The organism is Ruegeria sp. CF8, assembly GCF_056537285.1.
Map to the genome: position 1 here is coordinate 1 of NZ_JBQFRG010000014.1, position 57,671 is coordinate 57,671.

Genomic DNA, 57,671 nt, shown 5'->3' on the forward strand with positions numbered 1-57,671 from the left:
CCCACCTATTCAATGTGGCGTGGTCAACTCGCACACCGCGCTCAGCCATGATCTCTTCCAAATCGCGATAAGAAACCGTGTACCGCAGGTAGAAGTAAACGGCGTATAAAACTGCATCCTTGGGAAAATGGCAGCCTTTCAAGGAAATCATGCTGAAACCTGTTGGAGAACAATGCGCGGACACCAAAAGTCGAAATCTCTATGCTCGTCAATCCAGGCCCAAAGTTTGCGACACATCCTACAGATCTGAACTTGAAGGATTCGCAACCTCTCGCATTGCACCGCTAACTCTGTGCGAGCGATCACAGCAGTTTGAAGTATTTGAACAGATTCCGATACAATAAAGGCCGCGAAGCAGCCTTGCACTATCACTACGTCCTATCAGGACACAGTGTTTGTCCATCGGCATAGCTACTCAGAGTTTCTGGTGGGCCCATATCTGGCTCAGTAAGCAAGCATATAATCATCTTTGAGGGTGATGAAAATGAAACTCAAAAACCAATTCGTTCTAAAAAATTGGCACTGGCGAAGCCAATTTCGTCGTCGCTTTTCGTCAATCCAAGCAGCAAGCACTTCCCATTGAAGCCATTGGCGGACGACCAGCCACATCACCTGAGACGCAATTTCTCAAAGCAGAAAGGAATATCATGTTCATACATTCAGGTTACCTTACAGAAGTCTCCGACTATGAAAACCGCGCGGCGCGGGCTTTGACCCACTTTGTACCTGAGCGCGACAACACCGCGCCCAATGCCGGTTCATGGCTACTAAACAAGACTTTTGTCCGAAAGGTTCTCGGCCTTAGGCTGAAGGGGTTCGCATCGAGCTGGCTTTGCGCGACATGAACGTTTTTTTGTTGTAGGTCTCGCGATCAGAATTTGCCAATTCGCTTGTGCATAAAGCGCAAGTTGCAATTGCGTTCCTCACTGGCATCAACAAACGACTACCCTATCAAGCATTGACAAAGCTCGTTCTTTGCGAGGCAACTATTGAGTATGGACAATCTATCGGACCTTAAGCTGTTTGTGCGGGTTGCTTTAACTGAGAGCTTCGCAGCAGCGGCGCGCGTTGAGGGTATGACGAGCTCTGCCGTCTCAAAAGCAGTGCAGCGTGTTGAATCAGAGGTCGGCGCAAAACTGTTTTCCCGGACAACCCGTTCTGTGGCGCTGACCGTCGAGGGCGAAAGGCTCTTGGAAGGCGCGCGCAAACTGCTGGACGATGCGGAAAGCTTGAAATCCGAATTCACAGACAGCCTGGAGGAACCAAGGGGAAAACTGGTTGTTTCCGCATCCGCCGTGTTTGGGCGGATGTGGCTGACACAACGTGTCTTGTCCTTCATGTGCCGCTATAAACATGTTGAGGTGGAACTCAGGTTTGAGGATCGGATTGTCGATCTCGCGTCAGAAGGAATTGATGTCGCGATACGCATCGGCGAACTGGGTGACAGTGCCAATCTGGTTGCACGAAAGCTGTTCGATGATGTCATACACACTGTCGCGGCACCATCTTATGTAGAGCGCTACGGACATCCCCAGCGAATAGCTGAACTGGACGCCCACAGGGGCATCCACTACCGCGCTCAAAACACAGGGCGGCTCTTTCCCTTCATGTTCGTGTGTGATGGCAACGCTGTACGGCGCACGCTTGATCCGGTCCTTATAGGGAACGACATTGATGCAATCCACCAAGCTGCAGAAGCTGGGCTCGGGATCGCACAGCTCCCGACTTATCTGATTCTGGATTCTTTAGAACAAGGGCGCTTGGTTGAGGTTATGGAAAACGTCCGAATGGACAAGTTCCCCTATTCCATCGTTTATCTCGATCGAAGACTTGTTGCACCGCGCGTCAGAGCTTTTGTGGATTTCCTGGTTTCAAACCCACCAAGTTTCTGAATTAAAATATCTATTTGGCGCCGCCTTCGGATTGCGTCCCGACAGGAAAGAGTGATTGTCCCACCGACGGGCTACAAGGTTGGGCCTGAAGCGAAACATTCTACCCATAACCCCGGGCCTATTGCCCATTGGTGAGGATAGAATGATGCTCAATAAAGGTTCCCTGTTTTCCGGTATCGCGATCGGTGCAGCTGTTGCTGGCAGTCTTTTGTACACGGCAAACAAAGTTGAATTTCCCAGTTTTGTTGGTGCAGCTGAGGCGTCAGCTCCGGCTGCACCACCAGTCGCGCCGACGGTCGAGGTCTTCCTTGCGGAGCAGCGCAATGTCACAGATTGGGATGAATTCACCGGACGCTTCGAAGCGGTGGATGAGGTTCTTGTGCGTGCCCGTGTGTCAGGACACCTTGACGATGTCCACTTTACATCGGGTCAGATTGTCCAGAAAGGTGATCTGCTCTTCTCGATTGACCCGCGCCCCTATCAGGCGCTTCTGGCCGAAGCCGAAGCCCGTCTGACCGAAGCACAGGCGGCGGCTGAGCTCAGCCAGTTTGAACTTGAACGCGCGGAAGCGCTGAGGGAGCAAGGCCATATTAGCCAGTCCGTTCTGGACACACGGAGGCAGAACGCAGCGATTGCCGCGGCAAGTATCGCTTCGGCCCAGGCCGCCATTGATCGTGCCCGTCTGGACCTTGAGTTCACCCAAATTCACGCCCCGGTCACCGGGCGGATTTCCGACGACTATGTGAGTGAAGGCAATTTAGTTTCTGCCGGATCCGGTTCAGCACCCTTGACGACGATTGTCTCGATCGACCCGATCAATTTTGTATTCGACGTCACCGAGCAGCAGTATCTCGAATACATGCGTCTGCACGACGAAACAGGGTTTCGTGGCGTCGCAGGTGATCTGCCAGTCGAGATCAAACTGATCGGTGGGATGAATTTCGAACATCTCGGCAAAATTGACTTTGTCGATAACCGCCTGGATGTCGGCACAGGCACCCTCAGAGGTCACGCAATTCTCGACAATGAGGACGGCCTGCTTGTGCCCGGAATGTTTGGAAGCATGCGTTTGGCCGCTGAGACAAACGCACAAGGCATCGTCATTCCGGAACGGGCAATCAACTCGGATCAGGCAACCAAATTTGTCTGGATCGTTGACGCAGACAACACGATCACCCGTCGCGATGTCACCTTGCACGACCGCCATGACGGCATGCGTGTGGTCGAGGGGTTGGACGCTGGCGAGCAGGTCGTTGTCAGCGGACTGCATCTGGTAGCCTCCGGTGCACCAGTTCAGGTCCGCGATGCACTGAGTTCTGAGGCGACCGAAGTCGCACTGCGGTAAGCGCAGCATTTTTAGGTGAGGAAAATCAAATGAAACTGCCCCATTTCTTTATTGATCGACCGATATTTGCGATCGTGATTTCCGCATTTATCACTATCGTTGGCGCGCTGAGCTATTTCACATTGCCCGTTGCGCAATACCCAGAAGTCGCGCCCCCCACGGTGCAGGTCAGCGCGCAATATCCGGGTGCTTCTGCCGAGACAATCGCACAAACAGTGGCGACACCGCTTGAACAACAGATCAACGGTGTTGAAGGAATGCTGTACCTATCGTCGCAAGCAACAGGGGACGGCAATCTGACAATCACTGTCACCTTTGAGCTGGGTACTGATCTGGATGCGGCTCAGGTTCTGGTTCAGAACCGAGTTGCCATTGCTGAACCCCGTCTGCCGGAAACAGTTCGGCGTCTGGGTGTTGTTACGCAAAAGGCGTCTCCTGATCTGCTGCTGGTGGTCCATATGTTTTCGCCGGATGCATCACGCGATGCGCTTTACATCACCAACGCAGCGCAGCGAGTGCGTGACGAACTGACACGTCTTGGTGGTGTCGGCGACGTGGCCCTTTTTGGCGCGCGGGACTATTCAATGCGTATCTGGTTGAACCCTGAACGTATCGCATCGCTTAATATGACCCCTGGTGAAGTGATCTCGGCTCTGCGCAGCCAGAACGCGCAGGTTGCGTCTGGACTTTTGAACCAACAGCCTACCCCTGAAGCCACCGATTTCGAGATTTCGGTGCAGACGGCAGGTCGTTTGACGGACGTGTCCGAGTTCGAGCGGATCATCGTGAAACGCGGTGACGACGGGCGGATCGTGCGCTTGTCCGACATCGCGCGGGTCGAGTTGGGAGCCGCAAGTTATACGACACGCGCCTATCTCAACAACGATGCTGCCGTGGCAATGGTCGTGAACCAGCGTCCAGGAACCAATGCACTTGAGACGGCTGCAAACGTGCTTGAGACAGTCGAGCGGTTGAGTAAGGACTTTCCGGAAGGTCTATCCTATGACGTGATCTATAACCCCACCGAGTACATTCAGGCTTCGATTGATGCGGTTGTCAAAACCATGATCGAAGCCGTCGTGCTGGTGGTTGCTGTGATCCTGCTGTTCCTGGGCACATGGCGTGCCGCTGTGACACCCATTCTTGCAATCCCTGTATCATTGGTTGGCACATTCGCGGTCATGTCAGCCTTGGGATATTCGATCAACAACTTGTCACTGTTCGGGCTGGTCCTAGCAGTAGGTATCGTTGTTGACGATGCGATCATCGTGGTCGAAGGGATCGAGAAACACATCCGCAACGGCGCGTCGCCGCGCGACGCAGCACGTAAGACGATGACTGAAGTCTCGGGCGCACTGATTGCTACATCTCTAGTTTTGGCAGCTGTGTTTATCCCTACGGCGGCCGTTGCCGGAATCTCGGGCGAGTTCTATCGCCAATTCGCCGTCACCATCACCGCAGCCACGGCAATCTCTTTGCTGGTGTCGTTGACACTTTCGCCGTCACTGGCCGCGATGCTGCTGAAGCCTCATGGCGAACAAAAGTCCGGTCTGCTGATGCGTCCGGTAGTCTTTGCATTATCCAAGTTTGACGCTGGCTTTGATCGCGCGTCAAACGGTTATGCCTGGGCCACCCGCCGGTTGGTTCGTGTGCCAGCCATCATGCTGAGCCTTTTTGCAGGTTTACTGTTGCTGACAGATGCCCAGTTCTCAAAAGTTCCCGGTGGCTTTGTTCCTGAACAGGATCAGGGGTACTACATCACTGTCGTGCAACTGCCTCCCGGTGCATCTTTGGAACGTACAGACAAGGTGGTTCGTCATGCTGTTGATGAATTGCTTGAGATCAAGGGCGTCGAAAACGCCGCCGTCTTCTCGGGCTTCAACGGTGCTACGTTTACAACCGAGTCCAACACCGGCGTGATCTTCTTTGCCACGACACCTTTCGAGGATCGAAAGGCGAAGGGTGTAAAGGCCGAGGACGTTCTGGCCGAAGCCCGCCAGCGCATGGCAAGTATCGACGATGCGGCGATCTTTGTCATCGCGCCCCCGCCAGTGCGCGGTATCGGGACCGGTGGCGGCTTCAAGATGATGCTGCAGGACACGGGCGATGTCGGTCCGGTTGCTCTGGAACAAGCTGCGCGTGCCTTGTCTGCTGAGGCCAACGCAGATCCCGGACTGGTTGCTGTTTTCTCTCTGTATTCCACCGGCACCCCGCGTGTCTGGGCCGAGATTGATCGCGAACGCGCCGAGATGCTGAACGTGCCGGTTGCAAATATCAACGAAGCGCTGGAGGCCTATCTTGGGTCGTCCTATGTGAATGACTTCAACCTGTTCGGCCGCACCTACACCGTGGTTGCGCAGGCGGATGCACAGTTCCGCGAAACCGCCGAAGATGTCGCTCGCTTACGTACCCGGTCCGATGATAGTGCAATGGTACCCCTCGGCGCGGTGGCAAGCTTTGAAGACACCACAGGTCCATTGCGTCAGCCGCGGTACAACCTCTATCCCGCCGCTGCAGTGCAAGGCCAAACCATGCCAGGTGTGTCTTCTGCCGAAGCTCTGGAGCGTATGGAGAAACTGGCCGACCAGATTCTGCCCGCAGGCATCAGCTATGAGTGGACCGAACTAAGCTACCAGGAAAAGAACACCGACGACACTGCGCTGCTTGTGTTTGGCTTTGCCGTGCTCTTTGTGTTCCTCGTTCTGGCAGCACAATACGAAAGCTGGGCATTGCCGGCCGCCGTTATCCTGATCGTACCAATGGTTCTCCTATCAGCGATCACGGGGGTCTGGATAGCAGGTCTGGACAACAACATTCTGGTCCAGATCGGGTTTGTGGTGCTGGTCGCATTGGCCTCAAAGAACGCGATCCTGATTGTCGAGTTCGCGCGTCAGGCCGAAGATCAGGGTCTGGATCGCTGGCAAGCAGCCGTTCAGGCAGCCCAAACCCGGTTGCGTCCGATCGTCATGACGTCACTTGCCTTCATTCTGGGTGTGGTTCCCCTGATGATCGCCACCGGTGCAGGTGCCGAAATGCGTCAAGCGCTTGGTGTATCCGTTTTCTCGGGGATGCTTGGCGTGACCGTGTTCGGTCTGTTGTTCACACCTTTGTTCTACGTGGTTCTGCGCTTGATCGAGGAACGTGTTTTGCCAAAAAAAAGCGCTGAAACCGAAAATGCGAATGACATCACGGAATACCAAAGCGTCTGATCCCTCACCTTCAGTAGCTTTGGTCAGGCCCGCCACACATCGTGGCGGGCCTATTTTTTTGTGTAGCTGTATTCCTTGGAAACGGTTTTGCTGTGTTCTTGAAAACGTTTTGGCCGACAGGCCGGTGCCGAGCTGCAAATCGCAAAGAGTTCGAACTGACGAACATCGGCGAGTGGATCGGCCATCCAGCAATTAGTGTACCGGTTTGTTGTCGGATTTTGCTATCGATGATCACAGGCTTCCATCTTTTCTATCGACCAATACCTATACATCCCTCTGTTTCAATTTGACGATCAGAAGTCAGTACCTTTTTGTCAGCTTGCTTTCCCACGGCGGCGTTGGTCGGCAAATGGAGGCTAGAAACTCAATCATCGCGCGCACTTTTGGGAGGGATGGGCCGATCTGCCGGGTCACCAGCCAAATCGGCTCAGCAAGACCTTAACAGCCTGACAGAACTTCTTCGAGGTCACCTGCGCGCAAGGGTTGATCGACGATGTATCGAGGCAACTGCGTGATCCTCATGCCACTCTTGGCTGCATCGCATAAAGCTTCTGCATTGTTGGCGAGAAAGTCTCCGGTCGGGTTTAGCGAGATCGGTCCCTCCTGCGATTTCAGGAACCAGGGGACGGCTTTGACCTGTTCGGTCGTACGAACGACATGCAATTATGATCGCCAAGCGTCGCGCCCGTATCGCAGAGCCCATGACCGAGCCGGTCGACCCAGAGGCGTCCACACGGATTGAGCATCACCTCGACAACGGCGTCTTCGTCAAGCCAGGCCGCGATATCGGTGCCAAGCGCCGTGCGGAGCATGCGGGAACCGCGCTCGATCGCTGCTGATTTGAGAGTGTGGACGGTCATTCGCGGCCCCGCATCTGGTTACGGGGTCGATCAAGAAGACCGTTAATCAGCTATCGGCAACAGGTTTGTGGGCGTAGTAGCGCAGAAGCGTAGAGAGGCAGGCAGATGTGCTAGTGGGGTTTCATGCTTTGAGGTCAGAAGCCAGCTTCGAGGGACAAACCTTCCGTTGGAGATGTAATGGCGAAAGTCTGGTTTGGTGATCGCGCGGTCATCTGAAACAGTAGGTGTAAGTGGCATGAATGTGTCAATACCTCTAGCTTTCCAGGCTATTGGACCAGCTAAGACCTCCGGATCAAGTTTACCTTGAGCCTTTGAAATGATGGATCGCTGCTTTGGCGCTCGCTGTAGACCAGATAATATCCAAAGCCCGGGCGACCAATCGCAGAACCTATACACTCAAGCTTACCTGATGCAATCAGATCATCTTCGATACCGATCGTGCCTATGCTGATACCTTCTCCCGCACAGACCATGTCAAGCATCGTCGGGTAGCTTTGCACCGTGCGTAACGCTTGCCTGCCAGGATATTCTCCACCAGTCAGCGACAAAAACCGCTCCCAATCCATCCAACCTATGCCGTTCGGATCACCGTGATCCAGCATGAGTCCGGGATCAAGTGATTGTAGCGGATCACAAGGATCGAGTTGGGGATGATCTTTCAGAAACGATGGAGCAGCAATGATCCGGCATTTTTCATCAAATAGATGATCGGCGCGGTTCTCCGAGAAATCACCATTTCCAAATCTTATGGAGAAATCGACACCGGGTTCGTCAAACACCCGATAGTCATCAGACGTGACAAGGTTGATATTCTTGCCGGATGCTTCACGCATTCCGCTGATGCGTGGCATGACCCACAGGTGGGCAACGCCAAAGGACGCGCCGACCACAAGCTCATCTTTGTTTGCTGGCAATATTCCTCGCACCCCCAGCTCCAGTCTGTCGAATGCTGCTGTTGCCAGATCGGAAAGCGTTTGTCCCTCTGGGGTCAATTCCACCTTGCTGCCATTGCGGAGGAACAGCGGCGCGCCGATCCAGTCTTCAACATTGGCGACGTGCCGTGTGACCGCCGGCTGTGCAACTGAAAGCTCCTGCGCGGCGGCGGTGAAATTGCAGTGCCGCGCGGCGGCCTCGAAGGCCAGAAGCGCGTTGAGAGGGGGAAGCTTGCGGCGCATTCGTTCAACTCATCATAATCAAATGTTATTCCAAGATGCAGTTTTTTGGGATCGCGGTAAAGGCCGTTCCCGTGCAGTCTGTCGGGAGCAACCGGAGATGGGCGATGGATAAGGTTAGATTTACGCAAATGAAAGACGGCACACGAGAGGAGTATGAATTCCTGAACCAACGCGCCGTTGACGATGCCAGACACACGGCGGACCGGCTACTAGAGGCGTTGGTTGGTCTGGACAGCGAATTGGCCGGATACCAGATCACCCGGCTTGGACATTCGCTGCAAGCCGCCACTAGGGCGTGGCAGGATGGTGCAGATACCGATTGGGTCGTGGCAGCATTGCTGCACGACATTGGCGATATCTTTGCGCCCTATAACCATGACGAATATGCCGCCACGATCCTGCGGCCTTTTGTGCGCGAGCAATGTGCCTGGGTCGTACAGACCCATGGCGATTTTCAGATGCTCTACTATGGCCAGCACCTGGAGGGCTATGACCAGCACAAGCGCGAACGCCACCGTGGTCACCCCTATTTCGACGACAGTGCCGAATTTTGCGAACGCTGGGATCAGGCCAGTTTCGATCCCGAATATGATGATCTGCCGTTGGACTTCTTTGCCCCGATGGTACGCGAAGTCTTTAGGCGTGAAGCATATGCCCCAGACGTGATCCAGAGCAGTAAACGTGTCCCTTTGGTTCAGCCCGAAATTGCCGAAAAGCGCGCAGCTTGACGATCCATCAGGAGAACAAAAATATGACTCAAGAAAACCTGCGCGCCCTTGCCGCCAACTATTATGCAAGTCAGGAAATTTTTGCCGAGGAACGTGAAAAGCTGTTCTTTAAGTCCTGGCAATATGCCTGCCACGTGAGTGAGCTTGCAGAACCCGGCAGTTATGTCGCTACGGATATTTTGGGGCAAAATGTCGTTGTTCTGAGAAGCCAGGATGGTGAAATTCGCGGATTTTACAACGTATGTCCTCATCGAGGGCACCAACTGGTTGAAGGAAGCGGGCGAAAGAGTGTGATCGTTTGCCCCTATCACCACTGGAGTTTTTCTCTGGACGGCGCGCTCAGGCACATGCGCAAACGCGACACAAGCCACATCCCTGAAAAGAAAGAGGTTTGTTTGAAATCAATTCGGGTTGACCGGCTGTTGGATTTTATCTTCGTCAACCTGGATCCGGATGCAGAGCCCATCGCCGATTACTGGCCCGGGATCGAGGCGCAGGTGCGTGAAAAATGCCCCAATGTGGACAGCTATGTTCTGGGCGAAACGGCCGCGGCCATTCACGAGGTCGATGTTGCCGCCAACTGGAAGATCCAGATCGATAACTACCTGGAATGCCAGCATTGCCGCCATGGGCATCTGTCCTTCACCGACATGTTGGACATCAACAATCAGACTTATCAGCTGACCAAGAACGCCGCCTACAACTTTATCCCTGGCAACGGCAAGGCCGACAACATGGCCTATCCACTGGATCTGGACCATGATGAAACCGATTTACATTTCTGGTTCCTTTTCCCCAATGTGGGCATTTCCCAATTCGCTGGCGTTCCCAACATCACCCTATTCCAATGGAACCCGATTGGTACCGATCGGGGCCTGCGCTGGAGCATCAACTTGGAGCCCGCCGAGGAAACTGACCCAGATATGCGGGAACGTCAGGAAAAACGGGCGATCTGGGGGCGCGATGTACTTCAGCCCGAGGATATTTCTTTCCTGCTGTCCGTTCAGGAGGGCATGTCGCAACGCGCGTTCGATCAGGGCTGGTACATCGTGGATTGGGAAAATATCGAGTTCTCCGAAGCGATGATGCGTCATTTTCATGCAACCTATCTGGCGCATATGGGCCGGGGGGATATGCCCGAGAACACGCCCACGCGACTTGTTGAGCACGCTGCAGAATGAGTGCACCAAGACCGCTCACCGGTGTCAGGGTCCTTGATTTCGGGCAATATCTGGCGGGTCCGTTGGTGGGCATGATGCTGGCAGATATGGGGGCCGAAGTGGTCCGCATCGACCCTCCCGCCGGTCCGCGTTGGGATGATCCTGCCTTTGCCATGCTGTCACGCGGCAAACATGTGATCCGGCTGGATTTGAAAACCGCGGCGGGGCAACAAAAGGCAATCGAGTTGGCCAAGCACGCCGATGTTGTGATCGAGAACTTTCGCCCCGGTGTCATGAATCGGCTCGGCATCAGCCCGTCAGTTCTGAGGGCCGCAAACCCCGCCCTGATTTACCTGTCCATGCCCGGATTTGCCTCAACTGACCCCGAGTTGGCAGGTCTGGCGGCATGGGAAGCGATCATCGCCGCTCGCACTGGCCAGTTCACCGATATGGGGCTAAACCGTCGGCTGATGGGGATTAAGGCATCGTTTTCCCCCCTGCATCTGGCCTCGGCTTATGCGGCCAGCTACGGTGCGATGGCAGTGCTATTTGCTCTCTATTCCAAAGAGAAAACTGGCGGCGATCATATCGAGGTGCCGCTGGCGTCGTCACTGTTTGAAGGGCTGGCCTATAATCATGAACAGATTGAAGATTATCCCGACCGCTACAAATCCCCGCGCGAGTTGGAGCTGGACCGTCGAGCACACACGGGCGAACCCTGCAACCTGACGTTCGCCGAACTGTCGGAGTTTTTGGATCCGTTCTACCGCACCTATACCTGTCAGGACGGGCGAGGGTTTTACGTGGTGGCGGGCAGCATTGCGAGCCATCCGGCACGTGTATTGAAAACACTGGGCCTGGGGCATTTGCTGGACGATCTGCCCGTCTTTGATCCGTATTTGGATACCGAAGATTGGCCCGACGAATGGACACTAAGCAATTACCCGGTCGGGGCACGTGATCGCACACGGATAGCCGAAGCCATGAAGGCCGCCTTTTTGAAGAGGCCCGCGCATGAATGGGATGAACTCTTTGGCGCGGCCAAAGCCCCTGCCACCGCACAGCGCAGCACCGCTGAATGGCTGCATGATCCGCATGCATTAGCATCTGGTTTGATCTTATCCGTTGATGATCCAAGCCATGGAAGGATGCAGCAAATTGGCAATGTTGCGTGGTTGGCTTCAGATACGGGGTCAACGGTCAAACACGCCCCGCGCGATGGTAGCGCCTTGGTCGAGACGATCCTTACCGAAGCTCCTCGTGATGCTCTGACGGGCAATGAAAGCGCTGGTTGGCTGGACGGATTGAAAGTGGTCGATCTAACCAATGTGATTGCCGGCCCTACGATTGGCTCAACACTTGCGCGTTTCGGGGCTGAAATCACCCATGTTCAACCAGTCAAGCCTTCTGTCGATCCATGGAACGCGGTTGTCTTTGGACTTCAGGCGAACCGAGGCAAGGAAAGCATCCTGCTTGACCTGAAATCTGAAGCGGGGCGCGAAGTGCTGAACCGGTTGATCGCCGAAGCCGACGTTGTCACTCTGAATGCCACGGACGAACAGCGGGACGCATTGGGACTATCGGAAAGCGAACTTGCTCAGATCAACCCCCGGGCAATTCTGGTACAGCTTGATGCCTTTGGCGGGCCAATGCGGGGACCAAAATCGGATCATCTTGGCTATGATGATCTGGCGCAGGCGGCAACTGGGATCATGACGCGATTTGGTGGTGGCGCAGAAACCCCCGAAGAGCATGCGCATGCCGGCACCATCGATGTTCTGGCAGGACTAACCTCCTGTGTCGCCTTGGGTGGGGCATTGCTGCAAAAGCAACGTACCGGCAAGGTCGATATTGCCCGATCCTCGCTTTCGGCAGGTGGGAATATGATTCAGGCGCAGTTCATGTATGATTACGCCGGTCGCTCCCCATTTGATGAACCGTCAGGACGCGAAGCGTTGGGATCAGACGCGTTCTACCACTGCTACGAAGCTTCGGATGGCTGGTTTTTCTTCGCAGCACCAACCGAGACGCGCGACAGGCTCGCCGCAACCGAGGAACTGGCTGGGTTGTCCCAATGTCCGGATCTGATCAACCGGCTGGCTCAGCAGTTCAGGACCAAACCCATCGCCTATTGGTCCGCACAACTTAACGCGAGCTCAAGCGCCGTGGTTCCTCTGGCCTCCATGTTGGAGACACGCGACGACGCATTGCAAAGCGATTGCAACGGTCCGGCTGATATCAAAAGAGCCACCTATAGGGCTGTTCGCCACTCCACCCACCCCATGGGGCTGTGGTGCGACCTGGCTGCGCCAAATGCTATCCGCCCAGAACACGCGCAGATCACCATCCCAGGACCCGCACCGCAATATGGCAGCAACACCCGGGCCGTGCTGATACGGCTAGAAATGTCTGAACAGCAAATCGACGAGATGCTCGCAGAGCATTCCGCCGGAGAAAGTTGGTCAGTGAGTTACTTGCCGAAATAGCCGCTGTGTCGCGTCCGATAATCGACCGCTGATGGAGCGGCAATACTCTTTCCACTTGACGATCGACGGTAGCCATTCGCGCCTATTGCAGCATTCGTCAGATTGGGCTCGCAGCGGTCATTCGAAGGATGTTTTCTTCACATCTTGCGAGACTTCCTTGATCAGCGTTTTGCCTTTCGCAAGTCGTCTTCCAAGCGCTTCGACGAACCCATCATAGCGTTCTTTGCCTGATGCTTGGGCGGCACCGCGCATTTCTTCGGGCAATGGCGGCGTGGTAGTCAGCCAGAACTTCACAAACAGCGCCATCGCTTCGTTGCCAATGGACTGGTCCCGTTCCAGCCTTTCGACGGCCCGAGTCAACCGATCCAGGCGGCGGACGATAGCCGCTTCGCGCTGATCCGCACCGTCAGGTGACAGGAACGCCGCAAGCGCCGCTTCCACAATTTATGATTTCGAGACCTTGCGCCGGGCGGCCAATGCCTCCAACTCACTTGATAGAACAGGATCGAAATACACGTTCAAGCGCTCTTTTTTCACTTGGTCTTGCTCACGGCCATCTCCTAGAGCTCGATCCCGTCATCGGGATCGAGCGAGGCTTGCCGCGCGACCGTGCCAAACCGGTCGCGCATGGCTTTGGCCCGCTCCGCATCGTCCTCCAGTTCATCATCGAGATTGGCAAACTCGCTACGCGCAGGTGCCGGTTCTGGGGCAATGTCTTCATGTTCTGGCAGGTCGGGTTCGCGACGAACACCGCCCTCTGTATCGTCCGTTGATAATTTCCGTTTCTTTGGTAGCGGCGCAACAATCGGCTCACGACCGCTCCAGTCATCCGCCGTGCTGCCAACTGACTCATCGTGCGCAACGCGATCCGGCGGCGCTACGGTCCGCGCTTTGAACTGCGGATCGGTGTAGTAACGCGCCTTTTCGGCGCGCACAGGGGGCGCACCGGAAACAAGAACGATTTCATCCGTCGGCGGAAGCTGCATCATCTCGCCAGGCGTGAGCAGCGGCCGCGCCGTCTCCTGCCGCGAGACCATCAAATGCCCGAGCCAGGGCGACAGCCGGTGTCCCGCATAGTTCTTCATCGCCCGCATCTCGGTTGCGGTGCCGAGGGCGTCTGACACCCGCTTGGCGGTTCGCTCAACATTGGTCGCGAAGGCAACGCGCACATGGCAATTGTCGAGGATAGCGTTGTTCTGTCCATAGGCTTTCTCAATCTGGTTGAGCGACTGGGCAATCAGGAAGGCCTTGATCCCATAGCCCGCCATGAAGGCGAGCTGGCTCTCGAAGAAGTTTAGACGGCCAAGCGCCGGAAACTCGTCCAGCATGAGGAGCATGCGATGCGTGCGTTCAGTGTGCAGGTCTTCCGTCAACCGACGACCAATCTGATTGAGTACGAGCCGGATCAGTGGCTTCGTCCGCGAGATGTCGGAGGGCGGCACGACGAGGTAATTGGATCCGGGCTAATCACGGCAGCTTCCCTTGCAACTGAGATGTCCGGGGAGTTGCGCCTCACCAAAAGTTCTCCCTCTGGGACAAGCTTTTGCCTTTCCTTGCCGAAAACAGCCTCGCAGCCTCCTGATTGCCTGATTGGGTGCTGTGATTTCGCACCGACCCATCCCACCGATAATGCAGAACTGCTCTCTCTAATTGCTCAGCTCTGAAAGCCTCTCTGCGACCTTCCATGGTTTCGGAACATACCCCCGTTCCGTTCAGTACCCGCCGCTTCCATGGACGGTCTTGAGGCGGGCGGTGTGACCGTCCGCCTCATTTTTTTCGAACAAATCTTGTCGCTCAGGTTCGCCAGATCATTTGAAATCCATTCGGATCGGTGCGCTGCTGCGCCAGTCTGAGAACGAAAAAGACTGCAAGAAACTCTCGGATTCTCTGAAGAAATCCACATGATCTCCGTCATCAGAATGGGTCGCGACATAACCCACGACGTCAAGGATCTGATGTCGGTCATGCTGAACGAAACACAACAGTTGGAGACTCATGAGGACGTATGTGTGGCCCATTTGATTGCGCGAGTTCTCAATGTCACTAAACCGACTACCGGTAATTGCAGATCTGAGCTGGAATATCCTTTCGGCGATCGACGCTGTCGTTGTGCCGACCCGCGCTGATGAACATACGCCGTTCGAGATCCGGCTTCGCATTCCTGATAACCTGAACTTTAGCCGCAGCGGCACGCGGATCTCCCGCATCCTCTACAACCTGATTGCCAATGCTGCTGCGGTGATTTCAGAACGAGGTAACGCCAGTATTAAAACCCCGTCGCGCAGCGGGATGAAGGCTTGCTTGTCGATGTTGGAGACAACGGCCCAAGCCTGCAGTCGCCCGTACGGGCATGGTATTTAGCGCAGGCAGACATCGAAACTGGCATTGACAGGCGCCCCGGAACGGGTTTGCGGAATGTCTTCCAATTTCTTCATGCAGTGGGCGGTGACCTGAATTTTTTTTGAAATCGGGTAGATGGAAATCGGATCAGTTTCTTGGTACCGACCGCGAAGGCTCCCAAAGATGATACGAATGATGACCAAGCGACTCGGAGTTCTCTCTTCCGTTCCCAAGAGTCTGAAGGCATTTGAGAGATGATCCGCAAGAATTCGAAAGACCAGCCTTCATTGAACGGCAATCATTCAAGTTCACGCTAAAATTGTCAAAACAAAAGTCCGACGGCCCAATGTTCGGCAATAAAGTTGAAATGTGCTAAGTGAATACACGATGGTTAGGAAGAGTAGCTTGCAAAGAGGATCTGCGTTGCGCTTGCCAGAACGCACAAGCATTCATGGCAGCGTTGCAACACGCCTTGGTCTTGAATCTCGGCCCCGCATGAACCTGACCCTCTCAGATCACTTCGGCAAACGACCCGGCACGTACTGGAAAGAGGTGCGTTCATGAACACGCAGGCTATAACACGCCAGGAGATGGTCGATGCAATGCAGGCGCAATTCAACGCCAGAATCCAAGAACCCCTCGGACGCAATTGGTGCCGAATAAACACGATCACGGCCCAACAAGGCGACGTCGCCACCCCCGTCACAACCTTCGACTTTCACCTCCTGGAACTCTACACAAACGGGAAGCTGGACGGTCACACCAAAGGCGAGATGGAGAGGGGCGACCACTCGAACGGAGCGTTGTTGCCCAATATGTTGTGCTACATTCAACCCGACCGAGCATTTTCGCAATCGTACGAAGGCTTCGCGAGCCTCCAGCAGATCTATATAGACGACGCGATTTTCCGCGAAGTAGCAATCGGCGTTGGCCCCGGCGATCCCGACAATCTTAAACCGCTCGGCTTCCAGGGCGCATTCGAGCCAAAGCTGAAGCGCCTTGCGGAAATGATACTTGACGAAGCTCGCGCAGGCGCTCCGGGCGGTGAACTTTATGCAGACTTGCTCGCCCAACAGATCGCGCTCCTCATTCTGCGCCGCCGGCTCGACGGCTCTGAGAAAAGGCCAGAAGTTCGACCGCTCTCTGACGCCGAGATCGCTCGGGTCACCGAATTCATGGAGGCCAATCTGGAAGAGGTTGGCGGTATGAACGCATTGGCATCCGTGATCGGGATGGACGTGTTCAGCTTCACCCGTGCCTTCAAGGCCAAGACTGGGGAGGCACCCCACCAGTACCTGATCGGGCGAAGGTTGACGCGGGTGAAGGACATGCTTCGCCACACTACTGATTCGATTGCCGAGATCGCATACGCCGCAGGTTTTTCCAGCCAGTCGCACATGACCGCGACGTTCTCCAATCGTTTCGGCAAACCACCCGGCGCGTATCGGAAGGCGATAAAGTCATGAGCACTACACAACACGCAGGGCCTGCCTTGTCACTTGTGGAATCGCTGGTAACTGGACTTTCGGGAAGCAACGCGATTTGTGCCTTTTTAGATCAACTGGATTTGCCGGCCATGATTCTGACCAAGCGACCAGGTGCTGACATTGCTCGGTTTCGATACGTCAATAGCGCGACTGAACGACTTTGCGGTTTTAATAGAGCCGAGCTCGTCGGTCAGTCGCCTAAGATTCTGCAGGGCGAGGATACCGATCAAGACGCCGCGCGAATCTTCAGCGAAGAACTGGAACGTGATGGTCGGAGTTTCGCGACTCTGATAAATTACCGAAAGAATGGGATGCCATATGATGTCTTTTTGCTAGGCGCGCGGCTTGGCGTAGAAACGTGCATCGATGATGGCACTGAGTTTTTTGCTTCCTTCGCCTTCCACCTATGCGATGTCGATACTGTGCTTTCGCGGCCCCCTCTCTAAGTTTCATTGACAAGCGCAATCAGATCACTTGAGTGGACGCCTGCGCAACTAGATAAGATGTAGCTGTGATGGTGCTATCGTAGCACCTTAAAACTGTTCCATTATTTGAGTGTTGGAGGAGGGCTTGGAGATGTCTTGGAAACGGTGTTTGGATATCGCCGTGAGCGACCTTTCGCCCAGTACTGAACGAGGGGGCTAGACACTTCGGAGCAGTGGTTTAGAAAATCTAGTGTTTTCAGGTGTCTATCGTGCTATGGCGCACCCTATCGCGCAATTCGGAAAGTCATTTGATCAGTTCCGAAGGTGGAGGCCAGAGGATTTAATCTTCTCCCGCGCGCCATTTTTATAAATAAATCAATGGCTTGCGACCGCAGACATTCTCCGGACATGTGCTTGCGCGCTGCTTACGCGAATTCATTGTTGCAGCTTTCTGAGAAAGAAAGCGTGAGAGTCGAATCCTGATGGGCATTCCAGACCGCTGATCCGCAAACATGCTTTCATTTTACCCGCCAACGCATCGTTTGAGCCAATCCAAGCTACATTGCACGCGCTTTGTTCGCAGGCGACGCTCAGGGGTCAGCGCATGAACATCGACCCCAGCTCCAGTCCAGCCTGGTAGCATTGAGACAAGTTCTTTTCGGTCTCGATACTGTTCGACTTGAAAGGACAGAGCGCAGATCAATTCGAGGCCGGTGCAACCAGCTGCGATGTAAGCGTCCAAATCGTCGAATGTGGCTGAACCTTCTGGTCGTCGCTCTACGACCCTATCACCTTTCTTGAAAACCCATGGATAGCCGTATGTCGCTCCGGGGAATCTATAGGCTAAGCGCAGCTTTTCCGGGATTTCATCTGGGTCATTGACGTGACCGTGAGCCTCGATCCAATCCGGCGTCGCGCAGAGGATTTGATGGAACGTTCCCAACTTCAATGCTGTCATGGCCGTGTTTTGCAGCGGCCCGATGCGGACAGAGATATCGATGTTCTGTTCCACTAGGTCGACGGCTTGATCCGCAAGCGCAAAGTCCAAGGCGATCTCTGGGTAGCACTCCACGAACTCCGGAAGCTTCGGAACCAGCAAAGCTTCTGCCAAGTGTGTTGGTGCTGCGATACGAACTTTGCCGCGAATGCTTCGGCTTTCTTCTACAATCGTGCTTTCAGCCTCTTTCAAGTCATCCAGCGCGGGAAGCACACTGTCATAGTAGGCTTGTCCCGCCTCTGTGACCGACACCTTGCGGGTTGTGCGCTCCAGTAGCCGCAGGCCCAGTGCTTCCTCCAAGCGGCGGACGGAGGCCGACACACTGGCTGTCGGAAGCCCCATGTCGCGTGCCGTTGCCGCGAAAGAGGACAACTCGACAACTCGGCAGAAGGTCTGGCGATCAAGAAGGTCACCCATGTCGGGCACTATCCTTATTATGCAAAAAACTGCACGATCAATCTAACTATATGCATATTAAATATCAAGAATGGACAAACTATACCTATTCCTACCGACACACATGTACGGAAAGGAAATCCAATGTCTGATCAACAAACATCCAACAAAGCGACGGTGACGCGTCTGCTTGAGCATGTCTTCAACAACCGCAACCTCGACGCCCTTCCAGAGGTGCTGAGTGACGATTTCGTCCTCAACCCTCTGGCGGCCTTCCCGCCGGAAAAGGCTCATGGCCCAGATGGGATGCGCGGGCTCTACGAAGGGTTCTTCGCAGGCATCTCCGACGTGAAAGCAGAAACGCTGGATATGGTCGCTGAAGGCGACACGGTGATGGTCTATGACCGTTTCGGCGGAACCCATGATGGACAGCTCGGCCCCTTCGCCGCAACGGGGAAGCCGCTGCACTGGAACGTCATGCATCTCTATCGCCTGCGCAACGGCAAGATCGTCGAAGACAACGTGCTCGTAGACGTCCACGGCCTGCTGACCCAAGTAGGTGCGATCCCGACAGACGAATAGGAGAAAGCTAATGAAGGCGTTCAGTTATAGTCAAACCGGAGAAGCCAGCGCAGTACTGCAGCTCGTGGACCGGCCCATACCGTCACCCAGACCGGGAGAGGTGCGCATTCAGGTGCGCGCCTCCGGGATCAACCCTTCGGATACCAAACGGCGCTCGGGAGAGTTTCCGCAGCCCTTCGAAATCGAAGAAGTTATTCCGCATTCGGATGGTGCCGGGATTGTAGATGCCGTCGGTGATCAGGTCGCGGCTTACAAACCTGGCGATCGCGTGTGGTTCCACAACGCACAATGGTTGACGCCCACAGGCGCGGCAGCGGACTTCGTGGTCCTCCCGGAAACGAACCTTGCGGCACTCGACGATACTCTTTCCTTTGCGGATGGCGCGACCTTCGGCGTTCCGGCGTTGACGGCCTGGCGTGCAATCGACCTCGCAGGCGATCTCACTGGTAAGACCGTTCTTGTCACAGGCGGCGCTGGTGCTGTGGGCAATTATGCGATCCAAATTGCCAAGGCGAAAGGCGCGCGCGTGTTTGCAACCGTCAGTTCCGACGCCAAAGCGGAAATTGCAACCGCGGCTGGGGCAGACGCGACGATCAACTACAAACAAGACGATGTTCAGGCGCGGATAGCCGACCTCACAGATGGAAAAGGCGTCGATCACTATGTCGAGGTTAACTTCGTCAGGAACGTTGGCGATGTCGCCGACATCCTTTCGGTCGATGGCAGCGTGGTGGTCTACGGGTCTGATGTGCCAGAGGTCACCATACCGAACGTGTTTGCACTTTTTGGTCGGCGCGCAAGTCTCCATTTCTTCATCGTCTATGACCTCGACGACGCGACGCTTGCCATGGGCAAGGCGGACCTTGCGAACCTCCTGAAAGATGGACAGGTCAAGCCAAACGTCGATCAGACTTTTCCGTTCGCCGATATCGCGAAGGCCCATGAGGCTGTCGAATCCGGTGCAAACGGCAATGTCGTGCTGATCAACGAAGAGGGGAACTGACATGTCGGATGTCACTCGAAGACTGGCCGACCTGCTGGACCGCGATGAGATCGGTCGTCTTCTGACCACTTACGCCTTCGCGCTCGATGCGAAAGATTGGCAGCTTTATCGCTCGATCTTCGCCGATGAGATCGAGATGGATTTTTCCGCGTCCATCGGCGAAGGCGGCCCGGTTGTCATGAAAGCCGACGACTGGGTTGAAGGCGCGCGGCCCTTCTTCGAGAGCTTGGACGCGACCCAGCATATTGCGATTGCACAACAGATCACGCTTGATGGCGACAGTGCCTATGCAGTGTCGAGTCTTCATGCGCAGCACTACGGTCCAAACGCACAGGGCGATCCGGTCCAGAAGATGATCGGTCGCTATGAGAATTGGCTGGTGCGTCTGCCCGATGTGGGATGGCGCATTCGCAAAATCACCCAACACATTCACTGGAACGAGGGCAATTGGCAGGTCTTCGTCAACGCGGCAAACGCGGGAGAAAGACTATGACACAGGAACAAAAGATTGCCTTGGTTACTGGCGCAAGCGGCGGCATTGGCAGCGCAATGGCGAGGCGCCTGGCATCAGAAGGGTACCATGTTGCTGTGCACTACAATGGCTCCGCCTCGAAGGCAGCGGACGTCGTTGCTGCTATCACGGCAGAGGAAGGCCATGCTGCGGCCATCCAGGCCGATCTGTCTTCGGTGGCGTCCATCTCCGCCCTGTTCGATGCAGTGATTGCTCAGTTCGGACGCCTCGACGTCTTCGTGAACAATGTCGGGGTCCCAGCAGCAGGCGTGCCGATTGCAGAGGCAGAAGAAAGCACTTTCGACAAGGTCTTCGCGGTGAATGCGAAGGGCGCGTATTTCGCACTCAAGGAGGCGTCACGTCATCTTCAGGATCAGGGCCGGATCATCAATATCTCGTCCAGCACGACCTACTTTCCGTCTCCAGGTCTCTCAATCTACTCAGCAAGCAAAGCGGTGATGCAGATGTACACCGAGGTTTTGGCTCAAGAGCTTGGTGAGAAAGGTATCACCGTAAACACGGTTGTGCCAGGACCGACGGTTCCAGGCATGTTTGACTGGGCACCGGATGAGTTCAAAGCACATGCAGCAAGTCTGTCGCCCTTTAATCGGTTGGGCGCACCGGCTGACATCGCTGGGGTTGTAGCCTTCCTTGCAAGCGAGGATGCAAGATGGATTACCGGGCAGCATTTACTCGTGAATGGCGGCGCGACCATTTAGGTCATTGCCGTTTGGGTTCTGCGGATGATCGGGGGGGACGCTCACCTCCCGGACCGTGCAATTTGTCTGCGGTACTGGTTTCTGGCGGACAGTGGTCGAGTAATTTAGGTGTCCTTTGCTAGTTGCGGAGGATGACCCGCCTCGGACCGGCTTCACGCGAGCGGCGTCGTCCGGCAGGCCCATCTAGCTGGCGCTGCGTTTGATCCTGGGCTTGTGCCAAGAGAACTGGTCGGCGTCTCATCGCATGATCCCAAATTCGCGCAGTGGATTGACAGCTTTTGCTCAACCCAGTATGAATCGATTTTAATATTATTGATCTGAATATATCTTGTGGAAAGGAAACGAAGATGTCGCGGTTCGAATTGAACGGAAAAGCAGCCAACCTCGACTCGGATCCGGACAAACCGCTGCTCTGGGCGCTCCGCGAGGAGCTCGGGATGACAGGTACGAAGTTTGGTTGCGGCATTGGTATGTGCGGAGCATGCACGGTGCACGTTGACGGCGTCGCGGTTCGATCGTGCCAAACCGCGGTGCAAGATGTCGAGGGCGCTTCCGTGACGACCATTGAGGGACTGTCGGAGACCGGCGAACATCCGACACAACTCGCTTGGATCGCCAAGCAAGTCCCTCAGTGCGGATATTGCCAGTCTGGAATGCTTATGGCCGTATCTTCCTTGCTGGCCGAAAACCCGCAGCCGACGGACGCGGATATCGACGCGGCAATCACGAATATTTGTCGCTGCGGAACTTATCCACGGATCCGCCAGGCAATCCATCAGGCAGCAGAGATGAAAGGTTGAACCGATGAATAAGCAAATTGCATCTCTGACCAGACGGAACTTCCTGGCGAGTTCAGCATCTCTGGCGGCTGGGCTGACAATCGGAACGGTCTTGCCCACGCGGTCACTGCACGCGCGCACCAACGCGCCGGGCTCAACAGAAATCAACGCGTGGGTTCACATCGATAGCGATGGGCAAATCACGATAATCGCACCAAACGCAGAGATGGGCCAGGGCGTCTTTACATCGATGCCAGCTTTGGTCGCAGAAGAACTCGAAGTTTCATTGGAAGACATTCTGATTAAACATGCGCATGTCGATGCACGGTTTGTGAACACCGCACTCGGAGTTCAAGGTACGGGTGCAAGCACGTCTATCAGATACGGTTTTGACCCTCTTCGAATGGCTGGGGCGACGGCCCGGGAAATGCTGAGACAGGCGGCGGCGGCGGCGTGGGATTGTGATATTGCCGAGTGTCAGGCAAGTGACGGATGGATTCAAAATACCGAAGATGGAAGAACGCTCTCCTATGGTGAGTTGGCTGTTGCTGCTTCCGAACTGCCTGCCCCTAAGGACGTAGCTCTGAAAGAACCGGCTGACTGGAGGATACTCGGCACCGCATTCGCTCGGAGCGATATTCCCGCGAAAACAAAAGGAACGGCAGAATTCGGCATCGACGTAAAGGTCGATGACATGCGCTATGGCGCTGTCACGATCTGCCCGCATTTCGGCGGCACGTTGAAGAACGTTGACACGAGTGCCGCCGAGACTGTCCCCGGCGTGTTGAGCGTGATCCCGCTTGAGGATGCAGTGATTGTCGTGGCTGACAGTTACTGGGTGGCAAAGAATGCGCTGGACGCGCTTGAGCCGGAATGGGAGGTCTCGAACCTCGAGAATAGTTCCTCGTCGGAAGTCAGGAACGCTCTCCTGGAGGCGGTGGCTCAAGGCGGAAGTGTTGCGGCCGACCGCGGGGAAGTGTCCTCCGCGCTCGGGAATGCTTCGCAGGTGATCGAAGCGACTTATGATGTTCCGTATCTTGCGCACGCCACGATGGAGCCGATGAATGCCACTGCGCACGTAAGGGATGATGGCGTCGATATCTGGGCTCCCACCCAAGGTCCCTGGTTGGTTCAGTTTGTCGCCTCAAACGTTCTGCAAGTTGACCCAGAATCGATAGATGTTCACACGACATTTCTCGGCGGAGGGTTTGGGCGGCGCTACGAAGTCGATTTCATCGTCTATGCGGTTCTGGCATCTAAGGTATCAAGCGTTCCCGTGAAATTGATCTACTCCCGGGAAGACGACGTCGCCCATGACTTTTATCGGCCTGCGGCCGCTGGCCGGATTGTTGGTGGGCTAGACTCCGATGGCAACCTGACAGCAATGCAGGTCAATCTGGCGTGCCAGTCAGTCATGAGCAGAGTGTTCCCGGACTACGTTCGAAACGGGATCGATCCCATTTCTGTCGAGGGCGCCTCGGACATTCCGTTTGAGATCCCCGATTTCCGGGTGGAGTACGCGATTGTGGAAAGCCCGATCCCGGCGGGTTTTTGGCGGAGCGTGGGCCACAGCCAGAACGCGTTCTTTGTTCAGAGCTTCATGGATGAAGTGGCCGCCGAAAACGGCACGGACCCGGTTGAAACGCAAATTTCCCTGCTGCCCGACACTCGGCATCAGCATGTTGCCCGGCGTGCAGCGGAGCTGATCGGATGGGACACTCAGCCCATCGAAGGCAGGTCGCGCGGATTTGCTCTGCATGAGTCTTTCGGCTCGATTGTCGCGGAGGCCTTCGAAATTTCGGTCACTCCTGAAAAGGAAGTCACCATTCACAAGATTGCCTGTGTCGTTGATTGTGGAACCGTCATCAATCCGGATACTGTCAGAGCACAAATGGAAGGCGGGATCGTGTACGGCATCACCGCCGCATTTTATGGCCGGATCGATATCGAAGACGGCGTCGTAAGACAGTCGAATTTCCACGACTACGAAATGATGACAATGGCACAGATGCCAGAGATCGTCGTGGAGATTGTCGAAAGTTCGAATGTGCCGGGAGGGGTCGGAGAACCATCGACGCCGCCTGTTGCTCCTGCGTTGGCAAACGCGATATTTCGGGCCACTGGTGAGAGAGTCCGGAGTTTGCCACTCTCAAACAATGGGTACAAGCTTCCATAAGTTGAACTCCAATCAGAACGAGACGGCGCCTTCTGGCGCGGTTTTCACGGAACGCGCCTGTCCTTCCGCCATTAGATCTCGGTTCATGGGATTGCCCTACCTGGCAGCTGTCTACTTCTTGCCATTTTGACGTGACATCCGCCCTTTGAACCTGTGCGATCTCGGATGCTGGGCGGTACTGGTCGTCGTCGCAGGGTCACATGCGGTGGGAAATTTGTACGAGCGCCCTTTGGCCCGTGAATACGGCGGCCCTGGAGCCAAAATGTCTAGACTTGCGCGACATTTTCCGCGAGTCCGTGAAGACGTCCGGCCCCAGCACCAAGCACCCAGAAGAGAAACGTACTCGGAAGCGTCTCTCTCGGCTCGAGCCCGCATTGTCGACAGGCGATCCCGCTTCGCATTGCTGTGCATCATAGGCCGATAAGCGCCTCGAGCCACCCATCGACTTCGCTCAACATCTAAGCGCAAAGCCACGCTAGCAGGATGTTCTCCTAGCTCAAACCGCCTCGGTCTAAGGGCTAGGAAGGTGGCTACCCCTCGGATATTACCATTCCGGCCGCCTTCTCTCCAATCATTGTAACGGCCGCGTTGATTGCGACAGAGGGAATGGTCGGGATGACGGACGCGTCGGCAATGCGCAGCTTCTCTACGCCCCTGACCCTCAAATCTGACCCAACTACTGCGTCCGCGCCGCTGCCCATACGGCAGGTTCCAACGTAATGATGGAAAGAATCCAGAGCGCTTCTGACGAAGTCTTCGAGTTCGGTTCGGGACTTAACAGCCGCTCCCGGCAGGAATTCACCAGCTATGAAAGGAGCAAAATCGCTAGAAGCAAAGAGTTCGCGAGCTCTCATGACAGCTTCGACAAGGGTATTCAAGTCTTCGGCGTTGGTGAGGTAACCTGGGTCGATCAGGGGTCGAGAGAGTGGATCGGAGCTGCTGAGCCGTAGAGTACCCCTGCTTTTGGGCCGCATGGCCGCGGGCATAATGGTGATAGCAGGGTTTTCGGGTTGGGTCAGGTGCGGCACTACATACGGCGCAGTGATCATGATCAGCCCTAGATCCGGACGACCCTGCGCTAGTGAACTTTCAGAAAAAACAACCGCTTCAGCGTGATTGTACTCTGATACCGGCAAGTCTCCGGCGTAGGTTGCCACAACCCCGCCAACAACCGGGTGATCGTGTAAGTTCTCACCGACACCAGGTAGCTCAACGAGCACATCGATCCCGTGCTCGCTCAGGTGATCGGCCGGACCGATACCCGATTGCATCAGTACATGCGGCGATTGGATGGCTCCAGCGGAGAGGATCACCTCGTTGCGCGCAGCCACGCTGACTTCCGACTGCCCGTCCAGCAAAGTCACGCCGTCACACCGTCCGTCTACAATATTCAGTTTTTTGACGACGGCTTCGGTTACGACGCTGAGGTTCTCCGTTTCCGGGTGGAGATACGCTGTCGCACTGCTTTGACGGCGACCACTCTTGATGGCCAATTGGGAAAGCGCGACACCCTCAATTCGCCCGGCGTTGATATCTTGAATCGAGTTGTAACCAGCCGACAAGGCAGCGTCGAAGAACGCTCGCGAAGCGGGGTGCAGGTTCTCTGGCAAACTCACATGAAGAGGCCCGCCTTCCCCTCTGAGTTCCGAGGCGCCGCCGGCGTAGTCCTCCAGCTTTTTGAAGAACGGTAGTACATCTTGCCAACCCCATCCATCCAATCCCGCGTCTCTCCAATCATCGAAATCGCGTTCCGTGCCGCGTGTAAACACCATTGCGTTAATGGAACTCGAACCACCAAGCACCTTTCCGCTAGGCCAATAGTGAGTGCGGTTCTCGGTTTGCGCCTGTGGTGTGGTCTGGTAGATCCAGTCGTTATCCGTGCCCCAAGTTGCCGGCCAGGCAGGGGGAATATGTATCGCTTCCAGGTTATCGGTTGAACCGGCCTCAACCAAAAGCACGCTCCCGATGTTGGCTTCCGCCAGGCGCATGGCAATTGCGCATCCGGCGGACCCGGCGCCGACAACCACGTAGTCATATTCTCTCGCTAAGCCGCCCTGTGCTCGAGCATAGCCGATTGGAGTTGTTGCCAGCGCCAGATTGATGAACGCGGTCGTTCCGCCCAATGCAGTGGCTTGCCTCAGAAATTGCCTGCGCGAAAGCTGGCCATTCCACATGCGCTTGCGAATATCATTTAGTCTCAGGTTCATTTTTCGGTCCTCTCAAACGAGATTGCGTTTTTACGATTGAACAAGCTTTTCTATCGACAGCGGCGGGTTCTGTTGCTCTCCTGGCCTGGCAGTCCCGCTTGGACGTGAACTGCAGTGACAACCAGGACTGTAGGACCCGCTATGTGGCATCCGGCTGAAGCGGCGGTGCTGCTGATTTGAAGGCGGGCAGTTCGTCGAGCGCTGCGAAAATTCGAGTGATGTTTGGCAGACTTTCCGTGTTCACTTCGAATCGACGATTGTTCCAGATTTGCGCATAAAGGCATATGTCAGCCATACTTGGCTGATCGCCAACGCAAAATGTTCCCGTTACATCGCTCTCTTCAAGCGTCGCCTCCAAAGCGCGTAAGGTCGTTTCGGCCCAGTGCGTGAACCATTTCTTCTGATCATCCTCGTCTGCCGAGAACGCTTCGTTGATGTATCCCAATACGCGCAGATTGTTCAAAGGATGGATCTCGCAAGCGATCATGTATGAAAGTGCGCGGACTCGCGCTCTGTCATCAGGATTCGCGGGCAATAAAGGCCGCTCAGGATATAGTTCCTCTAACCATTCAATAATGGCCAACGATTGAGTCAGAAAACTCCCATCCGGTCGTTCAAGCGTGGGTACCAATCCTGATGGGTTCATTTTTAGGTATTCGTGAGTTCGAGTCTGACCTTCGCGCAGCACGTATGGCACGTACTCGAACGGCACATCCTTAATGTTCAACGCAATTCGAACCCGCGTCGACGTTGAGGACCTGAAGAAGTTATGCAGCCTCAACACTTGACTATTCCTTTGGTCCAATTTGTGTCTTCAGCGAGCCTAGTCCCTCTATGGTGACAACACACAGGTCTCCAACCTGCAAGGGACCTACTCCAGCTGGAGTACCAGTCATTACAATGTCGCCAGGCTTAAGCGTCATAGTGTGTGACAGTATTGAGATGATTTCGGGAACTGACCAAATCAGTTCTTTCAAGTCGGCATCTTGCTTTGTCTGTCCGTTTACCGTCAGCTGAATCCGACCAGAAGAAAGATGTCCGACTTCAGACACCGGATGAATGGGCGCAATGACAGCGGAACGGTCAAAAGCTTTTCCCCAATCCCATGGTCGGCCTTTTTCCCTCGCCTCCAGCTGTAGATCGCGGCGCGTTAAGTCGTTTCCAACAGCATATCCCCAAACATAATCGAGCGCGTTTTCTTTCGGGATGTTTTTACCTCCCACTCCGATAACGACGACGAGTTCTGCTTCGTAGTGAAAATTCGAAGTGTCGGGTGGATAAGCGACTGTCTCACCATCCAGAACGACGGCGTCTGCCGGTTTGGTAAAGAAGAATGGTGGGTCTCTTTCTGGATCTTTTCCCATCTCCTTTGCATGTGCAGCATAGTTGCGACCAACGCAAAAAATTCGCCTCACGGGAAGCCTGCTGTCAGAGCCTGCGACAACGAGAGTTGAAGGGGGTTCAGGGGGAAATACATAGGTCATCTAATTATCCTTAATTTTTGCCGCGATCCTGGCGGAACAGACCGAGTTTTTCCTGTGCAACACGATCTGAATAGCTGAACAGAACTGTTTCCTCATCAGCTTCATGGCTCACCCATTTCCAAGAAGGCACGACGAAGATATCCTTTGGTTTCCAGTGGAAAATCTCGCCATCGATTGTTGTACGGCCGGTGCCTTCCACGACAACGAATACAGTTGCGTCAGTTGAACGGTAAGCGGAAGTTTTGAATACCTTCGGTAATAGCTGGAGGAATGGTGCGATAGTTGGCATGGCATATCCACCGTCCACAGGATTGACATATCTCATTTTCAGGCCATGACAGGGATCCCACTCCAACTGATGTTTCATCTTCTCCAGAGCGCTTCGAGAACGGTCGTAAGGGTAATTGAAAATCGGAGAGGCAGGTCCAGATGCTTCGTAATCGACAGGTAACATATTGCTTCCATATCGAGCGAGACTATCGCCCTCGTTTCGATCTATCGTTTGTTCGTCCCGATCATGGCTTTCCGCAAAGGAAGCATCGAAATGTGACACAATTGGAATGTCCAATCCGTCAAGCCAAATCATTGGTTCACTGGTACTATTTCCGTGGTCGTGCCACGCACGAGGGGGTGTGATAACGAAGTCGCCGAAGTTCATTTTGGTTCGCTCACCATTTACAGCTGTATGAGCACCTGCGCCGTCCAGCACGAACCTCAACGCGGATTGGCTGTGTCGGTGAGCCGGAGCAACTTCCCCAGGATTTACGAGCTGCAAACCCGCGTACAGGGAGGTTGTCACTTTCGAAGTGCCGCGCAGTCCTGGGTTCTCCAATATGAGCACACGACGCTCCGCCTCTTTCGCGGTAATTAGGTCTCCGGCTTCGTAGAGGTAGCGCTTCGCGGCCTCAAAATCCCAAAGATGAGCCACGCAGTCGCTCTTTGGTTCCGCCGTAATAATATTGCTCATGACGGTCCAGAGCGGTGTATACGCGTCTTGACCAATCTTTTCATAAAATGCGGTGCGCTCCGCATTCTCTTTAGGCTTCTCAGTTAGTGACATCGGAATACTCCTTCCTAGTCAGTCATTCGGGGACTGTGCATCGAGGATAAAAAATGCCAGCCGGCACGGTTTCTCTGAAGTTACAAGCCAGGCATGTGGTGTTGCGGTTTGGACTACCGTGTCACCCGCCTTCAGGGTGACAAACTGCTCTGTGTCGATGTACATCCTGATTTCACCTGAGATAACGATTCCGAAGTCCAAGGTCGGTGTCGTGTGCATTAACCTCGCAATCGTGGCAGGCAAAACATCTGGAGCGGTCTCTGTAGCAGCCAATGGAGAGAACTCGACTACCCGAAGGACACCACCGCCCTTTGGTGGTCCAAATGAATCGAAACCGATCGCTGGATCTTCGTCCGAAGATGGAACTGCTGGAACCTGATCGAAGGCCCAGATCACAGCGGACTGTGTGCCAAACTCGGAACGCTCGACGACGTTTTGTGCCGGACCATCGCTCACGATTGTGGCGCTTCCATCACCCTGGAAGCCAGTGTGAATGCGTCTTACTTTCATGGCCAATCTCCTCCTTCCTGAAGTGCCCCCCTGATTTCTTCCCCGTGCTCATCGAGGGTCGGGGGCGCCTTCGCATCGGGCGAGTCGCGTAGCCCGCCGAATGTGACCGGCCGCCTGATTTGTGTGATCTTTCCTTCAGTCGGATGGTCTACTTCAAAAAATGTTTTCAGGTGCTCGACCTGTGGGTCCTTGATCACATCGTCGAGAGAATTGATGGGAGCAAACGGAACGTCCGCAGCTTCGAGTTTCCCCATCCAATGCTCTCTTGAATGATTAGAAGCGGCATTCTGCAGTTCTTCTCTCAACTGCTCATAGCCATCGATGCGCTTCTGACGCTCATCAAAGCGATCGTCTGTGGCCAGTTCTTCGATCCCGAATGCGCTCAAGGCTCCGAGCCAGAATTTGTCAGGGATAGACATGTGCACGGCAAGCAGTTTCGCATCCGAGCATTTCAGCGCATAGGATTGCGAGGCGCGAACGCGGCTATATGGGTCCGGCTGGATCCCGGCAAAAGTAAGGTTTGCAAATGGGTCGGGAATGAATGCAACCGCGCTTTCAAGCATGTTGACTTCCACATGCGCACCGAAGCCAGTTTTTTCCCTTCGATAGAGCGCGCTCAATATTCCATAAGCGGCATTCATACCTGTGACATTATCAGCGATCGTCGGCCCGGTTATCACCGGATTGTCAGGATCAACGAATAGCCCTGTAATCCCCGCGATGGACTGCCCTACCGCATCATACGCGGGCCTGTCCTTGTATGGACCCGAACTTCCGAAACCCGTTATCGAACAGAAGATTATGCTGTCGTTGATCTGCGCTACCTGTGAATAGCTCAACCCGAGCCGACGCATTACACCGGGCCGAAAGTTCTCAATCAGGACATCCGCTTTCTCAAGGAGCTTGATGAGTGTCTGTTTGCCCTCCTCGCTACGCAGGTCGAGAGCCACACTCCGCTTGTTCCTGTTGTAAGCGATAAAATTTCCGCTGTAGGTGCCGCCCCTAAAGTTTCGAAACGGATCGCCACCTTTAGGGTTCTCAACCTTGACAACATCTGCTCCCATATCAGCGAGCATTTGACCAGCAAGAGGCCCGGTAATCATTGTCGTTAATTCAACGACACGAACATCCTCTAAAGGTTTTATGGGCATTGCTCTTCCTTTCAAACTTTGGTGTCGGAACCTGGCCAGATCGTTTGGCCTTCAGATAACGGCCAACCGGCCGAGGCAGCAGCCTTCGCGAAATCAATCGGTTTCTCGCCATTTGCGCACCATTTTGCGGCAACAAAACGCTTGCCTGACGTTTCGGCACCCTGGTCCGATGCAAGCCACATCATCGGCGCCGACATCACACTGGGTGAAATTAGATTCTCTCGTGAAGCAACGGACGCATCTGGAACCATTCTGGTATCGGCAGGACCACCGGGAACAACGACATTCGCGGTAACTCCGGTTCCATCAAGGTCCTTCGCGATAATGGCAGTCATTGCTTCCATGGCAGCTTTGGAGGGGCCATAGGGCGCATAGCCGCGCCGTGTCATCGTATCAAGGCTGGTAGTAACGTTGATTATTCTACCCCACTGACGCCTCAACATCCCTCGAACGAGAACCTTCATAAGCAAGTAAGACGCCGTTACGTTTACGGAAAATATTCGCTGCCATATCTCGAGATCGACATCCCACAAATCCACTGGATTGGTAATGAAATCTGCCCTGATTTGATCCTGGCCAATTCCAGCATTGTTCACCAAAATATCAACATCGACACTCTGGCCATGCAGTATTGTGAGCAGGCTTTTTGCAAACAGAGGATCTGACAAATCAGCTGGAACAATTAGTACCTTTCCGCCTGCATGTGATCTCTGTAGATCTGATAGGCTATCAGTATCACGATCGACGGCCACGAGTGTCGCGCCTAGCTCAAGAAAGGATTCTGCAACTGCTCGCCCAAGTCCATGTGCGGCCCCGGTTACAAGAACTGTTTTTTCGGACAGGGATTTGTATAGCGGAGATGACATTTGTAGTGCTCCTTCAGTTTATCAGGTTGGGCAAGAAAGTGACTATCGGCGGAAAGAGCGCCATGATCGCCATGCCAATCAAACTCAATCCGACGAACACCCAAGAAGCACTGAACAGTTGACCCAGCGTCAAGTCTGGCGCGGATGCCTTAAGTGCGAAGATGATGTAACCAAACGGTGGAGTGATGCCGCCAACGGTTAGATTCACCAAGAATATCAGCCAAAACCAGACTGGATCAAAACCAAGAACCTCAATGATCGGGCGGTAAATTGGCATTATTATCAGCATTAGGCCGATTTGGTCGATGAACATGCAAAGAAAGAATGGGATCGCCATCAAGATCAGAAACATGACCCAAACGGGAGCATCAAATCCTTCTACGAGCGAAGTAATTTGCAGGGTGGCACCCGTAATCGCCAACAGTTGTGTGAGCATAACAGCGCTTGCGACGATAAGGAGAATTACCGCTGACAGGAGGGCGGCGCTTGTAAAGGACTGATAGACCATTTTTAAAGTCAGGCCGCGATATAGAGCCGCCGTAATAAAGGCTCCGACGACTCCAGTCGCAGCCGACTCTGTGGGAGTGGCTATTCCCAAGACGATCAGACCCATGACCAGGAATATTGTAAGTGAAAAAGGTGCGATGCTAAGGAGCGCCAATCCCTTTTGTCTCCAGGAGAACCCTTCTCCGAAGTCTTGCGGTTGAGATTCCTCCGGATTCTGCCAGACCCGAAGGAAACAGTAACCAATGTACAACGTCGCCAGTAGGAAGCCTGGTATAACTCCTGCAATAAGCAAGTCAGTAATAGAGACATCAGCAAGCGTGCCAATCAAAATAGCCAAAATACTTGGGGGGATAATTGGTGCAAGACATGCGCCCCCAAGAATGGTGCCAATCGACAGTTTCGGGTCGCTTCCTCTAGAAAGCATTGAAGGTAGCAGCGACCTCCCCAGCATTGCGGCTACAGCGATCCCAGAGCCCGACAACATACCAAAAGCGGTGGACAGTGATATCGACAAAACGTATTGGCGGCCGGGAACGCGCCCAACTAAGGTGTCGAGCGCGTTCATTAATCTTTGCATGCTGCCCGACCGAAAAAGCACCTCTCCCAACAGAATGAATAGTGGGACAGCACCAAGCGAGCCGCTCGTCACAGTTTCATAGACGCTGTTGACAACCATGATCTGACCTGATGACCCAAGCACCATGGTTGTTCCCAACAGTACAGCAGAAAGAAAGGCTGCAAATATAGGGGCGCCAATCATGAAAAGAATGGCAATTGTGCCCAATGCGACCGTCGGAATTACCCACCACTCAAACATGACCTGACCCTTCCGGTTCGCTGTCCAAAACACTGATCATGGGAGAACTGGCGCCGATATTCAGGGCGGAACGCGCCAAATACACCGCCGCGTTAGCAAATCCAAAAGTTATGAAACCAGAGATCCACCAGCGTGGAATAGGATGATATTGTTCAGTCAGTACACCTCGACTGAATTGCACCAGATTTCCGTTGAAACTCATCCATGTAAACCAGGCGACAACTCCAGCGCTCACCAGAAGCGCGAACTTAGTTAGGAGTCCTCCCACACGCGGCATCGTATCCGAAATCACCGTTACAGAGATGTGACTAGAGGAACGTGTCGCATGCGGAACAGCCAAAAAAACCATGACGCAAAGTAAATTAGAAAATGTGTCGTTGGCCCAAGTCGTTGGAAGATTTGCAAAATAACGCAAAACAACTTCAATACAAAAAATCGAAGTCATGGTAAATAGAACCAGCCCTGAAAGCAGGAACATGACATCGGTTAAAAGGTCTTGCAGCCATAACACCGTCCCGACCGGGCCGCCGGCATGACTTGGCTTCGCCGAATTTTCTTTCGTGCCGGACATCATTCAGAGTCTTTGCTCTGCGAAGGCACGGTTTTTTCATGCGCTTCAAGGCCTGGCCGGAACTTCTTGCCAAGAAAGTCGCCAATCCCTTCTTTTCGGAAAGCATCCCCTTGGCGCTGGACGTGCCAGGCTTCCATTGCAGTTGAGTAACTCATGGCGGCATCCCACTCCATGTTGAGAGAGAACCTGTACGTGTCCTTTACGGCCCTCAGTGCGGAGCTGTCCTTGGAGGCAAGTTCCGATGCGAGCTCAGATACATTGGAAACCAACTCCTCAGCCGAAACGGAATAATTGATAAGCCCGATATCTGCGGCCACCTTCCCGTCAAACGGATTGCCTGTCAGGGCGTAGAACATGTAGTCGCGCGGCCTCAACAAACGTCCTAGCGCCTTGGATACGCTTCCGCCGGGGAACATCTTGTAATTGATTTCTGACAGGCCGAACTTCGCATCGTCCGAGGCAATTGCCAGATCACAGCTTTCCACAATGGTCATGGCACCGCCGAAGCAATAGCCATTGATCATTGCGATCGTCGGCTTCGGGAAATGTTGTATCGTGCGCCCCCGCCATTCGGCGGCCAGGCGTGTTATCCGTTCGTATTCGCGTGGGTCCTCCTTGAGGTCTTGGAAGTACTCTTTGAGATCCATGCCCGCGCAGAACGAGTTGCCGGCACCTGTGAAGACGACGACTCCAACGTCGTCCCGCGTCCGGAGATCCTCCAGAAGCTCCGTCATTTCGACGTGCATGACAGGATTCATGGCGTTCTTCTTTTCCGGACGGTTGAGCGTGATAGTGGCGACGCCGTCTGCTACGTCTAAGAGGAGTGTCGTGTAAGTGGTGGTCATTTGTTCTTCCTCAGTCCGTGGCTTTAATTTCAGGAGATCTTCGGGGGATGAAGCGAAACACAGATGGCTTCCAAGTCGGGAATTTCGCCTCCAACCATCCTGAGTGCGTGATCCGCTTCCTCTAACGATACTTCGTGGGTTTTCAGCAATTCGAATGCCTTGGGGTCGCGACACAAGATATCGATCGCTCTCGCGTAGGCGTCAGTGCTTTGGGTGAATGCACCCATCAGCTTGATTTCGCGGTATATTACCTGGTCCGTGTCAATGGGCGGCAGCTTGTCACCGCCCTTGATGCCGGCCAATACGACCCGTCCTGTCGGGCGGGTCGCGCGAATTGCATCATTTATCGGGCCTGCAGCAGACGGTGTTACATCGAGTGACACGTCTACTCCCCTATTGCTCGTAATTTGCATAACGCGCTCGACGGTGTCTTCCTCGTCCACGACAATCGTGTGGGTAGCACCGAGCTTTTTTGCGACTTCAAGCTTGAATGCCGATCTGCGTGTGCCGGTAATTATGATCGTAGATACCCCCGCAGCTTTTAGCGCCACAACGGCACCAAGACCGCGTTGCCCGCATCCGAGAACAAGCGCCGTGTCAGAGTAACGCGTTTCCGGTATATCCACTGCCCAACGTATTCCCGAGGCAATTAGCTGATACATTGTGGATATCTTCGATGGCAGTGCATCGGGCAATTTGTGCAATCTCGTTCGCTCATGCAAATGGATGTACTGGCCATATCCACCCCATAGACCATGTCCAAATGACTTGGGCAGATATCCATAAACTGGAGCAGCGATATCGGGCGCCAAAGTTTTGCAAAGATGCCTATCACCTTGATTGCAAACTTCACACCTACCGCAGGTCAAATGAGGTTCGAGTGCTACGCGGTCACCCGCCCTCACACCCCATAACTGACTGGCCTCATCGCCAATTTCCTCAATGATTCCGACCGGTTCGTGGCCTGGAATCACCGGGTATGTTGCGAGTCCCTTCTTCGCGAAGTTCCCACGATACTGCTCGACATCGCTTCCACAAAGACCACAGGCCTCCACCCGGAGCAGACCCTCAAAAGCGCGAACTCTTGGAATTTCGACTTCTTCCAGTTCCAGGCGCCGGTCCGCTACTTGTACCATTGAGATCGATTTCATCGTTTGCTACTCCGTTTGAGACCAAGGCCTACCTTGCAGCTCAACTGGATCGAGCTGGTATTGAATGGCGGGGTGACAGTGCCACCCCGCAACTGCTCTGAAACTTTACCTCAGGGAGGTTCGCTATTCGCTTAGGCCTGTCTGCCGAACGAAGTCGTGAAATTCCTTTACACGTGGCCCGTGAGTATCCATTCCTTCAACGAGGCCCCAAACTTCGAGCCGCCATTGGTCCATCAAACCGGAAAAAACCTCTTCGTCGAATTGTACTTCTGCGACACCAAGTTCCCTGAGCTTCGCAATCTCTTCAGCTTGCACTTCGTCCATCGCGACTGGCACTGAAGATTCCAGCTTCTCAGCCTCTTCAAGTAATGTCGTTTGTACCTCACCTGGCAGGCTTTCAAACTTATCGAGGTTCATCAGCAGAAGGTGCGGCGACGCGCCGAATGCCGGTCTTGCCATGTAACCAGTGACCTCGTGCCACTTAAGGTTAACTGCGCCAACTATTGGTCCTGCTGCTCCATCGACCACGCCTTTCTGTAGAGACGCGTAAGTCTCGCCGATGTTCAATCCGACCAGCGCACCACCAAGTGGCTCTACGATTGCCCGGAAGAATGCCCCACCGCGAACCTTGCGTCCATCAAGGCGTTGGCCTTCGGTCAGTGGCTCTTTCAGCATTATCTGAAACGCATCCGGTTTCGTGCTGCTCGTAAACATCCCGAGCAGTTTCAGCCCATGGGACTGATACTCCGCATCAATGTAGTCCCAGATCCCCACCTCTCGCCACTTTGCCACGTCTGGATCAAGGGCATACAACCCGAAACTGACCGGTGTCCGACCCATGTGATATGTCGTGACCGTAAAATTAATGTCAAATGCGCCGGCCGCGACCGTTTCGAACTGCTGTTTTGGTGCTACCGATTCCGGTCCGAAAACACTAAGGGCGATCTCTCCTCCAGACGCCTCGTTGAGTGCTTCTGCGTACTTTCCCACCACCTGCGGCACCATTTCGTAACGATCATCCCACCCCGTCACGGCCGTCAAGCTCGTGCTTTGTGCGAAAGCGGCTGCAGTGCCCATGAACAATGTTCCGGTAAAAAGTGCGCCCATCGCAGCATTCTGAATGAAGTGCATTGATCTTCCTCCTGAGATTTACTTCCGTCTGAATAACATCGATATCGATATAACTCAAGACAAATTATCTCACCTGCCTCAAAAAGGTGCACCAGATGTCAAAGCTCCCAAGGAACCGGGATAACTTCAATCTATATCAATAATTTTCAGATGAGTAATATTGCGCCCCAGACTGGAAGCCGATAACCTTAGTGCATCGCGGCTGCCGTCGGACAAAGCTGCTTGGATAACTAGGAGAAGAACAGTGCTGAAAGTCGGGACGATTCAATCATCAGAACAAGAAAAGTTTAGCGAGCGATTCTCGCTCCTTTTCCATCAATTGACCATGCGATTGGCCAAACACTCATCGGCAGTCTTTGCTAAACACAATATCGATATTCACGGAGCACGTGTGTTAGCGTTGGTCTTAGAGAACGGCTTTCTGCGAGTGACTGACTTGGTAAAAGACACGTGCCTACCACAATCTACCATGTCACACATTTTGAAACGCTTGGAAAAACAGGGGCTGCTCACCAGGACGAGACAGGACTCAGACAACAGAACCGTAAGAATCCAACTTACCGCTTTGGGTACCGAAGTAGCTACAGAGTGCAACTCCGCCAGCTTCGACCATCAAGTGGCTATGCTCGCCGAGATCCCACGCCAAGACCTAGCCCTGACACGCGAGGTTCTGAAAAGAATGATGGAAAATCTGGATCATCTTGGGACTGCAAACTGAAGTCCCTAGAGAAGTGATCTCAATGATATATTTGCGTCTGTAATTTTTACTTTATCAATGTTCGCGGATTTCGCAATCAAGCGCTTTGCGATGCGTATTGAGTTACCCGCATTAACTCCAAACGCAGCCTGCAGTTTGTCTCCGCCAAAATAGAACACACAGTGACCATCGCGCTCCACCCTAGAAACCGCGCAGCAATCGTTGTCGGCGAAGCCTGTAATCTGAATGTTTTGCTCTGCTTGGTCGGACCAAAACCATGGAACTGGATCGTAGGTCGCATCTTCACCTGAGATTACCTTGGCTACCACACTGGATAACCCTGATGCGTTTTCCCAGGATTCGAGCCGAATGCGATCGTTTTTCAGGGAATTCAGATGATTAGCCACATCGCCAACTGCAAATACATTGCTTTCTGATGTCCGGCCTTGAGCATCAACAATAATTCCATTGTCGCACTTCAGGCCGGCCGCGGAAGCCAAGGAGTCGTTTGGAGCAACACCGATTCCAACGACGATAGTGTCGCAATCCAAAAAACTGCCATTCGATAGCAGGACTCGGTTTTGTCCTGCACTAGCGCGAACAGTCTGACATGTCGTGCCAACACGCACATCGATCCCCAGGGATTTATGGAGATCAAGTAAATACGTGCTTAGTTCGGGCATGTTCACCCGACTGCACAAAGCAGAAGTCCCCTCAATAACTGTGACGGTTTTTCCCATCTGGTTCAGAGTTGCCGCAACCTCGAGACCAATCCATCCACCGCCCAACACACAAAACGATTCACTTGTTTCAGCTCTCTTTTTCAGCCGTTCGCTATCTTCGAGATCACGAAGATAGAAAACAGAGCCAGGGAGCGCATCTGGAAAGGAAAGTCGTCGCAATGAACTACCAGTTGCGAAGACCAATTTGTCAAAGGCTTCCAGTGATCCATCTTGAAATGACACTTGTTGGCCCTTCAGATCGACCCCAACGCCAGTTGCGCCTAGTTTTAGGTCGATCGACTTGGCAGCGTAGGTCTCAGCTGACCAGAAGTAGGTTGTCTCCGCGGCAGAATGACCACTCAGTACTTTCTTGGACAACGGCGGTCGTTCATATGGAGGATGCTTCTCGGCGCCGGCCAAAACGATTGCACCAGCATAGCCACTTTCGCGAAGCTTTACCGCAACAGTTCCACCAGCTTGACCGGCTCCAAGTATCAAGGTCCTTTCAGACATCCTTCAAAAGTCCAGATTCGGTTTACTACCATCCGGGACATCAACAAAAACCTCGTCCCCACGAATTTCCACGTTATACGTGCAAAGACTAGTTTCGGTCGGACCGTCTCGCACCTCTCCAGTCTCTATATCGAACAGAGCAGCGTGCAAAGGACACTCTATGCATCCGTCTTCCACAAACCCTTCGCCAAGAAGCGCGTATGCATGAGGACACACATTCTGAGTTGCAAAAAACTTTCCGCCAAGGTTGTAAACGGCAACTTTCAGGTCGCCGATCTCAGCTTGAGCAATCTCACCGTCTTCGATTTCAGAGGTTGTGCATACGCGCGTTAGGTTACTTTCATTAGTCATTTTTGAGCTCCTACCTGTCAGACATCTTCCAGCTCGGCGGCGAGTGCTCGTTCCCGCATCCGCTTGGTTTGCAAAGGTGCTGTATCGCTGTTTATGTCGATGAGCGGCATGTCCGGCTGATGATCGAAGGCCACCTGTTGGGCTTCAAGAACTTCAACATCTTCCAGGAAAGTGTTTTTTGCACCCTCGGCGATTTGTTCTGTAAGCTCGGCATCATCGAGCCTAAAATTCCTGGCATAACCCCAAAAGTAGTGCGTCTCGCTATCAGTTGCTGGAGTGATCAAATGCATCGACCGCAGCTCAATCCCCTTACTTCTGTCACCGGTTTCCGCACCGCTTCCTGCGGTCGCGCAGCCGATATCAAATACCACTGTCGAAGGAAGGGTTGCGGTAGCGTACATCCAGCGGTCGACATTGCCCTCAAATCCGCCAACAGCTTTGAACATTGGTGGCGGCGGGTTGTCCATGATCCAGCGAGACGTTTCTACAAAATCTGGCTTTCTCACCGTTTTGGAGCTCACCGAGGTAACGCTGTCTGCTCCAATTGTCTTACTATGCACGAACTGGATGTGACTAAAGTCGAGAAGATTGTCGACCAATCGAGAATAACTGGACTTCAGTGGAAAAAGCTCGGTACTTGCAACCCAATCAGGACTGTCAAGCCAAACCATTTCTGGAATGAGATCAACATCAGCCTTGTCGGCGTCACCCATCCAAATCCAGACAGCGTTCCACTTTAGATGTACCGGGTAAGACTTTACTTTGGCTTCGGGCGGAACCAAATCCTGGCCGGGGACTTCAATACATTGTCCTGATTTGTCGAAAAGTAGACCGTGATAGATGCAACGGATACATCCTTTTTCCACTGTGCCCAATGAGAGCGGCGCCCCGCGATGACAACAGCGATCTTCGAGCGCAGCTGGTTTGCCATCCTCTCCCATGTACAGAACGACAGGCTCATTGAGTAGCATTCGACGTATCGGTCCGGCTTCCAGTTCACGGGGCCAAGCCGCCACATACCAGTAGTTTTTCAAGAACATGTGTTCCTCCATCTCTAAATACCCGTGACAGTTCAGACCATCACGTCGCCACCATCGACGACTAGCGTTTGACCTGTCATGAAATCACTGTGGCTAGACGCTAGAAATAGCAGAGCACCAACCAGATCTCTCGGCTCCTGGTCTCGTTTGAGACTTCGAGCAGCCTTCTGCATTTCTAATATTGCTTTCGTCCTTTCGCCCTGCGCGATCACGTTTTCTGAAAGCGTGAAACCGGGAGCGATTGCGTTGACTACTATCCCATCTGGACCAAGTTCCCGTGCCATTGCACGAGTCATTGCCTCCATCGCACCTTTGGACGTCACGTAGTGCAAAAGAAACGGCGCCCCTTTCCGATGGTTAGAAGACGCGATATTGATGATCTTGCCGGATTTGCCGCTGCGAAGCGTTTTGATTGCCGCTTTTGAGCATAAGAAAGCACCGGTCACATTTACTTCCAGGATACGGTTAAAGTCTTCAGCTGTTATTTCCGCGATTTCCATTCTGCCAAGCTTGCCAAAAAGAGCGGCGTTGTTGACCAGAATGTCTAACCCGCCGAATTCAGCTACCGCAGTGGCCACCATTCTTTCGCAGTCATCTTCACGGGTCACATCAGCTTGAACCCCGATTGCTTCTATGCCGAGCTCCTTCAATCGAGAGACGGTAGCTGACGGATCATCAAGATCCGAGACAACCACTGAGGCGCCTTGCTTCCCGAGGCCTTCCGCAAAGGTTGCTCCAAGCCCCTGAGCCGCTCCGGTGACTAAAGCCGTTCTTCCCTCTAGCTCATACATTTTTCAGCGCCCATAAATTTACATTGACATCGATATAATTGAAATGGATAAAAGGTGCAACAGAAATTTTCGAGGACCAGCAAAAATGCCTCAGGAACTGGCAGACACGACCGACCAAAGTCGACCCGACGAAGATCTTCGGCAACTCGCGATAGCCCATCAGATTTTGGAAGCTGAAGGACATGGTGACTTAACTCTTGGTCATATGGCGATGCGCGATCCATCCGGTCGCGGGTTGTGGCTGAAGAGATTTGGAATCGGACTAGGCGAAGTCCATGAACCGGAAGACTTTATTCTGATTGACTTCGATGGAAACCAGCTTGCCGGAACGGGCAAACGGCACAAAGAATGGCCTATCCATTCCGAAATTATGCGCGCCCGAGAAGATGTGATGGTGACGGCGCACACACATCCTTTGTATGCATCTGTGTTCTCAGCTGCGCGAACGCAGCTTCAACCGGTCACCCAGGAAGCTACATACTTTCCGAACGGTGTGCCGACGTTCAATGAGACGTCCGGTCTTGTCGATTCGTCGAAGCTAGGAGCGCTGTTAGCTCGCAAGATTGGAACAGAGCCAGCCGTCTTTATCACTAATCATGGTGTCTGTTTTTGCGGGGGATCCATCGAAATGGCGACGCTTTACGGTGTCTTTCTCGAGCGCGCCTGTCGCGCTCAAATTTTAATCTCTTGTTCCGGCCTGCCTTGGTCCGTAGCACCAGATTTTTCTCCGGAAAGTGGGAGAGCTGCAGAACTTTTACCGCCTGAAAACGTCAAGAACCACTGGGACTACCTGTGTCGCCGACACGCTCCCAACTCCCAGCCAAGACCAGCAAACTAAAGTGAGGAAAAAATATGTCTATCAGTAGTAAAGCAACAGTACTGGTTGAGGAGCTCAAGCTTCCATCACATACTGATATCTACTACGGCGGTAAGTGGCAAAAGCCAGTCAGTGGTTTGCGGGAAGACACCACCTCCCCCTCGACTGGTGAAGTGCTGGCAAGTGTCGCGGTTGGCGGAGCCGAAGATATCGAACTAGCGATCCAAGCTGCATCAGAAGCCTACAAAAGCTGGCGAAAAGTTCCACCGATGGAAAGAGCTCGCTTGATGAGGAAAATTGCGGAGCGGCTACGCGAACACGCCGTTGAACTCGCAACTATTGACGCTGCGGATTGCGGTAATCCAGTTCGGGAGATGGCAAACGACGCTCTGTTTTCTGCTGGCGCAATGGACATGTTCGCCGGGCTTGTTACGGAAATGAAGGGCCATTCAGTGCCGATGAAGGAAGGCATGTTGAACTTTTCGGTTCGCGAGCCTTTGGGAGTTGTCGGAAAAATCACTCCCTACAATCATCCTCTAATGTTCGCGGCCATGCGGGCCGCTGCGCCCTTGGCTGCAGGAAACACAGTTGTCATTAAGCCCGCCGATCAAGCTCCCCTGTCGGCTCTCAGATTTGCTGAACTGATTGACGATATTCTTCCGCCAGGGGTCATCAATGTCGTACCCGGAAAAGCCGAAGCGGGAGCGGCACTCGCATCCCATCCAGAAATTTCCAAAATTGCCTTGATTGGAAGCGTTCCTACCGGTCGCGCAGTAATGAAAGCCGCGGCGGAAACAGTGAAGCCAGTAATGCTCGAACTTGGAGGCAAGAACGCCTTAGTGGCATTCCCGGATGCGGATATTGAGGAGACAGCCCAAGCCGTCGTCGGCGGGATGAATTTCGTATGGTGCGGTCAATCGTGCGGATCCACAAGCCGAGCATTTCTGCATTCCGACATCCATGATGCTGTTGTCGCTCGGGTGAAAGAAATTTGCTACAAGATTAGACCTGGCATTCCAACTGACATGAAGACCGATATGGGAGCAATAGTTTCAAAGGCTCAGTTTGACAAAATCATGAGCTATATTGAAATAGCGAAGTCCGAAGGCGCAGAATTGCTGGTCGGCGGAAAAGTTCCTGAGGAACCGGAGTTAGCAAACGGATTGTTTATCGAACCGACAGTGTTTACCGGCGTATCGCCGCAGATGCGCGTTGCGTCTGAAGAAATCTTTGGGCCCGTTCTTTCGATCTTGAAGTGGTCGGATGAAAACCAAATGGTTCAAGACGTAAACTCAGTTGAGTATGGCCTAACCGCGTCTATTTGGACAAACGATCTGCATGCGGCACACAGAACTGCAGCCAACCTTGAAGTCGGGTACGTTTGGGTAAACAGCACTTCGAACCATTTCTTGGGTGCGTCATTTGGCGGGTACAAGCAGTCAGGAATTGGACGCGAAGAAAGTCTTGAGGAGCTACTCGCATATACTCAGGAAAAAAACATCAACATTACCTTGAAAGAAGCGGCTAGCTAACGGCCAATACTGATTCCCAAAACCGACGGTCAGTGATTGTGAGGAATTTTTGAGATGGCCTTTAGTCCACAAGGTTCTCCACAACGTCAAGTGATACCGGTGTGACACTCTTAACAAGCAAGCAGTGCATCACCGGTAGAAAGGTTAGCTCCGCGTCCACGCATGAGAATTAGGTGCGCTTCGACCTGCGTTTTGGGAGACAGGATAAATTTCTTAGAGTTTGAAACTACAACAAAGCAATATCTTCGAATTGGTGTGGTGACCAATAGCGATAGGCTGCTGCTCCGAGGCCGAGGCGTTCAGACGCGCAAACGTGTTCCATTCGCCAAGATAGCAGACGCGTCCCACGGTGAAGCTTTGGATGTATTGAAAGATCAGGGACAGCAAGTACCAAACAGCTAAAAAAGAAAGAACCCTTAATGAAGATAGGCACACCAAAAGAGATACTGGACGGAGAGAACCGGGTCGCGATGACGCCTGACTCCGCCGTGCAACTGCAGAAACTGGGCTATGAGTGCCTGATCGAGAAAGGCGCCGGTGCTGCCGCTGGTTTCTCGGACGCGGCCTACAAAGCCGCGGGTGTCGAGATCGTCAAAACGGCCGCGTCACTGTGGAAAAACTCGGATATCGTCGCCAAGGTTCGCATCCCGACTGAAACCGAGCTGAAGCGCCTGACCAAGGACAAGACCCTGATCTCGTTCTTCAATCCTGCCGGTAATAAAGAAGGCATGGAACTGGCGAAATCCAAGGGTGCGACCGTGATCGCGATGGAGATGGTGCCGCGTATCAGCCGGGCGCAGAAGATGGACGCGCTGTCCTCGATGGCCAATATCGCAGGCTACCGCGCGGTGATCGAGGCGGGTAACAACTTTGGCCGGTTCTTCACCGGTCAGGTGACGGCGGCCGGTAAGGTGCCGCCTGCCAAGGTGCTGATTGTCGGGGCTGGTGTGGCTGGTCTGGCGGCGATTGGGACGTCCACGTCGCTGGGTGCGATCACCTATGCGTTCGATGTGCGCCCCGAAGTGGCCGAACAGGTCGAATCGATGGGGGCCGAGTTTGTCTATCTGGACTTTGAAGATGACAGCCAGGACGGCGCGGCCACCGGTGGTTATGCCTCTGTCCAGTCGGACGAGTTCCGCGAGGCGCAGCTGGCCAAGTTCCGTGAGCTGGCCCCCGAGATGGACATCGTGATCACCACGGCGCTGATCCCGAACCGTGAAGCGCCTGAGCTGTGGACCAAGGATATGGTCGAAGCGATGAAGCCGGGCTCGGTCATTGTTGACCTGGCGGCGGAAAAGGGCGGCAACTGCAAGCTGACCGTCGCGGATGAGAAGATCGTGACCGATAACGGCGTGACCATCATCGGCTATACCGACTTCCCCAGCCGGATGGCGGCGCAATCCTCGTCTTTGTACGCGACCAACATCCGTCATATGATGACCGACCTGACCCCCGAAAAGGACGGTCAGATCAATCACGACATGGAGGATGACGTGATCCGCGGTGCAACCGTGACCCATGAGGGTGAGATCACCTTCCCGCCACCTCCGCCCAAGGTGCAGGCGATTGCGGCGCAGAAAAAGCCCGAGGTCAAGGAACTGACCCCGGAAGAGAAAAAGGCGCAGGAGGTTGCGGCCTTCAAGGCGCAGACCAAGCAGCAGTTCACCCTGCTGGGGGTTGGCGGCGCGCTGATGTTGTTGGTGGGGCTGATCGCTCCGGCCAGCTTCATGCAGCACTTCATCGTCTTCGTGCTGGCAATCTTTGTCGGCTTCCAGGTGATCTGGGGCGTGGCACACAGCCTGCACACACCGCTGATGGCGATCACCAACGCGATCTCGTCGATCATTATCGTCGGGGCCTTGATGCAGATCGGATCGGGCTCGTTCCTGGTTATTCTGCTGGCGGCTCTGTCTGTCTTCATGGCCGGGATCAACATCTTCGGCGGCTTTCTTGTCACCCGGCGCATGCTCGCCATGTTCCAGAAATCTTAAGGAGGCCGGGTAGATGGAAGGTTTTATCACTGCTGCTTATGTTGTTGCGGCTGTTCTGTTCATCCTGTCTCTGGGTGGTCTGTCGAACCAGGAAAGCGCCAAGCGCGCGGTCTGGTACGGGATTGTCGGTATGGCGCTGGCGGTCTTTGCCACGCTGGTGGGTCCAGGTTCGGGCCTGTGGCTGCTGTCGCTGCTGCTGATCGCGGGTGGCGGTCTGATCGGTCAATATGTGGCACAGCGCGTGCAAATGACCGAGATGCCGCAGCTTGTGGCCGCGATGCACTCGCTGGTCGGTCTGGCGGCTGTGTTCGTCGGCTTCAACGCGCATTTTGAGATCGGCAATGTGGCGCAAGTCATGGCGATTGCCGACAGTGCGAAAGAGGCGGACCTGTCTGATCTGGGTGCCTTTGCCAAGCTGATCGCCAAGAAGACATCCGCCGAGCTGGCGATCCTGCATGTTGAGCTGTTTCTGGGCATCTTCATCGGTGCGATCACCTTTACCGGCTCGGTCGTGGCCTATGGCAAGCTGGCAGGCAAGGTGACGTCTGCGGCGACCAAGCTGCCGGGTGGTCATGTGCTGAATGCGGCGGCGGCGGGCCTCTCTCTGATCTGTCTGATCTGGTACACCGCGTCGGGTGGGTTTTTCCCGCTGCTGCTGATGACGCTGGCGGCGCTCTTCATCGGTTATCACCTGATCATGGGCATCGGTGGCGCCGACATGCCAGTGGTTGTGTCGATGCTGAACAGCTATTCCGGCTGGGCGGCGGCTGCGATTGGCTTCTCGCTGGGCAACGACCTGCTGATCGTGGTCGGTGCGCTGGTGGGCTCGTCGGGTGCGATCCTGTCCTACATCATGTGCAAGGCGATGAACCGGCATTTTGTCAGCGTGATCCTGGGCGGCTTTGGTGGCCCGCAGGGTGAGCAGATGGCCGTTGAAGGTGAGCAGATCGCCATCGAGGCCGACGGTGTGGCCTCGGCGTTGAACGAGGCGGACAGCATCGTGATCATCCCCGGCTATGGCATGGCGGTGGCGCAGGCGCAGCAATCGGTCAGCGAACTGGTCCGCAAGCTGCGCGCGCAGGGTAAGAATGTACGTTTTGCGATCCATCCTGTCGCGGGGCGTCTGCCGGGCCACATGAACGTGCTGCTGGCAGAGGCTAAGGTCCCCTATGACATCGTGCTGGAGATGGACGAGATCAACGATGATTTCCCCGAGACGGATGTGGCCATCGTCATCGGTTCGAACGACATCGTGAACCCAGCCGCGCAGGAAGACCCCAACAGCCCCATCGCCGGGATGCCGGTTCTGGAATGCTGGAAGGCCAAGCAGGTGTTTGTGTCCAAGCGCGGTCAGGGCACGGGCTATTCGGGCATCGAAAACCCGCTCTTCTTCAAAGAGAACACCCGCATGTTCTATGGCGACGCCAAACAGTCGCTGGACAAACTGCTGCCCATGGTCGACTGATCAAGTTTCAAGAATTAATCCACGACTTTGGCCAGTCACCACGAGCACAGCCATTCACGTTGCACAACAGGCGGAACCGCTGACCATCTTCTCAAGGGTCAAACGCTAGTCCAGCGACCGCCTCTGATTGGCGCGATCAAGTGTGGGAGCGGCGCGCCGGCTACCATCCTCAAACTCTTTGATCATCCCAATGATCTGTTCGTCAGAAAATCTTCGTTTCATGATCGATCCTAATACCGGACAAATCAAATCAACCAATTAGGGCCTGAAGTTTCTGTCGCAAACCGTGACAATCTCATTTAAGGGCGCGCATTTTCCGAAAGACGTGATTTTGCACGCGGTTTTCTTCTACCTACGCTACGGTGTTTCATACCGGAATCTGGAAGAAATCAGGGCGGAACCCGGCGTTAGTCTGGATCATGCAACACTGAACCGCTGGGTCAGCCGATATGCTGTGCTCATTGCGGACGCAGCGCAGTATAGAAAGCGTCCCGCAGACCGTTCTTGGCGCATGGATGAGACATATGTGAAAGCGAAGGGTGAATGGGTTTATCTCTATCGTGCCATCGACAAACACGGCAAGACCCTTGATTTCATGCTATCCGAGCGCCGAAACAAAGCCGCTGCGACGAGGTTTTTTGCCCGCGCGCTTGAGGTAAACGGTCTACCGCACAAGATCGTCATCGACAAAAGTGGTACCAACACGGCCGGCATCAAGGCAATCAATAAGATGCTCAAGAGCTTTGGTTGTCAAATCCCGATTGAGATGGTCAGGCGGAAATACCCCAATAACATCATTGAACAGGATCACCGCATCATCAAACGAAGGATTAGACCCATGCTGGGCTTCAAGTCTTTCGCTTCAGCCGCATCTGTCCTGGCAGGCATAGAACTGGTCAACATGATCCGCTAAGGTCAATTCACGCCCGGAGTCCGTCCGTTCCAGCAGATTTTCCAGCTGGCAGAGTAAACTCCTCACCAATTCCACTGATGCATTGCCATCCAAAAAAATTTGCGACAGAAACCGGACCCCTTCCCCGTTTGTGCGCAATATTCTAACATTTTGCTCTTTACTTCAACTGCACCACCAAATCTCTATTATTTCCGATAAGTATCCCTTATTACGTGTGATTGATTTCTCCGGGAAGCGCGCGCAGAGCTGCAATCACACCAAAGAAGTCGGGGCCGCCTTGATCAACTTTTGCCGACCGAATTCAGTCTTTTTACTATCTCTCTACTTCGTTCTTCAGGAACTCCGCTTACATCTGCAAAGACTGGCCACTGTTTCGCCGCATGGCGCACTTGCTCGATGATTTCAAGCACGCGTCGTTTTCGAATGCCGCACCCCTCTCCTGCTGCAACCAAATCTTCATGAGTCGGGTTCCTGCCGTTTCCATTCACACTCAGATGATGTTCGCCGCCAGGGCCGTCGGAAAAGCTCAGGTCATATGCGGGCGACAGGCGCCATGTTCCGTGATGGTCCATCAGGAAGGCGTGGTTCTTGATGTGGTCATCGCGGTTGTGGGTTAGAACGTTGAAGACCATGCGCCGAAACATCTCTTCAACGTCACCCTGATGGTTGGTCATGAAATAGGTCAGTTTCAACAAGGTTTCATAGTCCACAACCGGTGCGGTGAAATCGGCGTTCAGAATACCCGCGACCGTGTGCATATGCAGCCGCCGACCCTCGGGTCGATCAAAGCGAAGGGTTGCGAACAGGTCTTCACCCGAACCGGTCGAAAGCAATCGTGTATCCGACATGTTGATTCCGGCCGCGCGCGCCATTTCCGCATAGGCTTGTTCCTCACGCGCAGCGCTGGACGGGTCGGACGAGGATCGGAATTTAATGAGGTAATGGCTGAACCCCTCCCCTGCCCCGCTGCGATGATCCCGCAACATGCCGGTTTCTGTGTTCACCAAGGCGACAAATTTTGGCCGCGCCCCGGCCGAGCCGCCACTGCCTGCGCGAAGCCGGGACAGGTCCTCGACAGACAAGTCCTGTTCGATATGCTGGGCAGTTTTAGCGAACCAATCCAGGTCGATATCTTCCTGTTTGGTCAGTTCCTCTTCGGGATGATAGCAAAGCGCCCCCATGCCGTACTGGCCGACTATGGCCAGACGGTTTACTGGCGTCAGCTCATGAACCGCCCTGCCCCGCCGTGCCATCTCACGGTCAATCAGCAAGCGGCCCCAGCCATCAGGCAGTGAATCCGCCAGGACACCCGGCAGCCCATCAAACGGAGTATGGTCGCCAAAATGCAATCCCTGCCAGGATCGGATCGCATATGGCGAAATCGGCAACGGGTTTGCGACGAACTCCGGCGCCCATTCAATGGCGGCACATCGCTGGTCCTTGACCCACGCCACCTGTCCAACCACACGCCGATGATCTCCAAAGTCCAGTTCGATGTTCAGACGATCAGCCATCAGCCCTGCCTTTTTCCGGCCCGCTTGCGGTTAGCCCTTGCGGACCCCAATTCCTCCAGTGACGAAGCTGTTGGCTTTGGAAACAGATCTTCGAATGCGTCCAGCGCGCCCAACGCCCCGGCAATCGCCAAAAGTGCCGCCAGTGAAATCTCGCCACTTTGTTCAAACCGTTTGAGTGTCGACAGCGGCACGCCCGATTTTTCGGCCAAAGCCTGCTGTGTCATGTTATGAGCCAGGCGCAGACCGCGGGCAGAAAAACGAATCTTGTCCTGCACCGAGCCAGGTGTCGGGGTCTCAAAGCTAAAGGTCAATATATTGCCCTTTCGCGCAAATTATATCACCTAAGGATAATATAATGTCTTTTGACACCAAAGGAAACCTGCGAATCCTGCCCGTGTTCGCCCTCTTCCCCGCCTTAGGATGATTCCCGAACGTCTGTTTCAAAGCTTGATCCGAGACTATCACTGATGTTTCACGAGATTTTCCATGAATTCCATGGGGTTTCACAATTATTTATTCCTTTCAATGCTTTGCGTCGTGTATTGTTTTGAAAAGCCGCTCCTCTACTATATATTGCAGACCCTGCGATATCTCGACATTGAAGAAGTTGTTGCCAAACCACCCCCTTCTTGCGTAAAAAACGATAAAAACAGCGTTGGCGAAAAACAGCGTTACTGAAAGAGGGCAGACGTGGCTGAACCTATCCACATCAATCAGCGTGTTCGCGAGAACGCTGAGAATCTGACTGCGGCTTTGGAAAGCCACATGATGACAGTGTTTGCGCCCGACGCGCGCAAAGAGCTTCGACTGTTCAGCGCCGGAGAAGCCGCCGGTCTGCTGGGTATCTCACCCAGCTTTCTGCGCAAACTGCACTTCGACAGCCGAATCCCCGATGTACATACCACCCCAGGTGGTCGTCGCCACTATTCCGCTGAAGACCTGCTAACCATACGCGAAGAGCTGGAGTCGACCGCAAAGACAACTGGGACTTATCTGAAAGGCCGCCAGACGGGTGACAAGGTGCAGGTTCTGTCCTTTCTCAACTTCAAGGGCGGATCGGGCAAAACGACCAGTGCAATCCACACAGCACAGCGTTTGGCCTTGAAAGGATACCGGGTTCTTACCGTCGATATTGACCCTCAGGCGTCTTTGACCACTCTGTTTGGCTATCGCCCTGAATACGACTTTCTTCAATCAGGTACGATCTACGACGCCATCCGATACGAAGACCCCCTGCCCCTCTCCAGCATCATCCAGAAAACCTTTTTCACCGGTATTGATCTGGCCCCGGCCGGTTTGATCCTGCAGGAATTCGAGCACGAGACCCCGCAGGCATTGCTGAACAACGTTCAGCCTGCGTTCTTTTCCCGGATGGCGACCGCCCTTCAGGAAGTCGAGGACAATTACGACGTGATCATCTTCGATTGCCCGCCGCAACTGGGCTATCTGACCATGTCCGCGCTGTGTGCATCGACCGGGGTGCTGATTACAGTCGTGCCCAATATGCTGGACATCGCGTCGATGTCCCAGTTCCTGCAAATGAGCGCGGAGTTGTTGGACGTGGTCGCCGAAGCGGGTGCGCCGATGGATTTCGACTTTCTGCGGTTTCTAATCAATCGCTATGAACCCAGCGACGGACCCCAGCAACAGGTTGTCGCCTTCCTGCGGCAGTTGTTCGGAAATGAGGTCATGGTTGCGCCGATGCTGAAATCCACCGCGATTTCCGATGCTGGACTAACTCAGCAGACGGTATACGAGGTCGAACGCAGCCAATTTCACCGCAACACCTATGATCGTGCGGTGGACTCATTGAATCTTGTCAATGACGAGATCGAGTCGTTGCTTCAACATGCATGGGGGCGCTGATGGCACGTAAAGACATTCTGACAACCAACCTGAACCAATCCGGCGGGGCTGCAAAACCCGAAAAGCCCCGAATGATGCCACGCGGCGCGGTTGGCGCCTTGCAGTCTTCCTTGTCGAAACTACAGGAAAACGCGGTGCAAGAGATCGACTGCGCCCTGATCGACGATGCTGGGCTGAAAGACCGGTTGGGGATGGACAGCGAGGCACAGCGACAACTGGTCGAAAGCCTGCGCACTTATGGACAGCAGGTTCCGATCCTATTGCGACCGCACGCCAAAGAACCGGGCCGGTTCGAAATCGTCTATGGCCGCCGCCGCCTGATGGCGCTGAAAGAGCTTGGCCAGCCGGTCAAGGCGATGGTCCGGCAACTGGACGACCACGCGCTGGTTCTGGCGCAGGGACAGGAGAACACCTCGCGTCAGGATCTGTCCTTTGTCGAAAAGGCCAGCTTTGCCGCGCAGTTGAAAGAGGCTGATTACGACCGCGAGACCATCGCGGCGGCCCTGTCGATCGACCAGCCGATGGTGACGCGCATGCTCAAGGTTGGGACGGCATTCTCCTTGCCCTTCCTGCGCCAGATCGGGTCTGCGCCCAAAATTGGCCGCGACCGTTGGATGACACTGGCCGAGGCCCTGAAAGACAAAGCCGCCACCAGCCGCGCCAGCACCTTCATGAACCGCCCCGAGTTTCTGACACTGGACTCGGATCAACGGTTTGAGGCGGTCCTGAAACACGTGCAGAAGAAACCAAGCGCCAGCAAACCAGCAGCAGCCAAACCGCGCACTTTGCGTGACGCCGCGGGCAAGGCTCTGGCCGATGTCCGGCTGACAAATCGCGGCGTGACCCTGAACATTCCGTCGCGCACGGCAGACGGCTTTGACGCCTGGTTCGAAACAAATGCCGAGACCCTGATCACCGAACTTCACGACCGCTGGAAAAACGAACGGTCGGAAGACTAAGACCACAGAGAAGCAACCACAGGAGGCACGAGCAGACCACAAAAAAAGCCCCCCAGGACAGATGATCCCGGAAGGCCCTTTTCAATCTTAGCACCTTTGAAATAGCCCCTCCGAATCGGTCCTGTCAACTCTGCGCGCTGCGCGGGGCAGGGATTTTTTGTGTTTCGTGAAAAAAATATGAAACATGCGTCCCAAAGTGACTTTGGGCGAGGGGCAAGTTTTGCCCTGTCGTCTGTCGACAAATGGGAAGTGCTGTCCGCGCTGACCACGGCCTCAGCGGATTTCGACATCTCTCATCGTACATTGACTGTGCTGAAAGCCTTGCTGACCTTTCTGCCAGACCGGGACATTCCGACCGAGCCGGGCAGGGCGGTTGTGTTTCCCGCGAACCGCACCCTGTCCGAACGCCTGAACGGGATGCCCGAAAGCACCCTGCGCCGCCATCTGGCGCGGCTGGTGCAGCTGGGTCTTGTCAACCGTCACGACAGCCCCAACCGCAAACGATATGCCCGACGGGTAGGGCAGGGGGTCGAACTGGCTTTCGGCTTTGACCTGTCCCCGCTGAACGGTCATGCCGATCAGATTTTCCTGACCGCTGAACGCGCCACCCGCCGCGCTGAACGCATTAGAACTCTGCGTGACCGGATCGCACTGGCACGGAAACAGCTGATTGCTCTGAATGACAGCCGCTTTACCGCGCTGATCGAAAACGCACGCCTGATCCTGCGTCGCAAGTCCTCAGAACAATCGCTGCATAAATTGACCCAGGAAATGGAAGACACAGCCGACCAAAACACAGGCAATGCTATCCACCAGCCTGAATTGCGAACCATTCAATTGAGCGGCCCTGACAATCAAAATGAGCGGCACATACAGGATTCATCTGAATCTAAATTTGACTCTGAAGAACAGACCTCGGACTCGCAAATTCCGGCTGACAAAAAAAACGATGACGCCAATCTTCATATCGTTCTCGATATATGCACCGAGTTTCAGGACTACTATCCCAAGCAGATCACGGGATGGGCAGAGTTGGTAACAGTTGCTGAGAAACTGTCGCCCATGATTGGGATTGATCCTCCGGTCTTCAACGAAGCGCGAGTCCGTATGGGAGCTGCAACCGCGGCAACATCCGTCCTTTGCATTCTTGAACGTCTGCAAGACATCCGAAGCCCTGGCGCCTACTTGCGCAAGCTGACGCAAAAAGCGCAGAAGGGCACATTTTCATGCATACCAATGCTGAAGGCCTTGGAAAACAAAGGGAAATCGGAGAATTGTCAACTGACAACTTGAAAAATGCCGTAAAAACAATGGTGTAAGCTATTATTGAGGTAGGGAAACTGACGAAGCTCGATTTTCAAGCGCTTTTGCGGCCACTATGAATTGGATTTCAAGAGCTTACCACTTGCACAACGGTATTCCCCACGTATCCTGCGCGAAGTTACAGAGTGATACATGTATTACAGGTTATTTACCATCATTCCAGATCGGCAAGCGCGTCTCTCGATCGCATCAGAAAATTAAAACATAAAGACTTATGACCACAGATCATTCTCAATCCTCGACAGCTGACAACACTTCGGCCGAAACAATCGAGACGATAGCCCCTTCTACCAGCCTGCAATTTGACATGGCAAAAAAGGTAAACTTCGCCTCTGCACAGAATGACATCCCCGTTCTCAAGACGTTGTCGATCACCAATATGACCGATGGCCCGCTGGATAACATCCAGATAACCCTCACCGCACAGCCCGCTGTGATAAAATCGAGGACCTGGATCATCGACCGGTTGTCCCCGATGGGGAGTCTTGAACTGGGCGATCTGGCGACGCCTCTGGACGTTCAGAAACTGGCCGGTCTCAATGAAACGGAAATCGGATCTCTGACCCTGACGGTTTCGGCGGACGATGGTCCGTTGTCGTCAGAAACTCTGCCTCTGGAGCTGCTGGCCCGCGATCAATGGGGCGGGCTGGGTGACATGGACCGGCTGCTGGCAGCCTTTGTATCTCCGAACGATCCCGTGGTGGCGGCGATCCTCAAGGAGGCGTCGCTGTTGCTGGAACGCAGTGGGCACGATGGCTCGCTTGAGGGATATCAATCCGGTGACCCGCAGCGCGCATGGATGATCGCTGGCGCAATCTGGTCGGCCGTGACCGGTATGGGGCTGACCTATGCCAACCCGCCTGCATCGTTCGAGGTTGAGGGGCAGAAAATCCGTGCGCCCGAACGAATTCGCAGCGAGGGGCTGGCCACGTGTCTGGACAGTTCGCTGCTATTGGCCGCTGCGTGGGAACAGGCCGGGTTGCATCCTGTTGTCCTGTTTAGTCACGGTCACGCCTGGGCCGGGGTCTGGATCACCAATCGGGATTTTGGGCACGTGACCGAGCCGGACGTGATCACCGTGCGCAAGGCGACTCACGCGAAAGAGTTCATTCCGGTTGAAACCACCCTGTTGACCCAACGCCCGACTGCCGGATTTGAACAGGCGGTCGAAGCCGGGCGGTCCCGTGTGTCCGAGGATCGTGAGCAGGAATTCCTGATGGCTGTTGACATTACCCGCGCGCGCTCGGCCCGGATCCGTCCGCTGGCCAGCCACGTGGCGGCTGATGCCGGTGTGGCCGAGCATATTGAGGCTGCCCCCGCGAAACTACCGGACCCTATCGACTTTGGCCTGTTGCCGTCCGAAGTGATCGAACAAGTTCCCGACACGCCCAAAGGACGGATCGAACGTTGGCAGGCGAAGCTGTTGGACCTGTCGCTGCGCAACCGGCTGCTGAACTTCAAGCCAAGTAAACAGACTGTGCCTTGCCTGGTGCCTGATGTTGGCGCTTTGGAGGATGCATTGGCCGCGGACAAGGCGTTCCGCGCCTATCCGCTGATGGAGGATGATCCCATTGGCGAGCGTCAGCTGTCGCGGCAGGACAGGGACGAGATCATCGCCAGCGCAACGAAAGATGCGTTCGAACGCGGCCAGATCACGATGCCGCTGGATCGCAAGGACGCTGACAACCGCCTGCTGGCCCTGTTTCGAAAAGCCAAGAGCGATCTTCAGGAGGGTGGGACAAATACTCTGTTTCTGGCGGCAGGGTTCCTGCGCTGGCAGCGAGAGGGCGAAAAGCGCAGCTATCGTGCTCCGCTGCTGCTGATCCCGATCAAGCTGGAACGCAAATCGGCGCGGTCAGACTTTAGAATCCTGCACCACGAAGACGAGGTTCGGTTCAACTCGACCTTGCTGGAATTTCTCAAGCGTGATTTCGACCTGACCCTGCCCGAGCTTGAGGGCGAATTGCCCCGCGACGACAGCGGCATCGACCTGCCGCGTATCTTTGAATGGATGCGCCAGCGGGTGCGCGAAGTGCCGGGGTTCGAGGTTGTGGAAGAGATCGCGATCTCGACCTTTTCATTCTCGAAATACCTGATGTGGAAGGATCTGGTCGAGCGCACCGATCAATTGCGCAATAACCGGCTGGTGGCGCATCTGGTCGACAACCCTGACAAGACCTTTGAGGGCGGGGCAGGGGACGCGATCCCGGCCGAACAGATGGATCAACGACTGGCACCCAAGGATCTGGTTACACCTCTGCCCGCTGACAGCTCGCAATTGTCAGCCGTCGTTGCAGCAGCTGAGGGGTGGGATTTCGTATTGATCGGCCCGCCGGGCACCGGCAAAAGTCAGACCATCGCCAATATCATTTGCCAGTGCCTTGCCCATGGTAAAACGGTGCTGTTCGTCGCCGAAAAAGCTGCGGCTTTGGATGTTGTGCAGCGCAGGCTTGAGGCACACGGGTTGGGCGATGCGGTGCTGGAGCTGCATTCCAACAAGACCGACCGCAAGCGGGTTCTGACGCAGCTTGGCCGGGGATGGGACAGGGCCTCGGCCACCAGCGAGCAGGACTGGCTGGATGTCACCGAGAAGCTGCGGATCAAGCGCGACCAGCTCAATACCTATGTGCAGGCGGTTCACGCCAAGGGTGCGCAGGGGTTTTCGGTCTTTGACGCGATTTCATGGACGGCGGGGGCACCAAAGGGACTGAAACTGTCCTATGCGGATAAGGATGCCCATGATCAGCACAGTTTTGACCGGTTGCTTGAGATCACAGAGGAACTTGGCCGTACCTACACAGCTGTAGGCGGTGGCACACCGCTGCCATTGGTGGGAGAGGCTGAGTGGTCTCATGCCTGGGAAGACCAGATCATTGAACGGGCCAAAACCCTGAGGGCGTGTATCGACCGTGCCATGCGATCATCTTCGGATATTTCAGGCCGGCTGGCATTGACCCCGGACCGGATGCTGAAGCCGGAACGTCGCGCTCTGCTGACCGACCTGTCGCGCCGTATTGATCCCGACGCGGACGATCTGCGCATGGTGCCGCGCCTGTCAGAGCGTGACCTGCACGCCGAAGTGGATCAGTTCGAGACCGCGCTTGTTGCGTTCATGGACGCGCAGGACCAATGCAGCGCGTCCTACACCGAAGACAATATGAAACGCCTGCCGTTGGATCAGCTGGATGCGGAATGGCGCGCGGGTGAGGCGGGGTTCTGGCCATTTTCCGCCCTGAAAAAGCGCAAGACCCGCAAGCTGCTGCAAACCTATGCCAGCTCGGGACAGGTTGAACCGGGCAGGGATTTGCCAGCGTTGGAAGAGTGCCGCAAACAGCTGGCAGTGCTGCAGGATAGCCCGGTAGCTGATACCGCCGGCGCAGACCGGTCGCTGCACAGATTGAAGGGGCGTGTGGCTCAGGCGAATTCCTTGCGTGCCACTCTGGCTGGTGTGCAATCCGAGATCACCGACACCGTGGCATTTGGTGCCACTGTCGCTGCGTTGGAGGAAGGACCCACGGGCGAGTTGCGACAGGCAATGGAGGACTGGCAGGCGGCGGACAGCGCATTGAATGCGACAATCACCGAGTTCGCTGGGCTTGGCGGCTTGGTGGACACCGATCTGCCCTTACGCGATCTTCTGGAGGCCGTGGATCAGACACTGGCGCAACGCGGGCGGCTTGCGGACTGGACCCGCTGGGTTGCCATTCGGAACAAGGCCAAAGCCGCGGGGCTGACGCCTCTGGTCGATGCAATTGAGTCGGATCAGTTGAAAGGCGATCCGGTCGCCGAATGCCGCTGCGCATATGCCCGATGGTGGTTGCCTCTGGCTATGGATGCCTCGGACCCGCTGCGCCAGTTCGCGCATTGGGAGCATGAGGATATCGTTGGGGCCTTCCGTAAGCTGGATGACGAGGTCGCCGAACATGCTCCGCGCGAAGTCATGCGACGCATTCATCACCGCCTGCCCGCAAGGGACGGGGTGCCCAGAAAATCGGAACTGGGTGTTCTACGGCATCAGTTGGGGCTGAAACGCCCCTCGATGGCGATCCGGCCTCTGCTGGAGAATCTGGGCGACGTTCTGCCCAAACTTGCCCCTTGCGTGCTGATGTCGCCGTTGTCGATTGCGCAGTATCTTCCGGCAGGTCAGGCGACGTTCGACGTTGTGATTTTTGACGAAGCGTCGCAGATCACGACCTGGGATGCCATCGGAGCAATCGCGCGGGCGAAACAGTCGATCATTGTAGGCGATCCCAAGCAGTTGCCGCCGACCAACTTTTTTGGCCGCAGCGATGAGGCCGAGGAGGACGCCGAAGGGATGATTGGCGACATGCCTTCAATTCTGGATGAGGTGGCAACCGCAGGTATCCCGACGCGGAGGCTGGATTGGCACTATCGCAGCCGTGATGAGGCGCTGATCGCGTTCTCGAACCATTTCTACTACGACGGAGGCCTTGTCACCTTTCCCGCACCAAGCACGGGCAGTGACGCTGTGAAATTCCACAAGATCGACGGCACCTATGCGCGCGGGGCAGGGCGGACCAATGCGGATGAGGCCAAGGCGATTGTGGCGCTGATCCGCCAGCGTCTGACCGCTTGGCTGAACCACC

48 protein-coding genes and 2 pseudogenes (1 of these 50 running past the window's edge) are annotated in these 57,671 nt (G+C 54.6%); 26 read left to right on the top strand and 24 right to left on the bottom strand.

What is annotated here, in order from left to right:
- Window positions 1-151 (bottom strand): annotated as a pseudogene (locus ACR0EV_RS22500) (IS6-like element ISPmar1 family transposase); the annotation flags it as partial.
- A gap of 844 nt (window positions 152-995) precedes the next feature.
- Between ACR0EV_RS22500 and ACR0EV_RS22505 the strand changes: the two are divergent.
- The 3 genes from ACR0EV_RS22505 (at window position 996) to ACR0EV_RS22515 (ending at window position 6,446) form a co-directional block, all read left to right on the top strand.
- A complete protein-coding gene (locus ACR0EV_RS22505; protein ID WP_480802136.1) occupies window positions 996-1,892 on the top strand; it encodes a LysR family transcriptional regulator in 897 nt (298 codons plus the stop codon).
- 145 nt (window positions 1,893-2,037) lie between these two features.
- On the top strand, window positions 2,038-3,237 hold the full coding sequence (locus tag ACR0EV_RS22510) for an efflux RND transporter periplasmic adaptor subunit (RefSeq protein WP_480802137.1): 1,200 nt from the start codon (window positions 2,038-2,040) through the stop codon (window positions 3,235-3,237).
- A gap of 29 nt (window positions 3,238-3,266) precedes the next feature.
- The gene (locus ACR0EV_RS22515) at window positions 3,267-6,446 is read left to right on the top strand and encodes an efflux RND transporter permease subunit (RefSeq protein ID WP_480802138.1); all 3,180 of its coding nucleotides are present in this window, start codon (window positions 3,267-3,269) and stop codon (window positions 6,444-6,446) included.
- A 438-nt stretch (window positions 6,447-6,884) separates the two neighbouring features.
- Here ACR0EV_RS22515 and ACR0EV_RS22520 read toward each other — a convergent pair whose 3' ends face one another.
- Window positions 6,885-7,109, bottom strand: a complete 225-nt coding sequence (locus tag ACR0EV_RS22520; RefSeq protein ID WP_480802139.1) for a hypothetical protein — start codon at window positions 7,107-7,109, stop codon at window positions 6,885-6,887.
- Between the two features lie 38 nt (window positions 7,110-7,147).
- On the opposite strand from ACR0EV_RS22520, the gene ACR0EV_RS22525 reads away from it, so the two are divergent.
- Window positions 7,148-7,285 carry a hypothetical protein gene (locus ACR0EV_RS22525; RefSeq protein WP_480802140.1) on the top strand — a complete coding sequence of 46 codons (138 nt, stop codon included), beginning with the start codon at window positions 7,148-7,150 and terminating at the stop codon, window positions 7,283-7,285.
- Window positions 7,286-7,584: 299 nt separating this feature from the next.
- On the opposite strand, the gene ACR0EV_RS22530 is transcribed toward ACR0EV_RS22525, so the two are convergent.
- Complete coding sequence (locus ACR0EV_RS22530) at window positions 7,585-8,481, bottom strand: LysR family transcriptional regulator (protein ID WP_480802141.1); 897 nt, start codon at window positions 8,479-8,481, stop codon at window positions 7,585-7,587.
- Between the two features lie 104 nt (window positions 8,482-8,585).
- Between ACR0EV_RS22530 and ACR0EV_RS22535 the strand changes: the two genes are divergently transcribed.
- Genes ACR0EV_RS22535 through ACR0EV_RS22545 form a run of 3 tightly spaced genes read left to right on the top strand, consistent with a single transcriptional unit; the run spans window position 8,586 to window position 12,855 of the window.
- Window positions 8,586-9,209 (top strand): HD domain-containing protein, encoded by a 624-nt coding sequence (locus tag ACR0EV_RS22535; RefSeq protein ID WP_480802142.1) that lies wholly within the window; start codon window positions 8,586-8,588, stop codon window positions 9,207-9,209.
- 23 nt (window positions 9,210-9,232) lie between these two features.
- Window positions 9,233-10,390 (top strand): aromatic ring-hydroxylating oxygenase subunit alpha, encoded by a 1,158-nt coding sequence (locus ACR0EV_RS22540; protein ID WP_480802143.1) that lies wholly within the window; start codon window positions 9,233-9,235, stop codon window positions 10,388-10,390.
- Window positions 10,387-12,855, top strand: coding sequence for a CoA transferase (locus tag ACR0EV_RS22545; RefSeq protein ID WP_480802144.1), 2,469 nt, complete (start codon window positions 10,387-10,389; stop codon window positions 12,853-12,855). The genes ACR0EV_RS22540 and ACR0EV_RS22545 overlap by 4 nt, the downstream gene beginning before the upstream one ends.
- A gap of 117 nt (window positions 12,856-12,972) precedes the next feature.
- On the opposite strand, the gene ACR0EV_RS22550 is transcribed toward ACR0EV_RS22545, so the two are convergent.
- On the bottom strand, window positions 12,973-13,296 hold the full coding sequence (locus ACR0EV_RS22550) for a CopG family transcriptional regulator (protein WP_480802145.1): 324 nt from the start codon (window positions 13,294-13,296) through the stop codon (window positions 12,973-12,975).
- A gap of 119 nt (window positions 13,297-13,415) precedes the next feature.
- Window positions 13,416-14,318: pseudogene (locus ACR0EV_RS22555) on the bottom strand (type IV secretory system conjugative DNA transfer family protein); the annotation flags it as partial.
- 574 nt (window positions 14,319-14,892) lie between these two features.
- Between ACR0EV_RS22555 and ACR0EV_RS22560 the strand changes: the two are divergent.
- The 3 genes from ACR0EV_RS22560 to ACR0EV_RS22570 all read left to right on the top strand — a co-directional run bounded on the left by ACR0EV_RS22560 (window position 14,893) and on the right by ACR0EV_RS22570 (window position 17,128).
- The gene (locus ACR0EV_RS22560; protein WP_480802146.1) at window positions 14,893-15,216 is read left to right on the top strand and encodes a hypothetical protein; all 324 of its coding nucleotides are present in this window, start codon (window positions 14,893-14,895) and stop codon (window positions 15,214-15,216) included.
- A gap of 539 nt (window positions 15,217-15,755) precedes the next feature.
- Window positions 15,756-16,661, top strand: coding sequence for a helix-turn-helix domain-containing protein (locus ACR0EV_RS22565; protein ID WP_480802147.1), 906 nt, complete (start codon window positions 15,756-15,758; stop codon window positions 16,659-16,661).
- Window positions 16,658-17,128, top strand: a complete 471-nt coding sequence (locus ACR0EV_RS22570; RefSeq protein WP_480802148.1) for a PAS domain-containing protein — start codon at window positions 16,658-16,660, stop codon at window positions 17,126-17,128. Before ACR0EV_RS22565 ends, ACR0EV_RS22570 begins: the two co-directional genes overlap by 4 nt.
- Window positions 17,129-17,630: 502 nt before the next feature.
- Here ACR0EV_RS22570 and ACR0EV_RS22575 read toward each other — a convergent pair.
- Window positions 17,631-18,521: a LysR family transcriptional regulator gene (locus ACR0EV_RS22575; protein ID WP_480802149.1), complete on the bottom strand. Its 891-nt coding sequence runs from the start codon at window positions 18,519-18,521 to the stop codon at window positions 17,631-17,633.
- A gap of 123 nt (window positions 18,522-18,644) precedes the next feature.
- Between ACR0EV_RS22575 and ACR0EV_RS22580 the strand changes: the two genes are divergently transcribed.
- The 6 genes from ACR0EV_RS22580 to ACR0EV_RS22605 all read left to right on the top strand — a co-directional run bounded on the left by ACR0EV_RS22580 (window position 18,645) and on the right by ACR0EV_RS22605 (window position 24,270).
- Window positions 18,645-19,082, top strand: a complete 438-nt coding sequence (locus tag ACR0EV_RS22580) for an ester cyclase (RefSeq protein WP_480802150.1) — start codon at window positions 18,645-18,647, stop codon at window positions 19,080-19,082.
- 10 nt (window positions 19,083-19,092) lie between these two features.
- Window positions 19,093-20,085 (top strand): NADPH:quinone reductase, encoded by a 993-nt coding sequence (locus ACR0EV_RS22585; protein ID WP_480802151.1) that lies wholly within the window; start codon window positions 19,093-19,095, stop codon window positions 20,083-20,085.
- 1 nt (window position 20,086) lies between these two features.
- The gene (locus tag ACR0EV_RS22590) at window positions 20,087-20,578 is read left to right on the top strand and encodes a nuclear transport factor 2 family protein (RefSeq protein WP_480802152.1); all 492 of its coding nucleotides are present in this window, start codon (window positions 20,087-20,089) and stop codon (window positions 20,576-20,578) included.
- Window positions 20,575-21,315, top strand: coding sequence for an SDR family oxidoreductase (locus ACR0EV_RS22595; RefSeq protein ID WP_480802153.1), 741 nt, complete (start codon window positions 20,575-20,577; stop codon window positions 21,313-21,315). The genes ACR0EV_RS22590 and ACR0EV_RS22595 overlap by 4 nt, the downstream gene beginning before the upstream one ends.
- 347 nt (window positions 21,316-21,662) lie before the next feature.
- Complete coding sequence (locus ACR0EV_RS22600; RefSeq protein ID WP_480802154.1) at window positions 21,663-22,115, top strand: (2Fe-2S)-binding protein; 453 nt, start codon at window positions 21,663-21,665, stop codon at window positions 22,113-22,115.
- A 4-nt stretch (window positions 22,116-22,119) separates the two neighbouring features.
- Entirely contained in the window at window positions 22,120-24,270 is a 2,151-nt protein-coding gene (locus ACR0EV_RS22605) for a xanthine dehydrogenase family protein molybdopterin-binding subunit (RefSeq protein ID WP_480802155.1), read from the top strand.
- A 530-nt stretch (window positions 24,271-24,800) separates the two neighbouring features.
- Here ACR0EV_RS22605 and ACR0EV_RS22610 read toward each other — a convergent pair.
- The 12 genes from ACR0EV_RS22610 to ACR0EV_RS22665 all read right to left on the bottom strand — a co-directional run bounded on the left by ACR0EV_RS22610 (window position 24,801) and on the right by ACR0EV_RS22665 (window position 36,570).
- A complete protein-coding gene (locus ACR0EV_RS22610) occupies window positions 24,801-26,477 on the bottom strand; it encodes a GMC family oxidoreductase (RefSeq protein ID WP_480802156.1) in 1,677 nt (558 codons plus the stop codon).
- A gap of 139 nt (window positions 26,478-26,616) precedes the next feature.
- Window positions 26,617-27,261: a maleylacetoacetate isomerase gene (gene maiA / locus ACR0EV_RS22615; protein ID WP_480802225.1), complete on the bottom strand. Its 645-nt coding sequence runs from the start codon at window positions 27,259-27,261 to the stop codon at window positions 26,617-26,619.
- Window positions 27,262-27,265: 4 nt separating this feature from the next.
- Window positions 27,266-27,961, bottom strand: a complete 696-nt coding sequence (locus ACR0EV_RS22620; RefSeq protein WP_480802157.1) for a fumarylacetoacetate hydrolase family protein — start codon at window positions 27,959-27,961, stop codon at window positions 27,266-27,268.
- A gap of 10 nt (window positions 27,962-27,971) precedes the next feature.
- Window positions 27,972-29,021: a gentisate 1,2-dioxygenase gene (gene gtdA, locus ACR0EV_RS22625; RefSeq protein WP_480802158.1), complete on the bottom strand. Its 1,050-nt coding sequence runs from the start codon at window positions 29,019-29,021 to the stop codon at window positions 27,972-27,974.
- A gap of 18 nt (window positions 29,022-29,039) precedes the next feature.
- Window positions 29,040-29,531, bottom strand: a complete 492-nt coding sequence (locus tag ACR0EV_RS22630) for a cupin domain-containing protein (RefSeq protein ID WP_480802159.1) — start codon at window positions 29,529-29,531, stop codon at window positions 29,040-29,042.
- On the bottom strand, window positions 29,528-30,682 hold the full coding sequence (locus ACR0EV_RS22635) for a CaiB/BaiF CoA transferase family protein (protein WP_480802160.1): 1,155 nt from the start codon (window positions 30,680-30,682) through the stop codon (window positions 29,528-29,530). The genes ACR0EV_RS22630 and ACR0EV_RS22635 overlap by 4 nt, the downstream gene beginning before the upstream one ends.
- Before the next feature lie 11 nt (window positions 30,683-30,693).
- Window positions 30,694-31,548, bottom strand: coding sequence for an SDR family NAD(P)-dependent oxidoreductase (locus ACR0EV_RS22640; protein ID WP_480802161.1), 855 nt, complete (start codon window positions 31,546-31,548; stop codon window positions 30,694-30,696).
- Between the two features lie 13 nt (window positions 31,549-31,561).
- Complete coding sequence (locus tag ACR0EV_RS22645; RefSeq protein WP_480802162.1) at window positions 31,562-32,872, bottom strand: TRAP transporter large permease; 1,311 nt, start codon at window positions 32,870-32,872, stop codon at window positions 31,562-31,564.
- Window positions 32,865-33,443 (bottom strand): TRAP transporter small permease, encoded by a 579-nt coding sequence (locus ACR0EV_RS22650; RefSeq protein ID WP_480802163.1) that lies wholly within the window; start codon window positions 33,441-33,443, stop codon window positions 32,865-32,867. Before ACR0EV_RS22650 ends, ACR0EV_RS22645 begins: the two co-directional genes overlap by 8 nt.
- A complete protein-coding gene (locus tag ACR0EV_RS22655) occupies window positions 33,443-34,288 on the bottom strand; it encodes a p-hydroxycinnamoyl CoA hydratase/lyase (RefSeq protein ID WP_480802164.1) in 846 nt (281 codons plus the stop codon). The genes ACR0EV_RS22650 and ACR0EV_RS22655 overlap by 1 nt, the downstream gene beginning before the upstream one ends.
- Window positions 34,289-34,317: 29 nt before the next feature.
- Window positions 34,318-35,439 carry a zinc-dependent alcohol dehydrogenase gene (locus ACR0EV_RS22660; RefSeq protein ID WP_480802165.1) on the bottom strand — a complete coding sequence of 374 codons (1,122 nt, stop codon included), beginning with the start codon at window positions 35,437-35,439 and terminating at the stop codon, window positions 34,318-34,320.
- 123 nt (window positions 35,440-35,562) lie between these two features.
- Complete coding sequence (locus ACR0EV_RS22665) at window positions 35,563-36,570, bottom strand: TRAP transporter substrate-binding protein (protein WP_480802166.1); 1,008 nt, start codon at window positions 36,568-36,570, stop codon at window positions 35,563-35,565.
- A gap of 244 nt (window positions 36,571-36,814) precedes the next feature.
- Between ACR0EV_RS22665 and ACR0EV_RS22670 the strand changes: the two genes are divergently transcribed.
- Complete coding sequence (locus ACR0EV_RS22670; RefSeq protein ID WP_480802167.1) at window positions 36,815-37,288, top strand: MarR family winged helix-turn-helix transcriptional regulator; 474 nt, start codon at window positions 36,815-36,817, stop codon at window positions 37,286-37,288.
- A 5-nt stretch (window positions 37,289-37,293) separates the two neighbouring features.
- On the opposite strand, the gene ACR0EV_RS22675 is transcribed toward ACR0EV_RS22670, so the two are convergent.
- Genes ACR0EV_RS22675 through ACR0EV_RS22690 form a run of 4 tightly spaced genes read right to left on the bottom strand, consistent with a single transcriptional unit; the run spans window position 37,294 to window position 40,684 of the window.
- Window positions 37,294-38,502: an NAD(P)/FAD-dependent oxidoreductase gene (locus tag ACR0EV_RS22675; protein ID WP_480802168.1), complete on the bottom strand. Its 1,209-nt coding sequence runs from the start codon at window positions 38,500-38,502 to the stop codon at window positions 37,294-37,296.
- A gap of 3 nt (window positions 38,503-38,505) precedes the next feature.
- Window positions 38,506-38,853 (bottom strand): Rieske (2Fe-2S) protein, encoded by a 348-nt coding sequence (locus tag ACR0EV_RS22680; protein ID WP_480802169.1) that lies wholly within the window; start codon window positions 38,851-38,853, stop codon window positions 38,506-38,508.
- A gap of 17 nt (window positions 38,854-38,870) precedes the next feature.
- Entirely contained in the window at window positions 38,871-39,893 is a 1,023-nt protein-coding gene (locus ACR0EV_RS22685) for an aromatic ring-hydroxylating dioxygenase subunit alpha (protein WP_480802170.1), read from the bottom strand.
- 32 nt (window positions 39,894-39,925) lie between these two features.
- On the bottom strand, window positions 39,926-40,684 hold the full coding sequence (locus ACR0EV_RS22690; RefSeq protein ID WP_480802171.1) for an SDR family NAD(P)-dependent oxidoreductase: 759 nt from the start codon (window positions 40,682-40,684) through the stop codon (window positions 39,926-39,928).
- Between the two features lie 85 nt (window positions 40,685-40,769).
- On the opposite strand from ACR0EV_RS22690, the gene ACR0EV_RS22695 reads away from it, so the two are divergent.
- From ACR0EV_RS22695 to ACR0EV_RS22715, 5 genes are all read left to right on the top strand, one after another.
- Entirely contained in the window at window positions 40,770-41,522 is a 753-nt protein-coding gene (locus ACR0EV_RS22695; RefSeq protein ID WP_480802172.1) for a class II aldolase/adducin family protein, read from the top strand.
- A 14-nt stretch (window positions 41,523-41,536) separates the two neighbouring features.
- The gene (locus tag ACR0EV_RS22700; protein ID WP_480802173.1) at window positions 41,537-43,033 is read left to right on the top strand and encodes an aldehyde dehydrogenase family protein; all 1,497 of its coding nucleotides are present in this window, start codon (window positions 41,537-41,539) and stop codon (window positions 43,031-43,033) included.
- A gap of 419 nt (window positions 43,034-43,452) precedes the next feature.
- A complete protein-coding gene (locus ACR0EV_RS22705; protein ID WP_480802174.1) occupies window positions 43,453-45,024 on the top strand; it encodes a Re/Si-specific NAD(P)(+) transhydrogenase subunit alpha in 1,572 nt (523 codons plus the stop codon).
- A gap of 13 nt (window positions 45,025-45,037) precedes the next feature.
- A complete protein-coding gene (locus tag ACR0EV_RS22710; RefSeq protein WP_480802175.1) occupies window positions 45,038-46,489 on the top strand; it encodes an NAD(P)(+) transhydrogenase (Re/Si-specific) subunit beta in 1,452 nt (483 codons plus the stop codon).
- Window positions 46,490-46,775: 286 nt separating this feature from the next.
- Complete coding sequence (locus ACR0EV_RS22715) at window positions 46,776-47,402, top strand: IS6 family transposase (protein ID WP_480802176.1); 627 nt, start codon at window positions 46,776-46,778, stop codon at window positions 47,400-47,402.
- A 281-nt stretch (window positions 47,403-47,683) separates the two neighbouring features.
- On the opposite strand, the gene ACR0EV_RS22720 is transcribed toward ACR0EV_RS22715, so the two are convergent.
- Window positions 47,684-48,916 (bottom strand): type II toxin-antitoxin system HipA family toxin, encoded by a 1,233-nt coding sequence (locus ACR0EV_RS22720; protein WP_480802177.1) that lies wholly within the window; start codon window positions 48,914-48,916, stop codon window positions 47,684-47,686.
- On the bottom strand, window positions 48,916-49,227 hold the full coding sequence (locus tag ACR0EV_RS22725; RefSeq protein WP_480802178.1) for a helix-turn-helix domain-containing protein: 312 nt from the start codon (window positions 49,225-49,227) through the stop codon (window positions 48,916-48,918). The genes ACR0EV_RS22720 and ACR0EV_RS22725 overlap by 1 nt, the downstream gene beginning before the upstream one ends.
- A 379-nt stretch (window positions 49,228-49,606) precedes the next feature.
- Here ACR0EV_RS22725 and repA point away from each other — a divergent pair, with 379 nt between their 5' ends.
- The 4 genes from repA to ACR0EV_RS22745 form a co-directional block, all read left to right on the top strand.
- On the top strand, window positions 49,607-50,782 hold the full coding sequence (repA, locus tag ACR0EV_RS22730) for a plasmid partitioning protein RepA (RefSeq protein ID WP_171724949.1): 1,176 nt from the start codon (window positions 49,607-49,609) through the stop codon (window positions 50,780-50,782).
- Window positions 50,782-51,741: a plasmid partitioning protein RepB gene (gene repB, locus ACR0EV_RS22735; RefSeq protein ID WP_480802179.1), complete on the top strand. Its 960-nt coding sequence runs from the start codon at window positions 50,782-50,784 to the stop codon at window positions 51,739-51,741. Before repA ends, repB begins: the two co-directional genes overlap by 1 nt.
- Window positions 51,742-51,918: 177 nt before the next feature.
- A complete protein-coding gene (gene repC, locus ACR0EV_RS22740; protein ID WP_480802180.1) occupies window positions 51,919-53,034 on the top strand; it encodes a plasmid replication protein RepC in 1,116 nt (371 codons plus the stop codon).
- A 337-nt stretch (window positions 53,035-53,371) separates the two neighbouring features.
- Window positions 53,372-57,671, top strand: partial view of a DUF3320 domain-containing protein gene (locus tag ACR0EV_RS22745; RefSeq protein WP_480802181.1) — the 5' portion only. The gene runs 1,451 nt beyond the window's last position; the window shows 4,300 of its 5,751 coding nt (coding positions 1-4,300); it begins with the start codon at window positions 53,372-53,374; the stop codon falls past the right edge of the window.

Excerpts from the sequence above, each read along its gene's own strand:
- ACR0EV_RS22660 (WP_480802165.1), bottom strand. The coding sequence starts at position 35,439 with ATGAAATCGATCTCAATGGTACAAGTAGCGGACCGGCGCCTGGAACTG.
- ACR0EV_RS22605 (WP_480802155.1), top strand. The coding sequence starts at position 22,120 with ATGAATAAGCAAATTGCATCTCTGACCAGACGGAACTTCCTGGCGAGT.
- ACR0EV_RS22650 (WP_480802163.1), bottom strand. The coding sequence starts at position 33,443 with ATGTCCGGCACGAAAGAAAATTCGGCGAAGCCAAGTCATGCCGGCGGC.
- ACR0EV_RS22565 (WP_480802147.1), top strand. The coding sequence starts at position 15,756 with ATGAACACGCAGGCTATAACACGCCAGGAGATGGTCGATGCAATGCAG.
- ACR0EV_RS22595 (WP_480802153.1), top strand. The coding sequence starts at position 20,575 with ATGACACAGGAACAAAAGATTGCCTTGGTTACTGGCGCAAGCGGCGGC.
- ACR0EV_RS22700 (WP_480802173.1), top strand. The coding sequence starts at position 41,537 with ATGTCTATCAGTAGTAAAGCAACAGTACTGGTTGAGGAGCTCAAGCTT.
- ACR0EV_RS22585 (WP_480802151.1), top strand. The coding sequence starts at position 19,093 with ATGAAGGCGTTCAGTTATAGTCAAACCGGAGAAGCCAGCGCAGTACTG.
- repB (WP_480802179.1), top strand. The coding sequence starts at position 50,782 with ATGGCACGTAAAGACATTCTGACAACCAACCTGAACCAATCCGGCGGG.
- ACR0EV_RS22665 (WP_480802166.1), bottom strand. The coding sequence starts at position 36,570 with ATGCACTTCATTCAGAATGCTGCGATGGGCGCACTTTTTACCGGAACA.
- ACR0EV_RS22685 (WP_480802170.1), bottom strand. The coding sequence starts at position 39,893 with ATGTTCTTGAAAAACTACTGGTATGTGGCGGCTTGGCCCCGTGAACTG.
- ACR0EV_RS22530 (WP_480802141.1), bottom strand. The coding sequence starts at position 8,481 with ATGCGCCGCAAGCTTCCCCCTCTCAACGCGCTTCTGGCCTTCGAGGCC.
- ACR0EV_RS22630 (WP_480802159.1), bottom strand. The coding sequence starts at position 29,531 with ATGAAAGTAAGACGCATTCACACTGGCTTCCAGGGTGATGGAAGCGCC.
- ACR0EV_RS22505 (WP_480802136.1), top strand. The coding sequence starts at position 996 with ATGGACAATCTATCGGACCTTAAGCTGTTTGTGCGGGTTGCTTTAACT.
- ACR0EV_RS22610 (WP_480802156.1), bottom strand. The coding sequence starts at position 26,477 with ATGAACCTGAGACTAAATGATATTCGCAAGCGCATGTGGAATGGCCAG.
- ACR0EV_RS22540 (WP_480802143.1), top strand. The coding sequence starts at position 9,233 with ATGACTCAAGAAAACCTGCGCGCCCTTGCCGCCAACTATTATGCAAGT.
- ACR0EV_RS22620 (WP_480802157.1), bottom strand. The coding sequence starts at position 27,961 with ATGACCTATGTATTTCCCCCTGAACCCCCTTCAACTCTCGTTGTCGCA.
- ACR0EV_RS22720 (WP_480802177.1), bottom strand. The coding sequence starts at position 48,916 with ATGGCTGATCGTCTGAACATCGAACTGGACTTTGGAGATCATCGGCGT.
- ACR0EV_RS22580 (WP_480802150.1), top strand. The coding sequence starts at position 18,645 with ATGTCTGATCAACAAACATCCAACAAAGCGACGGTGACGCGTCTGCTT.
- ACR0EV_RS22535 (WP_480802142.1), top strand. The coding sequence starts at position 8,586 with ATGGATAAGGTTAGATTTACGCAAATGAAAGACGGCACACGAGAGGAG.
- ACR0EV_RS22690 (WP_480802171.1), bottom strand. The coding sequence starts at position 40,684 with ATGTATGAGCTAGAGGGAAGAACGGCTTTAGTCACCGGAGCGGCTCAG.
- ACR0EV_RS22680 (WP_480802169.1), bottom strand. The coding sequence starts at position 38,853 with ATGACTAATGAAAGTAACCTAACGCGCGTATGCACAACCTCTGAAATC.
- ACR0EV_RS22640 (WP_480802161.1), bottom strand. The coding sequence starts at position 31,548 with ATGTCATCTCCGCTATACAAATCCCTGTCCGAAAAAACAGTTCTTGTA.
- ACR0EV_RS22705 (WP_480802174.1), top strand. The coding sequence starts at position 43,453 with ATGAAGATAGGCACACCAAAAGAGATACTGGACGGAGAGAACCGGGTC.
- ACR0EV_RS22560 (WP_480802146.1), top strand. The coding sequence starts at position 14,893 with ATGTCACTAAACCGACTACCGGTAATTGCAGATCTGAGCTGGAATATC.
- ACR0EV_RS22645 (WP_480802162.1), bottom strand. The coding sequence starts at position 32,872 with ATGTTTGAGTGGTGGGTAATTCCGACGGTCGCATTGGGCACAATTGCC.
- ACR0EV_RS22515 (WP_480802138.1), top strand. The coding sequence starts at position 3,267 with ATGAAACTGCCCCATTTCTTTATTGATCGACCGATATTTGCGATCGTG.
- ACR0EV_RS22575 (WP_480802149.1), bottom strand. The coding sequence starts at position 18,521 with ATGGGTGACCTTCTTGATCGCCAGACCTTCTGCCGAGTTGTCGAGTTG.
- ACR0EV_RS22570 (WP_480802148.1), top strand. The coding sequence starts at position 16,658 with ATGAGCACTACACAACACGCAGGGCCTGCCTTGTCACTTGTGGAATCG.
- ACR0EV_RS22675 (WP_480802168.1), bottom strand. The coding sequence starts at position 38,502 with ATGTCTGAAAGGACCTTGATACTTGGAGCCGGTCAAGCTGGTGGAACT.
- ACR0EV_RS22695 (WP_480802172.1), top strand. The coding sequence starts at position 40,770 with ATGCCTCAGGAACTGGCAGACACGACCGACCAAAGTCGACCCGACGAA.
- ACR0EV_RS22525 (WP_480802140.1), top strand. The coding sequence starts at position 7,148 with ATGACCGAGCCGGTCGACCCAGAGGCGTCCACACGGATTGAGCATCAC.
- ACR0EV_RS22510 (WP_480802137.1), top strand. The coding sequence starts at position 2,038 with ATGCTCAATAAAGGTTCCCTGTTTTCCGGTATCGCGATCGGTGCAGCT.
- repC (WP_480802180.1), top strand. The coding sequence starts at position 51,919 with ATGAAACATGCGTCCCAAAGTGACTTTGGGCGAGGGGCAAGTTTTGCC.
- ACR0EV_RS22710 (WP_480802175.1), top strand. The coding sequence starts at position 45,038 with ATGGAAGGTTTTATCACTGCTGCTTATGTTGTTGCGGCTGTTCTGTTC.
- ACR0EV_RS22600 (WP_480802154.1), top strand. The coding sequence starts at position 21,663 with ATGTCGCGGTTCGAATTGAACGGAAAAGCAGCCAACCTCGACTCGGAT.
- ACR0EV_RS22590 (WP_480802152.1), top strand. The coding sequence starts at position 20,087 with ATGTCGGATGTCACTCGAAGACTGGCCGACCTGCTGGACCGCGATGAG.
- ACR0EV_RS22655 (WP_480802164.1), bottom strand. The coding sequence starts at position 34,288 with ATGACCACCACTTACACGACACTCCTCTTAGACGTAGCAGACGGCGTC.
- ACR0EV_RS22635 (WP_480802160.1), bottom strand. The coding sequence starts at position 30,682 with ATGCCCATAAAACCTTTAGAGGATGTTCGTGTCGTTGAATTAACGACA.
- ACR0EV_RS22545 (WP_480802144.1), top strand. The coding sequence starts at position 10,387 with ATGAGTGCACCAAGACCGCTCACCGGTGTCAGGGTCCTTGATTTCGGG.
- gtdA (WP_480802158.1), bottom strand. The coding sequence starts at position 29,021 with ATGTCACTAACTGAGAAGCCTAAAGAGAATGCGGAGCGCACCGCATTT.